At 59.4% G+C, this 57671-nt stretch carries 42 protein-coding genes (1 of these 42 running past the window's edge); 26 read left to right on the top strand and 16 right to left on the bottom strand.

Going from position 1 to position 57671, the window contains the following annotated elements; all coding sequences use genetic code 11:
- Nucleotides 1-185, top strand: the end of a protein-coding gene (locus ACIQV9_RS02500; RefSeq protein ID WP_010460444.1) for a response regulator. Its footprint begins 193 nt before the window's first position; 185 of the gene's 378 nt are visible here — the last part of the coding sequence; its start codon lies beyond the left edge, outside the window; the stop codon is at nt 183-185.
- 30 nt (nt 186-215) lie between these two features.
- Here the strand turns inward: ACIQV9_RS02500 and ACIQV9_RS02495 are convergent, their stop codons facing one another.
- The 7 genes from ACIQV9_RS02495 to ACIQV9_RS02465 form a co-directional block, all read right to left on the bottom strand.
- The gene (locus ACIQV9_RS02495) at nt 216-1868 is read right to left on the bottom strand and encodes an ATP-binding protein (RefSeq protein ID WP_403098580.1); all 1653 of its coding nucleotides are present in this window, start codon (nt 1866-1868) and stop codon (nt 216-218) included.
- Between the two features lie 14 nt (nt 1869-1882).
- Nucleotides 1883-3385 (bottom strand): ATPase domain-containing protein, encoded by a 1503-nt coding sequence (locus ACIQV9_RS02490; protein WP_403097769.1) that lies wholly within the window; start codon nt 3383-3385, stop codon nt 1883-1885.
- A 126-nt stretch (nt 3386-3511) separates the two neighbouring features.
- Entirely contained in the window at nt 3512-4567 is a 1056-nt protein-coding gene (locus ACIQV9_RS02485) for a tetratricopeptide repeat protein (RefSeq protein ID WP_403097767.1), read from the bottom strand.
- A 395-nt stretch (nt 4568-4962) separates the two neighbouring features.
- Entirely contained in the window at nt 4963-6384 is a 1422-nt protein-coding gene (locus tag ACIQV9_RS02480) for an efflux transporter outer membrane subunit (protein ID WP_403097758.1), read from the bottom strand.
- On the bottom strand, nt 6381-9563 hold the full coding sequence (locus tag ACIQV9_RS02475) for an efflux RND transporter permease subunit (RefSeq protein WP_403097756.1): 3183 nt from the start codon (nt 9561-9563) through the stop codon (nt 6381-6383). Before ACIQV9_RS02475 ends, ACIQV9_RS02480 begins: the two co-directional genes overlap by 4 nt.
- A gap of 15 nt (nt 9564-9578) precedes the next feature.
- The gene (gene mexE, locus ACIQV9_RS02470) at nt 9579-10832 is read right to left on the bottom strand and encodes a multidrug efflux RND transporter periplasmic adaptor subunit MexE (protein ID WP_403097753.1); all 1254 of its coding nucleotides are present in this window, start codon (nt 10830-10832) and stop codon (nt 9579-9581) included.
- 319 nt (nt 10833-11151) lie between these two features.
- A complete protein-coding gene (locus ACIQV9_RS02465; protein WP_403097751.1) occupies nt 11152-12069 on the bottom strand; it encodes a LysR family transcriptional regulator in 918 nt (305 codons plus the stop codon).
- A 269-nt stretch (nt 12070-12338) separates the two neighbouring features.
- On the opposite strand from ACIQV9_RS02465, the gene ACIQV9_RS02460 reads away from it, so the two are divergent.
- The 4 genes from ACIQV9_RS02460 (at nt 12339) to pgm (ending at nt 18631) form a co-directional block, all read left to right on the top strand.
- Nucleotides 12339-13361 (top strand): zinc-dependent alcohol dehydrogenase family protein, encoded by a 1023-nt coding sequence (locus tag ACIQV9_RS02460; protein WP_219094102.1) that lies wholly within the window; start codon nt 12339-12341, stop codon nt 13359-13361.
- A gap of 559 nt (nt 13362-13920) precedes the next feature.
- Nucleotides 13921-15399: a hypothetical protein gene (locus ACIQV9_RS02455; RefSeq protein WP_403097747.1), complete on the top strand. Its 1479-nt coding sequence runs from the start codon at nt 13921-13923 to the stop codon at nt 15397-15399.
- A 64-nt stretch (nt 15400-15463) separates the two neighbouring features.
- On the top strand, nt 15464-16864 hold the full coding sequence (locus ACIQV9_RS02450; RefSeq protein WP_403097744.1) for a PLP-dependent aminotransferase family protein: 1401 nt from the start codon (nt 15464-15466) through the stop codon (nt 16862-16864).
- 120 nt (nt 16865-16984) lie between these two features.
- Complete coding sequence (pgm, locus tag ACIQV9_RS02445) at nt 16985-18631, top strand: phosphoglucomutase (alpha-D-glucose-1,6-bisphosphate-dependent) (protein ID WP_403097741.1); 1647 nt, start codon at nt 16985-16987, stop codon at nt 18629-18631.
- 213 nt (nt 18632-18844) lie between these two features.
- On the opposite strand, the gene ACIQV9_RS02440 is transcribed toward pgm, so the two are convergent.
- Entirely contained in the window at nt 18845-19540 is a 696-nt protein-coding gene (locus ACIQV9_RS02440) for a pirin family protein (protein ID WP_403097738.1), read from the bottom strand.
- Nucleotides 19541-19820: 280 nt separating this feature from the next.
- Between ACIQV9_RS02440 and ACIQV9_RS02435 the strand changes: the two genes are divergently transcribed.
- A complete protein-coding gene (locus tag ACIQV9_RS02435; RefSeq protein WP_403097735.1) occupies nt 19821-22295 on the top strand; it encodes a UvrD-helicase domain-containing protein in 2475 nt (824 codons plus the stop codon).
- Between the two features lie 56 nt (nt 22296-22351).
- On the opposite strand, the gene ACIQV9_RS02430 is transcribed toward ACIQV9_RS02435, so the two are convergent.
- Nucleotides 22352-22627 carry a DUF1652 domain-containing protein gene (locus tag ACIQV9_RS02430; RefSeq protein ID WP_403097732.1) on the bottom strand — a complete coding sequence of 92 codons (276 nt, stop codon included), beginning with the start codon at nt 22625-22627 and terminating at the stop codon, nt 22352-22354.
- A 262-nt stretch (nt 22628-22889) separates the two neighbouring features.
- Between ACIQV9_RS02430 and ACIQV9_RS02425 the strand changes: the two genes are divergently transcribed.
- The 15 genes from ACIQV9_RS02425 to ACIQV9_RS02355 all read left to right on the top strand — a co-directional run bounded on the left by ACIQV9_RS02425 (nt 22890) and on the right by ACIQV9_RS02355 (nt 44626).
- Nucleotides 22890-23705: a helix-turn-helix domain-containing protein gene (locus ACIQV9_RS02425; RefSeq protein WP_403097729.1), complete on the top strand. Its 816-nt coding sequence runs from the start codon at nt 22890-22892 to the stop codon at nt 23703-23705.
- A 50-nt stretch (nt 23706-23755) separates the two neighbouring features.
- A complete protein-coding gene (locus tag ACIQV9_RS02420) occupies nt 23756-25162 on the top strand; it encodes an NAD(P)/FAD-dependent oxidoreductase (RefSeq protein WP_403097727.1) in 1407 nt (468 codons plus the stop codon).
- A 43-nt stretch (nt 25163-25205) separates the two neighbouring features.
- Nucleotides 25206-25547, top strand: a complete 342-nt coding sequence (locus ACIQV9_RS02415; protein WP_403097724.1) for a cupin domain-containing protein — start codon at nt 25206-25208, stop codon at nt 25545-25547.
- A gap of 67 nt (nt 25548-25614) precedes the next feature.
- Complete coding sequence (locus tag ACIQV9_RS02410; RefSeq protein ID WP_403097721.1) at nt 25615-26700, top strand: polyamine ABC transporter substrate-binding protein; 1086 nt, start codon at nt 25615-25617, stop codon at nt 26698-26700.
- Nucleotides 26701-26816: 116 nt separating this feature from the next.
- The gene (locus ACIQV9_RS02405; protein ID WP_403097719.1) at nt 26817-27071 is read left to right on the top strand and encodes a hypothetical protein; all 255 of its coding nucleotides are present in this window, start codon (nt 26817-26819) and stop codon (nt 27069-27071) included.
- A 449-nt stretch (nt 27072-27520) separates the two neighbouring features.
- Nucleotides 27521-28978 carry a serralysin family metalloprotease gene (locus ACIQV9_RS02400; protein WP_403097716.1) on the top strand — a complete coding sequence of 486 codons (1458 nt, stop codon included), beginning with the start codon at nt 27521-27523 and terminating at the stop codon, nt 28976-28978.
- Between the two features lie 75 nt (nt 28979-29053).
- Nucleotides 29054-29476: an AprI/Inh family metalloprotease inhibitor gene (locus ACIQV9_RS02395; protein WP_403097714.1), complete on the top strand. Its 423-nt coding sequence runs from the start codon at nt 29054-29056 to the stop codon at nt 29474-29476.
- Nucleotides 29477-29686: 210 nt separating this feature from the next.
- Nucleotides 29687-31462, top strand: coding sequence for a type I secretion system permease/ATPase (locus tag ACIQV9_RS02390; RefSeq protein ID WP_403097711.1), 1776 nt, complete (start codon nt 29687-29689; stop codon nt 31460-31462).
- Nucleotides 31459-32808 carry an HlyD family type I secretion periplasmic adaptor subunit gene (locus ACIQV9_RS02385; protein WP_403097709.1) on the top strand — a complete coding sequence of 450 codons (1350 nt, stop codon included), beginning with the start codon at nt 31459-31461 and terminating at the stop codon, nt 32806-32808. The genes ACIQV9_RS02390 and ACIQV9_RS02385 overlap by 4 nt, the downstream gene beginning before the upstream one ends.
- Nucleotides 32809-32810: 2 nt before the next feature.
- Nucleotides 32811-34178: a TolC family outer membrane protein gene (locus ACIQV9_RS02380; RefSeq protein WP_403097707.1), complete on the top strand. Its 1368-nt coding sequence runs from the start codon at nt 32811-32813 to the stop codon at nt 34176-34178.
- A gap of 103 nt (nt 34179-34281) precedes the next feature.
- Nucleotides 34282-37239, top strand: a complete 2958-nt coding sequence (locus tag ACIQV9_RS02375) for an autotransporter domain-containing protein (RefSeq protein ID WP_403097705.1) — start codon at nt 34282-34284, stop codon at nt 37237-37239.
- Between the two features lie 112 nt (nt 37240-37351).
- The gene (locus ACIQV9_RS02370; RefSeq protein WP_403097702.1) at nt 37352-40399 is read left to right on the top strand and encodes an autotransporter domain-containing protein; all 3048 of its coding nucleotides are present in this window, start codon (nt 37352-37354) and stop codon (nt 40397-40399) included.
- Between the two features lie 24 nt (nt 40400-40423).
- On the top strand, nt 40424-42112 hold the full coding sequence (locus ACIQV9_RS02365) for a polyurethanase (protein ID WP_403097699.1): 1689 nt from the start codon (nt 40424-40426) through the stop codon (nt 42110-42112).
- 96 nt (nt 42113-42208) lie between these two features.
- On the top strand, nt 42209-44062 hold the full coding sequence (locus tag ACIQV9_RS02360) for a polyurethanase (protein ID WP_403097697.1): 1854 nt from the start codon (nt 42209-42211) through the stop codon (nt 44060-44062).
- A 201-nt stretch (nt 44063-44263) separates the two neighbouring features.
- Nucleotides 44264-44626, top strand: a complete 363-nt coding sequence (locus ACIQV9_RS02355; protein WP_403097695.1) for a hypothetical protein — start codon at nt 44264-44266, stop codon at nt 44624-44626.
- Between the two features lie 107 nt (nt 44627-44733).
- Here the strand turns inward: ACIQV9_RS02355 and ACIQV9_RS02350 are convergent, their stop codons facing one another.
- The gene (locus tag ACIQV9_RS02350; protein WP_403097693.1) at nt 44734-44958 is read right to left on the bottom strand and encodes a YgdI/YgdR family lipoprotein; all 225 of its coding nucleotides are present in this window, start codon (nt 44956-44958) and stop codon (nt 44734-44736) included.
- A 187-nt stretch (nt 44959-45145) separates the two neighbouring features.
- Here ACIQV9_RS02350 and ACIQV9_RS02345 point away from each other — a divergent pair, with 187 nt between their 5' ends.
- From ACIQV9_RS02345 to ACIQV9_RS02335, 3 genes are all read left to right on the top strand, one after another.
- Nucleotides 45146-46798, top strand: a complete 1653-nt coding sequence (locus ACIQV9_RS02345) for a VRR-NUC domain-containing protein (RefSeq protein ID WP_403097691.1) — start codon at nt 45146-45148, stop codon at nt 46796-46798.
- On the top strand, nt 46795-49074 hold the full coding sequence (locus ACIQV9_RS02340) for an ATP-dependent DNA helicase (protein WP_403097689.1): 2280 nt from the start codon (nt 46795-46797) through the stop codon (nt 49072-49074). Before ACIQV9_RS02345 ends, ACIQV9_RS02340 begins: the two co-directional genes overlap by 4 nt.
- Before the next feature lie 127 nt (nt 49075-49201).
- Entirely contained in the window at nt 49202-50098 is an 897-nt protein-coding gene (locus ACIQV9_RS02335) for a zeta toxin family protein (RefSeq protein WP_403097686.1), read from the top strand.
- On the opposite strand, the gene ACIQV9_RS02330 is transcribed toward ACIQV9_RS02335, so the two are convergent.
- Nucleotides 50079-50834 (bottom strand): DJ-1/PfpI family protein, encoded by a 756-nt coding sequence (locus tag ACIQV9_RS02330; protein ID WP_403097683.1) that lies wholly within the window; start codon nt 50832-50834, stop codon nt 50079-50081. The two genes, ACIQV9_RS02335 and ACIQV9_RS02330, sit on opposite strands and share 20 nt — an antisense overlap.
- 146 nt (nt 50835-50980) lie before the next feature.
- Between ACIQV9_RS02330 and ACIQV9_RS02325 the strand changes: the two genes are divergently transcribed.
- A complete protein-coding gene (locus ACIQV9_RS02325) occupies nt 50981-52903 on the top strand; it encodes a PAS domain S-box protein (RefSeq protein WP_403097681.1) in 1923 nt (640 codons plus the stop codon).
- A gap of 12 nt (nt 52904-52915) precedes the next feature.
- Here ACIQV9_RS02325 and ACIQV9_RS02320 read toward each other — a convergent pair whose 3' ends face one another.
- The gene (locus ACIQV9_RS02320) at nt 52916-53149 is read right to left on the bottom strand and encodes a hypothetical protein (RefSeq protein WP_403097679.1); all 234 of its coding nucleotides are present in this window, start codon (nt 53147-53149) and stop codon (nt 52916-52918) included.
- A gap of 138 nt (nt 53150-53287) precedes the next feature.
- Here ACIQV9_RS02320 and ACIQV9_RS02315 point away from each other — a divergent pair, with 138 nt between their 5' ends.
- Nucleotides 53288-53824: a hypothetical protein gene (locus tag ACIQV9_RS02315; RefSeq protein WP_403097676.1), complete on the top strand. Its 537-nt coding sequence runs from the start codon at nt 53288-53290 to the stop codon at nt 53822-53824.
- A gap of 49 nt (nt 53825-53873) precedes the next feature.
- On the opposite strand, the gene ACIQV9_RS02310 is transcribed toward ACIQV9_RS02315, so the two are convergent.
- From ACIQV9_RS02310 to ACIQV9_RS02295, 4 genes are all read right to left on the bottom strand, one after another.
- The gene (locus tag ACIQV9_RS02310) at nt 53874-54170 is read right to left on the bottom strand and encodes a hypothetical protein (RefSeq protein WP_403097674.1); all 297 of its coding nucleotides are present in this window, start codon (nt 54168-54170) and stop codon (nt 53874-53876) included.
- Nucleotides 54171-54360: 190 nt separating this feature from the next.
- Nucleotides 54361-55704, bottom strand: a complete 1344-nt coding sequence (locus ACIQV9_RS02305; protein WP_403097671.1) for a cation:proton antiporter — start codon at nt 55702-55704, stop codon at nt 54361-54363.
- Between the two features lie 46 nt (nt 55705-55750).
- Entirely contained in the window at nt 55751-56362 is a 612-nt protein-coding gene (locus tag ACIQV9_RS02300) for a Yip1 family protein (RefSeq protein WP_403097668.1), read from the bottom strand.
- A gap of 249 nt (nt 56363-56611) precedes the next feature.
- Nucleotides 56612-57469, bottom strand: a complete 858-nt coding sequence (locus tag ACIQV9_RS02295; protein WP_403097666.1) for an SDR family oxidoreductase — start codon at nt 57467-57469, stop codon at nt 56612-56614.
- Nucleotides 57470-57671 lie beyond the last annotated feature (202 nt).

Below are 57671 nucleotides of genomic sequence, written 5' to 3'. Positions count from 1 at the left end.
TTTCCGGCGTGCAGATCGCCGAGCCCGCCGTGAAGCTGCGACCGGAACTCAAAGTGATTTTTATCAGCGGTTATCCGCAGGAAATCCGCGAGACCGACAGCCCGATCACGCGCAAGGCGCCGATCCTCGGCAAACCGTTCGATCTGGATGTGTTGCAAGAGCTGATGCAGGACATGCTGTCGTAAATGGTCCCGGAGCCCCCGTCATGGGGGCTTTCAGATTCGAATCATCTCCCGCACCTTGGCCGTCAACAGGTCGAAGGTGAACGGCTTGGTGATCATCTGCATGCCAGGGTCAAGGAATCCACCGCGCACCGCCGCGTGTTCGGCATAACCGGTGATGAACAATACTTTCAGATCAGGCCGGTACTGCCGACCGATTTCCGCCAATTGCCGGCCATTCATCCCAGGCAAGCCCACATCACTGATCAACAAGTCGATACGCTGGCCGGAGTCGAGAATCGGCACCGCGCTGTCGGCATCGCCTGCCTCGACGAAGGCATAGCCCAATTCACTCAATACCGCACTGACCAACACCCGTACCGCCGGATCATCCTCGACGATCAGCACGGTTTCACCGTCCTGAGCGTAAGGCGCGTGTGCGATATCGACCAGGGTGTCCTCGACCAGATCACCGTTGTAACGCGGCAAATACAGACTCACCATTGTGCCGTTGCCCACTTCACTCTCGATGGTCACGTGGCCGTGGGACTGCTTGCTGAAACCGTAAATCATCGACAAGCCCAAACCGGTGCCCTGGCCGATCGGCTTGGTGGTGAAGAACGGATCAAAGGCCCGGCTGATAGTGCTTTCCGGCATGCCGCAGCCGGTGTCGGTCACGCGCAGCACGACGTAATCCCCCGGTTGCAGGTTGCTGTGGACTTGCGTGAAGCCCTTGTCCAGGTGTTGGTTCGAGGTGTTGACCACCAGTTTTCCGCCTTCAGGCATGGCATCGCGGGCGTTCAGTACCAGGTTGAGGAGGGCGCTTTCGAGCTGGTTGGGGTCGGCCTCGGCCACCCACAGGTCCTCGCTCAACTGCATGTCCAGCTGAATGCTTTCGTTGATGCTGCGCTGCAAAAGTTCGCCCATGGACACTACCAGGGTGTTCATTTTCACGGGTTTGGAATCCAGCGACTGGCGTCGGGAAAACGCCAGCAGACGATGGGTCAGACCTGCCGCGCGATTGGCCGACGTCACCCCCAGGTCGATCAGGCCGTCCAGGTCATCGGTGCGACCTCGGGCCAGGCGTCGACGCAGCAACTCGAGGCTGCCGATGATGCCGGTCAACATGTTGTTGAAGTCGTGGGCAATACCACCGGTGAGTTGGCCGACTGCCTCCATTTTCTGCGACTGTCTGAGGGCTTCTTCGTTATGGCGCAGTTGGGCGGTACGCTCCTCGACCTGTTGTTCGAGGGTTTCCAGTGTGTTTTGCAAACGCAATTCGCTTTGGCTCAGGTCAATCAACCGGTCCCTGGCTTCATACTGCCGTCGTCGCCCGCGCAATGCGGTCGTGACCAGACTGATCAACGTCACCGGATGAAACGGACGCTCGAGGAAGGTCACGTTGCCCAATTGTGGGCCGAGGCGTGACGCGGGGTTCTGCTCAGGGCCGCCGTGGTGGGTCAGCAGTACGATCGGCAGGTCTGACCAGGCCGGTTGTTCCTCGATCAAGCCCAGCAGCGGGTCGAGATCACAACCCAGCAAGGCCTCCGAAGAAATCACCAGCAGGCCGGCACCTAGCGCCAGCTCGCTGCACAGCGTGACCAGGTCCCGGGTAACAACGCCTTCGAATCCCGCCTCGTTAAGCATCATCAGCGCAATCTGGCTGTCACGTCCCAGCGGCGCGAGAATGATCGCGCGCTCGGACATCGCCTCGATAACACTCACCGGCCATCATCCTTGAGGAGTGGCTGGCTGGCGCCCAGATAAGTCGGCACGCCGCGCAACACACCCTGGAACGCATCCAACGGTTCACCAATGGTCATGCCTTTGCTGCCGATGCGGTATTCGCGAATGGTCGATTCGTGGCTGCCGGTGCGTTTCTTGATAATGGAAACGGCCCGGCGAACCTTGCCCAGGGCTTCGAAGTAACGCAACAGAATCACCGTGTCAGCCAGATAAGTAATGTCGACCGGGGCCTGCATGTCGCCGACCAGCCCGTGTTGAGCAACCGTCATGAACGTCGCGGCGCCTCGGCGATTGAGGTACAGCAGCAACTCGTGCATGTGCAGCACCAGCGCGTTTTCCTCGGGCATTGCGGCCTGGTAGCCGTTGATGCTGTCGATCACCACTGTTTTGATGTTGCGCTCATCGACGCAACGGCGAACCCGGTGCGAGAACTCGCCCGGAGACAGTTCGGCGGCGTCGACTTGCTCGATCAGCAGGTTGCCGGTGTCTTGCAGCGCCTGCAGGTCGATGCCCATGTTTTTCATGCGCTCGAACAGCAGCCCCAGCTCTTCATCGAAGATAAACAGCGCCGCTTTCTCACCCCGGCCGACGGCTGCGGCGGCGAAGATCATCGATATCAGCGATTTGCCGGTGCCGGCCGGGCCGAGAATCAGCGTGCTGGAACCGGTCTCGATACCGCCGCCGAGCAGGGCGTCCATTTCCTTGATGCCGCTGGTCAATTGCTGGCGCACATAACCGCCGCGGTGTTCCGCCGCGACCAGACGAGGGAACACGTGAACGCCGTCGCCCATAATCGTAAAGTCATGAAAACCGCCACGGTATTTTTGACCGCGGTACTTCACGACGCGGATCCGCCGGCGTTCGGCGCCGTAGTTGGGCGTCAGTTCTTCCAGGCGAACCACCCCGTGCGCCACACTGTGCACGGTTTTATCGAGGGATTCGGTGGTCAGGTCATCGAGCAACAGCACGGTCGCGTCGTAGCGCACGAAGTAGTGCTTGATCGCCAGAATCTGCCGGCGATAACGCAGGGAGCTCTGGGCCAGCAAGCGGATTTCGGAAAGGCTGTCGAGGACCACTCGGGTCGGCTTGACCCGTTCGACCACTTCGAAAATCTGTTTGGTCGCTTCGCCCAGCTCAAGGTCCGAGGAATACAGGAGACTCTGCTGATGCTCGGCATTGAGCAGGTTTTCTGGCGGCGTCAGTTCGAAGATGTGGATGTTTTCATCCAGCTCCCAACCGTGGGACAACGCCCCTTGGCGCAGTTCGCGCTCGGTTTCTGAAAGCGTGATGTACAACGAGCGCTCGCCGGCGCGGGCGCCAGCCAACAGAAAATGCAAAGCGACGGTGGTTTTACCGGTGCCGGGTTCACCCTCCAGCAAAAACACATGGCCGCGGGACAATCCACCGGCCAGGATGTCATCCAGACCTTCGATGCCGGTGGCGGCTTTTGCACTGAACAACTCGTTAGACGTAGACAAAAAAAACCCTCTCATGACTAGGGAAGCGAGGCAGCAGGCCTGAAGTGCCTGAATGGACTGCCTGATCACTTGACCTTTTGCCGTGGCGACGGTTCAACCTTTTTGTTGGCCTGCCAGAGGGTGACGTTACAAGCCTTGCTGCAACGCCGGATCATCGGGATTGAGCTGCTCCAGCTGCGCCAGAAGGATCTGCACGTTCTGTAATTGGCCGCTTTCTTTCCAGTAATTGATCAGCAGCACCCGCGCCTTGCGATCGGCCGGGTGGCGCTGGACGATTTCCTGCAGCTGTTTTTGCGCCGCTTCCAGCTCTTGTTCACCATGCAATGTAGTCGCCAGGTCGTAGCGGTAGTCCTTGTTGTTCGGCTCGATCTCGACTGCTTTGGACAGACCAAGCAAGGCGAACTCACTTTGCCCGTGATGCAGCAACCAAAGCCCCAGGGCATGTTGCAGGTAAGCCGAGTCGGGTTGAGCCTTCAACTGTTTCGCCAGCAATTTCCGGGCTGCGTCGCTTTGGCCTTGTTTGTCCAGGACTTCAATCTGCATCACCAGCGCCGGCAGATTGCCTGGGTCCAGTTGCAGCGTGCGCTCCAGGGCCTGCTGCGCTTCTTTCAGTTCGGCATTGTGCAGGTGCAGACGAGCCAGTTGATATTGGTTGCCGGCGCTTTCCGGCTGGCTCTTCAGGACCTGCTCCCACGCATCGATGGATTGCTCCAACGGCCCGAAATACAGGCCCAGGTCATCCGGCGACAAGCCCAACAGTGCGTTGATCGCGGCAGCGCGGACGCTTTGTTCGCCGTCATCGAGCAATGGCCCGATCAGCAGACTGCGCTGCCCATTGGGCACCAGGCCGCTGATACTTTTGATCGCCGCAATGCGCACGTCGGCCGACTGGTTTTGCAAGTCTGCATCCGCCAGTTTCAGGGCTTGGGGGCTCGGGTAATTCGGCAGTTCGGCATGCAGCCAGACACGGCGCTTGGGCGACAGGTCAGGGCGGCCCAGTTGCTGGTAGAGCACGCGTGCGGCGCCCGGTTGCCCGGCGCGTGCCTGGGTCAACGCTTCGCTGTAACCGCGCTTGATGGCTTCCGGCACCACGGGTGTCGTGCTGCGCAGGAAAAACCAGGCAAGAGCGATGGCGAACAGGACGCAGAGGCTGATGAGCAAGTAGCGGCGGGACTGGGGCATGCAGGAATCCGGGGGCTGGCGGCTTTTGCAAAGCTGTCAGCTTCGGTCAGGTGGGCGTGTGAGTCAAACCCTGACTCAGTTCAATGTCGGCGATTTTGCCTACGGGTCGCTGAGCGAAGAACGCCGGCGGCGCACCCTCAAGCAGCGTTTTGGGATCTCCAGTGGAAAACCAAAGACCTCAAAACCAACCCTATTCCTCTCCCTGTGGAAGCGAGCCTGATCGCGATAGCGGTGGGTCAGTCACTATCATCGTTGAATGTGCATCCGTCATCGCGAGCAGGCTCGCACACAGGAATTTGTATCGCATTATCGAGCAAAAAAAGCCCCGCGACCGAATGAGGCGCAGGGCTAAAAAATTGGTTGGTTGCGGCCAACCAAAGGAGCTCTTTAAAAAGTTACTTGCTGGCGACCGTCTCTGGTTGCCAGCCACCGCCAAGGGCTTTGTAAATCGCGACAATGCCGCGATACAGATCGGTTTCCGCCGAGGCCTGGGTATCTTCGGCCGCCAGACGCTCACGTTGTGCATCCAGCAGGACGAGGAAGTCGACGGTGCCTTCGCGGTAGCGGATCTCGGCCAGGTCCGCGGCTGAACGGCTCGCTTCGCTTTGACGAATCAGCGAGATCAGCCGTTGCTGACGTTTGCCGTAGTCGCTGAATGCGTTTTCCGACTCTTCGAGCGCCAGCAGCACTTGCTGCTCGTAGGTCGCCAACGCGCCTTCGGCATCGGCATCGGCCCCGCGCAAACGGGCCCGCACGCTGCCCAGGTCGAACGCAGCCCAAGTAATGCTCGGGCCAAGCGCCCAGGCATTGGCAGCCGCGGAACCGATCTGCGAGCCACGGCCGGCAGTAAAGCCAAGGAAGCCGCTGAGGCTGACCCGAGGGAACAGATCAGCCTTGGCTACGCCGATACGGGCAGTGGCGGAGGCCAGTTTGCGCTCGGCGCTGAGAATGTCCGGACGACGTTGCAGCAACTCACCCGGGTCACCGATCGGCAACGCTTTGGCAATCGCCGGCAAGTCTTTTGGACTCAAGTCGACGGCCAGCTTGTCCGGACGCTCGCCCAGCAGGGTGGCAATACGGTTTTTCTGCCGAACCTGTTCGGCCTGCAACTGCGGCACGCTGGCTTCGACCGAGGCGAGGCGTGCATCGGCACGCTCCACGTCCAGTTGATCGCCGACGCCGGCATCACGCAGGCTTTCGGTGATCTTGCGCGACTCCTGCTGGTTGTTCAGGTTGGCCAGGGCAATCTTTTCCCGCAGTTGTGCACCGCGCAGTTGACCGTAGGCGTCCACCAGTTCGGCAATCATGGTGACTTGCAGTTGGTACAGATCGGCTTCGGCCGCTTGTTGCTCGGCGTCGCTGGATTCCAGGTTGCGCTGGATACGACCAAACAAGTCGAGTTCCCAGGCCATGTCCAGGCCCAGGTCGTAGCGTTCGCTATTGACCCGTTTGGTGGTCTGGCCTGGAATCTGACCTTTACCCAATTCACTGCTGGCACGGCTGGTAATAGTGGGCATGGCGTCATTGCTGACGTCATCGCGAATCGCCCGGGCCGCTTTCCAGCGGGCGAAGGCCACGCGCAGATCACGGTTGCCTTGCAGCGATTGAGTCACCAACTGGTTGAGGGTCGGGTCTTCGAACTGCTGCCACCAGATGCCTTCGAAACGCGTGCGGTCGAAGTTTTTCTGACCGGCAGCGCCATCGGTGGCGGTGGTGATGTTGGCCGGCTCAGTGACTGGAGTCTTGTAGTCCGGGCCGACGGCACAGGCACTCAGGGCCAGTACCAGAAGGCTCGGCAGGAAGGCTTTCAGGCTCATTGTTGCGCCTCCAGTTTCAGGGCCTTGGCCGCTTTGCGCTTTTCACCGCGCTCCACAAAGTTACGAATCAATACGTAGAACACAGGTGTCAGCAACAGACCAAAGAAGGTTACCCCGAGCATCCCGGAGAACACCGCCACACCCATGGCGTGACGCATTTCGGCACCGGCACCGCTGGAGAAGACCAGAGGCACAACACCCATGATGAACGCGAAGGAGGTCATCAGGATCGGACGCAGACGCAGACGGCACGCTTCGAGCACCGCAGCCAGCGGGCTCATGCCGTCGTCCTGCTGTTTGTCCTTGGCGAATTCGACGATCAGGATCGCGTTCTTACACGCAAGTCCCACCAGCACGATCAAGCCGATCTGGGTGAAGATGTTGTTGTCGCCTCCCGAAGCAATCACACCGGTGATAGCCGACAGCAAGGTCATCGGTACGATCAGGATCACCGCCAGTGGCAGGCTCCAGCTTTCGTATTGAGCCGCGAGTACCAGGAACGCCAGCAGTACGCAGAGCGGGAACACGAACAGTGCGGTGTTACCGGACAGAATCTGCTGGTAGGTCAGGTCGGTCCACTCGTAGGTCATGCCGTTCGGAAGTTCTTCCTTGAGCAGTTTCTCGATGGCTTTTTCGGCCTGGCCGGAGCTGTAGCCGGGTGCTGCCGCACCGTTGATTTCAGCGGTGATGAAGCCGTTGTAGTGCATCACGCGGTCCGGCCCCGAGGTGTCGCTGACCTTGATGAAGGTCGCCAGCGGGATCATCTCGCCTTTGTTGTTGCGCACTTTCAGTTGACCGATCTGGTCCGGTTCGAGACGGAACTGCTGTTCAGCCTGGACGTTGACCTGGTAGGTGCGGCCGAAGCGGTTGAAGTCGTTGGCATACAGCGAGCCCAGGTAGATCTGCAGGGTGTCGAAGATGTCGCTGACAGCCACGCCGTGGGTCTTGGCTTTTTCCCGGTCGATGGCGGCATCGACCTGCGGCACGTTCACGGTGTAGCTGGTGAACAGGGCGGCCAGTTCCGGCACGTTGTGGCTCTTGGTGATGATGTTCATGGTTTCTTTGTACAGCTCGTCGTAGCCCAGGTTGCCCCGGTCTTCGATCTGCAGGCGGAAACCACCGATGGTGCCGAGGCCTTGTACCGGCGGCGGCGGAAAAATCGCCATGTAGGCTTCCTGAATCCCGGCGAACTGGCCGTTCAACGCACCGGCAATCGCACCGGCCGACATACTCGGGTCTTTGCGCTCGTCGAACGGTTTCAGGGTCACGAACACGATGCCGGCGTTAGGGCTGTTGGTGAAACCGTTGATCGACAGGCCCGGGAAGGCCACCGCACTTTCCACACCCGGCTGTTTCAGGGCCAGGTCGGACATGCGTTTGATCACGTCTTCGGTACGGTCCAGGCTCGAGGCGTCCGGCAGTTGCGCGAAGGCCACCAGGTATTGCTTGTCCTGGCCGGGTACGAAACCGGTCGGGGTGCTGGAGAAACCGAAGAAGGTCAACACCATCAGGCCTGCGTACAACAGCAGGGCAATACCGCTGCTGCGGATAACCCGGCCGACGGTGCCGACATAACTGTGACTGGCCTTGTCAAAGAAACGGTTGAATGGACGGAACAGCCAGCCACCGAAGATCTTGTCGAGGCCCCTGGAGAAACGGTCTTTCGGTGCGTCATGGCTTTTGAGCAACACCGCCGCCAATGCAGGCGACAGGGTCAGCGAGTTGAACGCCGAGATCACGGTCGAGATCGCAATGGTCAGGGCGAACTGTTTGTAGAACTGCCCGGTCAAGCCGGAGATGAACGCCGCCGGGATAAACACGGCACACAGCACCAGCGCGGTCGCGATAATCGGGCCGGTCACTTCTCGCATGGCCCGTTTGGTCGCTTCGACCGGTGTCAGTCCCAGTCCGATGTTTCGCTCGACGTTCTCCACCACCACGATGGCGTCGTCCACCACGATACCGATGGCCAATACCAGGCCGAACAGTGACAGGGCGTTCAGCGAGAAGCCGAACAGATGCATCACCGCAAACGTACCGATCAGCGAAACCGGCACCGCTACCAACGGAATGATCGAGGCGCGCCAGGTTTGCAAGAACAGGATCACCACCAGAACAACGAGGATCAGTGCTTCGAAGAGGGTGTGGACCACCGCCTCAATGGAGCCGCGCACGAAGATCGTCGGGTCATAGACGATGCTGAAGTCCATGCCTTCCGGGAAGTTCTTCTTCAGCTCGGCCATTTTCTCCCGAACGTCGTTGGAGATCTGGATCGCGTTGGAGCCAGGACGCTGGAAGATCGGGATCGCCACCGCCGGTTGATTGTTCAGCAAGGAGCGCAGCGCGTACTGGCTGGAGCCGAGTTCGACGCGGGCAATGTCTTTGAGGCGAGTGATTTCACCATTCTCGCCGGAGCGAATGATGATGTTCTCGAACTCTTCTTCAGAAACCAGACGGCCCTGAGTGTTGACCGACAGCTGGAACGCCGTGGCATTCGGCGCAGGGGGCGCACCCAGTGCACCGGCAGCGACCTGACGGTTCTGTTCACGAATCGCGGTCACCACATCGGTGGCGGTCAGGTTGCGCGAAGCGGTCTTGTTCGGATCGAGCCAGACCCGCAGCGAGTAGTCGCCCATACCGAACAGCTGCACGTCACCGACACCGCCCAGACGCGCCAGCTCATCCTTGATGTTAAGCAAGGCGTAGTTGGACAGGTAAAGCATGTCGTAGCGTTTGTCCGGCGAGGTCAAGTGCACAACCATGGTCAGGTCGGGCGAAGCCTTGTCGACGGTGATACCGATGCGCGTCACTTCTTCTGGAAGTTTCGGCTCGGTCCGGGTCACACGGTTCTGCACCTGTACCTGTGCGTTGTCCAGGTCGGTGCCCAGGGCAAAGGTGATGGTCAGGGTGATCTTGCCGTCAGCGGTGGACTGCGAGGACATGTACAGCATGTTCTCGACGCCGGTAATGGCTTGCTCCAATGGAGCGGCCACGGTTTCACCGATGACTTTTGGGTTGGCACCCGGGAAGTTCGCGCGGACCACAACGGTCGGTGGCACCACTTCCGGGTACTCGCTGATCGGCAACTGGAACAGCGAGATGGCACCGGCGATCAGGATCAGCAGCGACAGTACCGCGGCGAAGATCGGCCGTGAAATGAAGAATTGGGAAAAATTCATCGGAGTTGTCGTCCCTTAACCGCGTGGAGTCGCAGCAGCCAGTTTCACAACCGAACCCGGCGCGACCTTGGCAGGTGCGACTTGGGGCTGGTTGCTGGCTTCCAGCGCTTGTCGTTGTTGTGCGAGTGCCGCGAGGGTTTGTTCGCTGGCCATCGGGATCACTTCAGGGGTGACCGGCGAGCCAGGGCGAACCCGTTGCAGACCCTTGACGATGACAGTGTCATCCTTGTTCAGGCCGCTGCGCACGATGCGCAAGCCTTCGATTTTCGGACCCAGCTCGACGGCGCGATAGGCCGTCTTGTTGTCGGCATCCATCACCAGCACGAATTTCTTGCCCAGATCGGTACCGACGGCTTCGTCGTTGATCAGCACCGCGGAGTAGGTGCCGCTGCCGACCAGTTTCAAACGGGCATACAAGCCAGGGGTGTACTGTCCGTCGGCGTTATCAAAGACCGCGCGACCGCGGATGGTGCCGGTTTTCGGGTTGACCTGGTTGTCGACGAAGTTCATCACGCCTTGGTGCGGGTTGCCGTCTTCGTTGGACAGACCGAGGTAAACCGGGGTGGTTGCACCGCGTTTGCCCTGGCGAGCGAGCTGGGTGTATTTGAGGAACACACGTTCGTCGGCGTCGAAGTAGGCGTAGACCTTGTCGGTGGAAACGACGCTGGTCAGCGCGGTGGTGTCGGCGGTCACCAGGTTGCCGGCGGTGATTTCCGCACGGCTGACACGACCACTGATCGGCGCGGTGACACGGGTGAAGCTCAGGTTCAGTTTGGCCAGGTCCAGTTGCGCCTGGAGGGCGCCGACGGCCGCACGGGCTTCCTGGGAAGCGCTGGTGCGCGAGTCAGCAAGTTCAGCAGAGATTGCGTTGCTGGTGCGCAAGCGTTCGCCACGCTGGGCTTCATTTTCGCTGCGGGTGGCATTGGCGCGACCTTGGGCAACCAATGCTTCGAGGCGGCGGACCTCAGCCTGGAAGGGGCGTGGATCAATCTGGAACAGCAGGTCGCCTTTCTTGACCAGTGCGCCTTCGGTGAAGGCCACTTCATCAATCTGGCCGGAGACCCGTGGACGAATTTCTACGGTTTCTGGCGCTTCAAGGCGCCCGGTGAATTCGTCCCACTCGTTGACCGGTTGTTCCAGGACCTTGGCGACGCTGACTTTGGCCGCGGGCATGGTAGCGGCAGACTCCGGAGCCTTGCCGCAGGCGCTCATCACCAGTACGGCCAACATGGCCAATGGGAAGCGCAAATGTTTGAGTGACTGTTCCATGGATGCATCCGCCAATGTATTGAGATGGGCGGATCATGAGCGGCGGGGGTGGTATCGCACGAATCGAATGAAGCGAAGGTAACTATCATTCGGAATGATATAAGTCTGAGGCTAGCCCTCTAGCATGCGCCTTACATAAGACCACGATCAATTGGCTTGATGACAATTCTGTGTTGCTGGTAATGCAAAGGATTGGCTTGAGACCGAGTCGCGGCCTTCGCGGGCAAGCCCGCTCCCACAGGGATTTAAAAACGCCACAAATCACTGTGGGAGCGGGCTTGCCCGCGAAGAGGCCATCAGCCCCAACAAAAGATCAGGATCACGCCAGGCTATCCGGATCCCCAAAGAACATCTGAATCCGCGACCGCAACCAACGCTCACCCGGATCATTGTCCTGCGACCCACGCCACGCCATGTGCAATTCAAAGCTGCGCACCGGCAACGGCGGATCTTCAGCCCGCACACCGCCAGCCGCCGTCAACGCGTCTGCGGTGTAGTCTGGCACCGTCGCGACGATATCGGTCCCGCTGATGAGCGTGCTGAGCCCGTTGAACTGCGGCACCGCGAGCACTACATGGCGTTTGCGCCCAAGCTTTTCCAGTTCTTCATCTATAAAGCCGCTCAAGTCACCGGCAAACGACACCAGCGCATGGGGGCGAGCGCAGAAGTCATCCAGGCTCAATGGCCCCGGTACGGAATCGGCGCGCAACAGCTTCGGCATGCTGCGGCGCAGCACTTTGCGCTTGGCGTTGGCCGGCAGGTCGGCGGTGTAGCTGACGCCGATGGAAATCTCCCCCGAGGCCAACAGGCTCGGCATCAGGATGTAGTTGGCCCGCCGCACCACCAATACGATCCCCGGCGATTCCGCGCGCAAACGCTTGAGCAGCATCGGCAACAGCGCGAACTCGACATCGTCCGACAGGCCAATGCGGAACACCGCCGTACTGGTCGCCGGGTCGAATTCCGCCGCACGGCTGACAGCGGTGGAAATCGAATCCAGGGCAGGAGAGAGCAGGGCGAAGATTTCCACCGCACGGGCGGAAGGCTCCATGCTACGCCCGGTACGCACGAACAACGGATCATCGAACAGCCCGCGCAGGCGCGAGAGTGCCGCACTGATGGCCGGCTGACCGAGGAACAATTTCTCCGCAGCACGGGTCACACTGCGTTCGTGCATCAATGTTTCAAAAACGATCAACAGGTTCAGGTCGACACGACGCAGGTCATTACGATTCATCTGGAGTCCTGGCAGAGTCATCAAGCTTGACGAGAGCGGCCATATGAGAACAATGGCCGGCATGAATATTACGGGGAAAGGCTGCTACTCTGCACCGAATAATTCAGTTTCCCTGGAACGGCTACTCTGGATCTTTACGATAACCGTTGATCCTGTGGATGCTGCGGAATCAATGACAGGCATGTCGACTATTAATAGCCACTGATAGTCTTGGGTAGAAAGCCCAGATAGAGTTCAGGGCATTAGAGGTTTCTTTGACGAGGTTTGCGATGTCCCGCACGATCCGTTTTCACAAGTTTGGTCCAGCCGAGGTGCTCAAATGCGAAGAGCATGCGGCCGCTCTCCCTGCTCCGGGCGAAGTGCAGGTGCGCGTCGAGGCGATTGGCATCAGCTGGTACGACATTCTCTGGCGCCAGAACCTGGCCTCATCCCACGCTCGCCTGCCTTCAGGCCTTGGCCATGAAATGTCCGGCGTCGTCACGGCGGTCGGCGAGGGCGTCGATGACCTGGCGGTCGGTGACAAGGTCGCCAGCTTCCCGGCTGAAAGCCCCAATGACTATCCAGTCTACGGCGAGCAGATTGTTCTGCCTCGCTCGGCACTGACCCGCTACCCTGATGTGCTCAGCCCGATCGAAGCCAGCGTGCACTACACGCCGCTGTTGATCGCTTACTTCGCGTATGTCGATCTGGCGCGGGTCAAGCCCGGGCAATTTGCCTTGGTGACTGACGCCAGTCACTGTGCCGGCCCCTCCTTTGTACAGCTGGGCAAGGCATTGGGTGTGCGGGTGATTGCCGCCACCAAGACCGCTGAAGAACGTGAATACCTGCTGTCGCTGGGTGCCGAAAAAGTAATCGTCACCGAGGAAGAAGATCTGCTCATGCGGATCAACAAGATTACCGACAACCGAGGTGTCGATGTGGTTTTCGATGGCCTCGGTGGCCCGCAGATGTCACTGCTCGGCGATGTACTCGCGCCTCGTGGCAGCCTGGTGCTGTACGGCCTGCAAGGCGGTAACCAGACACCGTTCCCGGCCTGCGCAGCGTTCCAGAAGAATATTCAGTTCTTCGTTCACTGCATCGGCAACTTCACCGGCAAGCCGGAACTGGGCATCATCCAGGACCAGGTCGCACTGCAACGTGCCTTGCGCGACATCAACCAGCTGACCGCTGACCGCGTGCTGCTGCCACTCAAGACTCGGGTCTTCCCGTTTTCCGAGTTTGTCGAGGCGCATCGCTACATGGACGAATGCCCGTGTCGCGAACGGGTCGCCCTCCAGGTCGAACCGGCGTAACGCCACTGAAAAAAGTCCGTGCTTGCACGGACTTTTGCATTCTCCCTCCGAAATTCCGAGACGTCCCGTCAATCTGCGACGGGTCAGTTCAGCAACTGAACTGGTTTTTGCTCTCAATCTGTATCTTCTAATCACCCTGTAAGCCCCGATAATTGAATGATTACTTTCATCTCAAGGAATGAGCTATGGCTGGGTATTGGATAGATACTTTTCTTCGCGCTCCGGCAATACAAACTCAACAAATAGCGTGTTATCGATCAATTGCCGAAAAATTAATGGCGACTTCTTTCTTTATTTCTCGTGCTACATGTCTGTGGGACGCTGTCGGATATTTCCTAGGATCCCTCATGCGGTCGCAGGACGCCTGTCCTGCGGGGCTTTCCTGCAATCGTGAGCGGGAGGGATCACAAGTAAGCTCGATTCATTTCAAATAATTACTAAAAACTAAGTGTTAGCATTTGATATCAAGCACAACACTTTAATCATGTCAGGCAGCCGTTTGCGCAATGCATACAGTTGTTTGCGTGACATCGAACCTATGCGTAACAGGTAAACAATGATGACCCATACCCATGAACAGGCAATGAACTATGTTTATCAGCAAGTATTGCAGCGATTGCTGAGTTTTTTCTCACGCGCCGAGCGCACGGCATTGCAGTTGATGATTCAGCGTCTGGTGGTCGCCGCAGGAGGCATGGACCGTATCGGCGAATACAAGGTGTTGGCGATCCAGTCCGGGACCCGCGACAGTTGCTACACGCTTGCATTGCTGCGCGCCGCACAATTGAGCATCGCCGGCCGGGCACCTGCGACGTTCCAGCTGCGAGTCGCGACCTTGCGCACGAACGGCGCAAGCCCGACGGCCCTTGAAAACATCCATCGCAGTTGCAGTGCGTTGTTTCTCTACGACGATCCTCGGGTGGAGATAGTGATGGTCGATAACCGCGAAGTCCTGCCATTCAGCCATTTGGCGCCGGTTTCCGAAGCAGGCCGCGAGTCGAGTCGTCTCAATCTATTGATGGTTGGTCACCGGCGAACCTGGAATGGACCGCTCGACCTGTGGGATGACGGGTACCTGGCAGCGGGCGAGTTTTATGGGCAAATCTGCCGCTGGAACCGAGGCGTCGATGCGTTGGTCAGCAGCGATACACCTCGTCAGCAAAAGCAGTTCATGGATGGATTGACCCGTGCGGCGCAAAAGGCCGACCTCAAGGCATCGAATTACCCCGAATCCGGTTACGAAGAGCTGTTCGCACGACTGGATGAACTGGGCAGCGATTGCTACCGCGAGTTTTATCCTGAACATGGCCAGGCCGAGTGGCGCCCGGCCGAATCGTTCGAGGCGTGTCGGCGCACGACCTTCATCGATATTCACGACATGCTTGTCAGTGACCTGGAAGATCGCTGGCCACTGCTCACCGACTTCCTCGGGTTTCAGCCTGACGAACTGGCCGCACAGCTTAGCGATAATGAAAGTGTCAGCCTTTCGATTTCCGCGCACGTTCGGGGACTGGAGGCCTGTTTTGTTCACGGCCGCACCTATGAATCGGGCGTTGCTGAGTACGTGCAGCGGGCCTTGGTCATGATGCGTCGCAAACAACTTCCCGAGCGCTATTGCGAGCAGGCAATGGAGACGTTCGGCAATCCGACGACAATGTCCGACCAGCGTGCATTGGCGCAAGCCGAGGCCCAGAAAAACCTCGGCTTGAGCGAAGCTCAGCTGGTGTGCTTGCTGTTCGCGCCCTTTGTCGAGCATGGCGCCTCGCTTGAGCGTTTTCTACGCCAATGTCATCCCGGCATGCTCGTGGCGTTGCCCGATCTGCACCGGGCGATGCAGGGCAAGCCGGCGCCCGAGCAGGTTCTGCAATGGATGGTCGACGTCAGCGGGCTGCCCGTCAGTTTGATCGGCACGCTTTACCGCATGGGACCAGTGGCCAGGGGCGAGGAGCCTGGCCCGGAAATCGGCGATACGAATGTGCAAACGTTGGACCTTGACGCGGGCGCCGCTGCGAATGGCGAACGGTCAACGGGGCGTTGAGGGTGCCGGATTTTACCGCGTTCACCCGCAAGCGCCCCGTGCGTAGCGTGTTCGGTCGTTACCTATGAAAGGACCACGCGAAACCGACTTTGCCTATCAGGCGGTCTATCGTTACCTGACTAACCTCATCAACGAACCGGTCAGCGACACGCGAGTCCGCCTCCCTTCATTGCGGCAGTTGGCGGACCGTTTGAGCGTGTCGATTTCGACTATTCAGTACGCCTATTCGCTGCTGGAAAAGGAAGGGCGAGTGTATTCGGTCGCCAAATCCGGCTATTACGCGCTGCCCGTGTCGTCCATTCACCCGCTCAGCAGCGGCAATGACTTGCTCGAGACGGTCTATGTGAACGCCAGGCGTCCGGGAATGCTGGTGTTGAGTGCGGATGAACCGGCGTTGTTGCAGCCACTGGACAGCCCGTTATTGCTGCTTGAAAGAGAATTGCTGCGTCAGTACCCGCGTCAGCCGCAACCGACTTCACAACCTTGCGGCGAACTGGAACTGCGCGCCGCACTGGCCGCACGCTATACCTCGTCTCCGGCACGCTGCTGGCACGCCGATGATGTCTACATCGGCGCCGATTTGCGGGGTGTCCTGGAAATACTGATCGCCGTGCTGTGCCTCAAAGACGCCACGGTAGTCGTCGAATCGCCCTGCGACTGGACGATCCTGCGCTTGCTCCAGGACGGTGACGTCCAGGTCATCGAGCTGCCCTTGCAAGCCAATGGCGGCCTGGACCTTGAACAGCTCAAGCAACTGCTGGAGACAAAACCGGTGGGGCTGGTCATGCTTTCTTCCGGTCTCAACATGCCGCGCGGCAGCGTGGCTTCCCGCAGCAACAGGCAGTCCACCGCTGAACTGCTGGAGCGTCATGGCAGTTGGGTGTTGGAGAACGACTGCTACGGCGAACTCGAATTCGAGCCGGACGGCCTGCGGTTTCGCGATCTGCTGAACCCGGATCGGCTGATCGTTTTCTCCACCTTTGAAAAATCCATCGGGCCGGAAGCACCTTATGGTTATCTGCTCTCGCGGCAATTGAGCGTCGAACTGCAGCGGCATTTCCTGTTGCGTTCATTTCGGTTGTCGCCGATTCGCCAGAAAGCCATCGCACGGCTATACAGCAATGGACGAATCGATCAGCACTTGCTGGTATTGCGCCGGCTGCTCAAGGACCGCAAGGTGCACATGACCCAGTTGTTGCAGGAGCGTCTGGGTGATGCCTTGCATTTTGTCGAGCCGTTGGGCGGTGCGACGATCTGGTTGCGGTCATTGCGTCAGGTCGATGTGCGTCGGGTGTTCCAGCGCCTGCTCAAGCACCAGGTGGTGATTGCGCCAGGAGAACTGTTCAGCCTCCAGGGGTTGCATGCGCAACACTTGCGCCTGAGCCATACCTTCGGCGGCGACCATGACCTCGCAGCGGCCATGGGCTTGTTGGGTGATGCCTTGCGCCTGGAATCAATCGATTGAGCAGGGCCGCGGCTTTGGCGATTGATAACATTTCGCTCGGGATCGATAACGTCGCGCTGCGGTCAATCTGCCAGTAAACTGCGTTCCTATTCCTGAACCACTCTATTCCAGAGGTTTTGCATGACACTCAGTCCTTTTGCGGGCAAACCGGCACCGGCAGAATTGTTGGTCGACATCCCGCGACTGGTAACGGCCTACTACACCGGCCAGCCTGATGCCGCCATCTCGACCCAGCGCGTAGCCTTCGGCACGTCCGGACACCGAGGCAGCTCGTTCGACCTGAGTTTCAACGAATGGCACGTTCTGGCGATCAGCCAGGCGATCTGCCTGTACCGCGAGGCCCAGGGCATCGACGGTCCGCTGTTTGTCGGCATCGACACCCACGCGCTGTCCACTCCGGCCGGCGCCAGCGCCCTGGAAGTGCTGGCCGCGAACGGCGTGACCGTGATGATCGCCGAGGGTGACGAATACACGCCGACCCCGGCGATTTCTCACGCGATTCTTTGCTACAACCGCGGCCGTACTTCGGGCCTGGCGGACGGTATCGTCATCACCCCATCGCACAATCCGCCGCAAAGCGGTGGCTACAAATACAACCCCACCAACGGTGGACCGGCCGATACCCACATCACCAAGTGGATCGAAGCCAAGGCCAATGAGCTGCTGGGCAAGAAGCTGGCCGGTGTCAAACGCATCAGCTACGAGCAGGCGCTGAAGGCCAGCACCACCCATCGTCACGATTACCTCAACACCTACGTCGCCGACCTCATCAACGTGATCGACTTCGACGCCATCCGTGACGCCAAGCTGCGTCTGGGTGTCGATCCGTTGGGCGGAGCAGGGGTGCGCTACTGGTCGGCGATTGCCGAGCACTACCGTCTGGACCTGGAAGTAGTCAACAAACAGGTCGATCCGACGTTCCGTTTCATGACGGTCGATTGGGACGGCCAAATCCGCATGGACCCCTCGTCGAGCCATGCCATGCAAGGCCTGATCGGTCTGAAAGAGCGCTTTGATGTAGCGTTTGCCTGTGACCCGGATCACGATCGCCATGGCATCGTCACCCCCTCCGGTGGTCTGCTGGCACCGAACAGCTACCTCGCCGTCTCTATCGACTACCTGTTCCAGAACCGCCCGCAGTGGCGCGCCGACGCTGCCGTGGGCAAAACCGTGGTCAGCAGCGGCTTGATCGATCGCGTGGCCAAGCGCCTGGGTCGTCGCCTGTACGAAGTGCCGGTCGGTTTCAAATGGTTTGCTGACGGCCTGTTCGACGGTTCGCTGGGTTTTGGCGGCGAAGAAAGCGCGGGTGCCTCGTTCCTGCGCAAGGACGGCGGCGTCTGGTGCACCGACAAGGACGGCTTGATTCCGGCATTGCTGGCGGCAGAAATGACCGCTCGCACCGGTCGCGACCCGAGCCAGGCCTACCGTGCGTTGACCGACGAACTCGGCGAACCGTTCTCGGTGCGCGTCGATGCCAAGGCCAACCCTGAACAGAAAGCTTTGTTGAGCAAGCTGTCACCGGATCAGGTCACCTCGACCCAACTGGCCGGCGAAGCGATCCAGAGCATCCTCAGTCATGCGCCGGGTAATGATCAGGCCATCGGTGGTTTGAAAGTCATGACCGAGAATGGCTGGTTTGCGGCACGGCCTTCGGGGACTGAGGACATTTACAAGATCTACGCTGAGAGCTTCGTCAGTGACGAGCATCTCAAGCAGTTGGTTGCGGAAGCCCAGACCCTGGTGGATGGCGCTATTTCTGCGAAATAAGTGACGGACCTGTGGCGAGGGGGCTTGCCCCCGTTGGGTCGCGAAGCGGCCCCCGGCATTTTCCCAGCTATACCGCGATATAGATCTGACGACTGCTTCGTAGCCGAACGGGGCGATGCGGCGTTCCGACAAGCCCCCTCGCCACAAAGGTTCAGATGTAAAAAAGGGGCGACCATCAACGGTCGCCCCTTTTTTTGCCCTGCATTTACCCGATCAAGCCAGATCCACCAACACGATTTCACTGTCTTCGATGGCAGTCACTCGCAACACCTGCTCATCCGCCACCGCCACACCGTCTCGAGCTTGTGCACGCAAGCCATTGACTTCAATGACCCCGGTAGCCGGAACCAGGTAAGCGCGACGGCCACTGTCCAGCTGATATTCAGCGGATTCACCAGCCTTCAGGTTCGCGGCCACCAGCCGTGCATCGGCACGGATCCGCAGGCTTTGATCGTCACCCGCCTTGCCGCTGGCCAACGTCACAAAGCCTTCGCGTTGGCCTTTCGGGAAAGGCTTGGCGCCCCATGAAGGGGCCAGACCGGATTCATTCGGAATGATCCAGATCTGGAAAATCTTGGTTTCGCCCGCTTCCAGGTTGTATTCGCTGTGAGCGATCCCGGTGCCGGCGCTCATCACCTGAACGTCGCCCGCTTCGGTACGACCCTTGTTGCCAAGGTTGTCTTCGTGGGTAATTGCGCCTTCACGAACGTAGGTGATGATTTCCATGTCCCGGTGCGGGTGTTTCGGGAACCCGGTGCCGGAGACGATCACGTCGTCGTTCCATACCCGCAGGTTGCCCCAATTCATGCGTTTCGGGTCGTGGTACTCGGCGAACGAAAAGTGGTGATGCGCATCCAACCAGCCGTGGTGGGCGCCGCCCAGGGAGTTGAAAGGTCTGAGTTCAAGCATGATCGTCTCCTGAAAAGGTTCGTCATGGGGCAGAGCGCCTGAGCCACGAAACGAGAACCGGTGGTTGATGGCGGGCATCATCTATCAGGCACCAATCGATAAAAAGCGTAAAAAATGCCTCAATATGATCGATTTAATTGATGTCAAATGCCCTCGAAACATTCTCATCCAGCCTTCACTTCATCGTATAAGCCAATGACCTGTAAGCATTTCACTAGAACTCAACGGCAAATACGGACACCATAGCCCTCAACAGCCTCACACCCTGGAGTCAGTCCGCGTGCCGCAACACACCCCCGATCTTCCTCCCGAACTCCGTCCCCTGGCCGAGATGCCACTGCTCAAGCGTCTGGCCGCCCGATTCTTTGGTCATGGCCTTACGCGCCTGCGTGCGCAGCACCGTGCGTCGTGGCTGCACGGACAAGCCGACGGTTTTCGCAGCGGTCACAGCGCCGGGGTGGATTACGGCTATAAGGAAGGGAAAGCCGAGGGGCTGGAAGAAGGTCGGCAAGTGCTGTTGATCCGCGATTCGCGCTCGACCGAGCATCGGCCGCCTAATGTCGATGACAACTTGTTCGACGATTGGCGCCTGCCCTTGAGCGCCGAGCTGAAGAAGCGCATGAAGGCCGATGTCGCCCGACTGCTGCCACCTCACGCCCAGCCAAACGTCGCCCAGTGGAAGATGATTTTCAGCGAGACGCCTTCGACGTCAGTGATTGCGGGGGCCGGGGCGGGCAAGTCGACGACGCTGGTATTGCGTATCCTGCTGCTGACCCATTACCTGGGGTTCGAGCTGAGTTCGATGACCGTCGTGACCTTCACCCGCGAGTCGCGCAAAGACTTCATTAATAAGCTGATCGAACTCTTTGCATTGTGGGGCCGGGCGCTGAGCCTCAAAGAGGCGCGGGATCTGGTGCGTACTTTCCACTCGCGAATCCTGCCAATGGTTCGCAGCCTGCCGGGGTTCGAGCGTCTGCAAGCGTTCGAAAACCTCAGCAATCGCGCGCAAAACGGCGATGAGGAGGTCGACAGCAATCCCTTCGACCTGCGCATCAATGACGCTCAGCGGCAGCAACTCAATGCCTGTTTTCACAGCCTGCACACCCGTGATGAGCGTTTTCGCGAGCTGATCAAGCCGCTGTCCCGTCATGCCTTGCAGCTCAAGGAGCTTGAGCGCGATCACCCTGATGTGCAGAAACGCATGGCGGTCACCGAATTGGCGGCCAAGCGTGATGAAGAGCTCTGCGACACGATTGAAGATCTGTGGTTTCGCGCTGGCGCCTGGCCAATCAAAGGCATCGAGCCCAATCGGCAGGCATTCGACATCAATGGTGCGACCTTCCATTGTCACGGCTACATCCCGACGCTGGATGCCTGGGTGGTGCTCGGTTTTGACCCCCGGGAAAACCCGCAAGTCTGCCGCCCGAATGCCAGGTTAACGGTTCGCGCCGAATGGGCAGTGAAGCGAACCCTGTTTCAAGCTTTCTGTCGTAAGCCATTGATATGGTTGGATAGTTACGAATCTTCAAAGCGCGTACTGGCTTCGCTGGCAGGGGACGCCAGTGCCGGCCCGGGCTTCGATTACAAGGTGAAGGGTGAGTTGGGGTCAGCTCCCTTGCTGGACTGCTTTGTGGCTGCCGCCGGGTTTATCGAAAACCTGGGCCTGGATGTTCCGAATGCCGTTGGCCAGATGAGTTTCGCCAAGGATGATCCGGACCGGTATTTCTTCGAGGCGTTGAGTCTGTTCTGGCGCGCCCTGGAAGATCATTTGCTCGATCAAAAGCCACCGGTGATGACCTACAACCGGATGTTTGCCTTGTTCAGCGAGCATTCCCCGGAAAACCTGAAGCTGCTGAGCGATGAGCTGCTGAGGCCTTTGTTGCATCTGATGATCGACGAATTTCAGGACGTATCGCCGCAGATTGTCTCCTGGATTCGTGCCAGCCTGGCCGAGATACGCCGTCGCGGCCCGGCAATGCACGTGGGGCGAGGCGCGCAACGTTCGTCGTTGCTGTGCGTCGGCGATGACTGGCAGTCCATTTATGGCTGGCGCGGCAGTTCGCCGACGTATTTCATGGAGTTCAACAAGGAATTCCCGTCGCCGAGCACCACGAAGGTGATGCTCAGCGACAACTACCGCAGCCATCAGCACATCATTGACGCGGCCGAGCATATCGTCCGCGCAGCGCCGTCCATCGCAGGAAAGAAGGCCAAGGCCAGCGGTGAACCCAAGGCACTGTTGCCAGTGAACGTCATGGAACGGGACGATCAGGGCATGGCTCAACGCCTGATCCAGCATTACCAACAGGGTGATTCTATCTTGATGCTTTATCGAAAAAGCAGCGATAAGCTATTGATTGAACAGCATATTCAGTCTGTAGTTAATGTGGATTCTAGCTTGCCGTATGATGCTCGGCGCATCAAACAGCTGACGTATCACAGCGCCAAGGGCTTGCAGGCCGACGCGGTGTTCTTGCTTGGTGATTGCCAGCACCTGACCAGTTCTCCTTACAAGAACCAGGTTTATCGTATGGCGGGACTTGGCAAGGCGGGCGACAACGAGCCTTACGACAACGCACAGAAAGACGAAATCCTGCGACTGGCTTACGTCGGCATCACGCGGGCGGTGAGTCATTGCTACTGGTATGTCGACGGGCAGGACACTCAGGCGGCGAACACGCCCAAGGCGTCTGACCGGATTGGCAAGGACAAGCCGTTCTTCGCTGATCACCGTCAAGGTCAGAAGCTGGTCTGAACCCGAGCCCACAAAAAAGCCCACATGATGTGGGCTTTTTGTTGGGCGTTTGACACTCAGGCGTAACTCTTGAGGGCCTCGGGAGGAATGAAAGACTCAAGTTCGTCTTCCACGGCTTCGATTATTCGTTCTACGTCCGCGGCATTCATCACGGTTGCGCAAGGTATGCCTGCAATGGCGATCATGGTCTCGCCACTGGCGCGGTCAAACAGACGGGCGATCATGCTGCCCGGCGCGTCCATGCTCGCCTCGAATCCCATGGGATGAAAATGCCAGCGCATCAGCTGACAGGCGTTTGGAAACGTAACTTTGCTGAAAGACCCTTTATTCATGTGTTGCCCGCCTTCTTCATCGAGCGCTTCCTTTAGCTCATGTTAGGAGGGAAGAGCCTTCAATGGCTCAACCGGTGATTGCCTTTAAAAGTAGCATCCAGATGTGAAAACCATGTGATTTTTTTCAGTCCGTTTGGCGATTGCTACCGTTTTTTTGATGTGGATCACTGCCGGGCCTTGCTCGGCGTTACGGCGATTGGGTCTGGCCATTGAAGCCGTGGCCGAACTTCGGCAAGCTCGGTTTTTTTTCGTCGAGTCCTTTATGCACGCCGATGATGATGGCCCGCGGCAAACCCAGGCCACGGGTGAGACGGTCATGCGCTACCACCTGTGCTGGAAACACCGGGATCTGGACGGTGTCATGGCGCTTTATCACCCGGACGTTCAGTACAACGATTTTTTCCAGAACCGGGTCATGGGCCTGCACGAGTTGCGCGAGTACGTGCGCGGCAGCATGCCGCGTAACCCGGACGAAGCGCTGGAGCATTCCGATCGCATACGCCTGGACGGCAACACCGCGTTCATCCAGTACCAGATGACCTTGCGCGGCGGTGAAGGGCTGGTGTCGTTCCGTTCCAGTGAAGCAATCACGGTGCGCGACGGGTTGATCTGGCGTGTCAACGAATACGCGTCCCTCGTGCGCGAACAACCCCCAAGCAACACCGCGGCGAACTTGCGCCCGGCCGCCAGCCGGCTCGGGCTTTCACCGCGCCAGTTGAGCTTCATGGCTGACGACCTGCAACAGTATTTCCAGCGCCAGCAGCCTTATCTGGACCCCGAGCTTGATCTGCAGCGGGTGGCGCAGGAGTGTGGTTACAGCCGCAATCAAATTTCCTATCTGCTGAATCAAGTGCTGGGCCAGAGCTTCTATCGCTATGTAAACCAGGCAAGGCTGCAGCATTTGCTCGCGGCGCTGGACGCCGCCACGCCACCGTTGCGCATTGATGAGCTGGCGTTTGCCGCCGGCTTCAACTCGTTATCGGCGTTCTACAGTTGTTTCCGCCAGCACACAGGGCTGTCGCCCAAGGCTTACGTCAAACAAATTTCTTTGCGTGCACGCGCGCACGACAGTCCCTGAGCTCACGCACTAGGATCGACGCCATCGAAGTTTAAGTGGCGGAGTCTGGCATGTCGGCGTGGCGCACTATCAGTTTGTGGATGGATCAACTCGACGAGCCGTTGCTGGCGCGTCCAGCGCTGGAGCACGATCTGGACCTCGACGTGGCCATCATCGGCGCGGGTTACACCGGACTCTGGACTGCGTACTACCTCAAGCGCCTGGCGCCAGGCCTGGACATCGCCATCGTCGAAGCGCAAACCGCCGGTTTTGGCGCGTCGGGCAGAAACGGCGGCTGGCTGATGGGTAACTTGCTGGGCGAGGACCGATTATTGGCCGGATTGCCGCCGGACCAACGTCGCGCCTCTTTCGATCTGCTGCACAGCATCCCTGATGAAGTCGAGATTGTCATCGAACGTGAGGGCATCGACTGCGATTATCGCAAAGGCGGGGTGCTGTACTGTGCCGCGCGCTATCCCGAGCAGGAAACCAGCCTGCGAGACTATCTGGACAAGCTTTACCGCCAAGGCCTGACCGAGAGCGATTACCGCTGGCTCAGCCCAGAACAGCTGGCGCAACAGATCAGAGTTGCGAAGCCTTATGGCGGTATCTATGCACCGCACGTCGCGACCATTCACCCGGCAAAGTTGGTGCGAGGTCTGGCGGAAACGGTCGAGCGCATGGGTGTCAAAATCTACGAAAACAGCGCGGTCACGCAGTGGCAATCGGGGAGTTTGCGCACGGCCAAGGCTCAGGTCCGCAGCCGGTGGATCGTGCCGGCGGTAGAGGGTTATTCGGTCACGCTGCCACCACTGGGCCGCTATCAGTTACCGGTACAAAGCCTGATTGTCGCCACCGAGCCACTGTCCGCCGCGACCTGGGACGAAATCGGCTTGAGCCGCGGCCAGGCGTTCAGCGAAAGCAGTCGACAGGTCACCTACGGCCAGCGCACGGCGGACAACCGCCTGGTGTTCGGCGCCCGGGGCGGCTATCAGTTTGCCGGCAAGTTGCGCCATGACTTTGACCTGACCACCAGCGAAGTGGAGTTGCGGCGCTACCTGTTCGGCGAACTCTTCCCGCAACTCAAGAACGTGCAGATTACCCACGCGTGGGGCGGCAACCTGGGCATGTCCCGGCACTTCAAGCCGCACATGCTCTGCGATCACGCCAGCGGCATTGCCTTGTCCGGCGGTTATGGCGGCGAGGGCGTCGGCGCCAGCAACCTGGGTGGCAGAACCCTGGCGGATCTGATTCTGGAGCGCGATACCGAACTGGTTCACCAGCCTTGGGTCATGCCCCAGGGCGGTCTCGACACGCTCCGGGCCTGGGAACCGGAGCCCTGCCGCTGGCTGGGTTACAACGCGATCATCCGCAGCTTCGTCCACGAAGACCAGACCCTGGCCAACCCGGCTACGGCCCCTTGGCGCCGCAAACTGGCGAGCAAGGTGGCGGGGTTCATGGAAGGTTTCATGCACTGAACGGCACGCTTTTCATCTATAGGCTCAATCGACAGGTACTCCCATGGGCATCACCCAATTCAAGAACACCGCAACACTGGAACTGGACGCGTCGAACCCCGTCGCCGTGCCGTTGGGAACGCCGGTGGCGGTGGCCTCGACCACCAGCGTCGAACGCGACGACGGCGTCGAAACCGGCGTCTGGGAATGCACGCCCGGCCGATGGCGCCGGCAGATCGTTGCGCAGGAATTCTGTCACTTCATTCAGGGCCGCTGCACCTTCACCCCGGATGACGGTGAAACCCTCTACATCGAAGCCGGTGACGCACTGATGTTGCCGGCCAACAGCCTCGGCATCTGGGACATCCAGGAAACCGTGCGCAAGACCTACGTTTTGATTTTTTGATTTTGATCCTTTGATTGCCTGCCAGCCCTCCAATAAAAAGCACAACAGCTCATACAGGAATCGACTCATGATCCGAAAGACACTGACCCTCGCACCCCTTGCGCTCGTCGCGTCGCTCAGCCACGCGGCCGAGACCGTCAAAATCTATAACTGGTCGGACTACATCGCCCCGGACACCACGAAAAACTTCCAGAAAGAAACCGGCATCGCCTTCAGCTACGACGTCTACGACAGCAACGAAACCCTTGATGGCAAGTTGATGACCGGCAAATCCGGGTACGACGTGGTATTCCCGTCCAACCACTTCATGGCACGGCAGATTCAGGGCGGGGCGCTGAAGAAGCTCGACAAGAGCCAGCTGGCGAACTGGAAAAATCTCAACCCGGTGTTGCTCACCGCGCTGCAGACCAACGATCCCGGCAATGAACACGGTTTCCCGTACCTGTGGGGCAGCACCGGCATTGGCTACAACATCGCCAAGGTCAAGGCCGTGCTGGGCGACAACGCGCCCGTGGATTCCTGGGACCTGATCTTCAAGCCCGAGAACATGGCCAAGCTGCAAAAGTGCGGCGTCGCCATCCTCGACAACGGCCCTGAACTGCTGCCGGCCGCGCTGAACTACCTGGGGCTACCGCACCACAGCAAGAACCCGGAAGACTACAAAAAAGCTGAAGCGCTGCTGATGAAAGTCCGGCCCTACGTCAGCTATTTCCACTCATCCAAATACACCAGCGACCTGGCCAACGGTGACATCTGCGTGGCGGTCGGCTTCTCCGGCGACATCCTGCAAGCCGAGAACCGTGCCAAAGAAGCCAAGAACGGCATCGACATCGGCTACGCCATTCCCAAGGAGGGCGCCGCCATCTGGTTCGACATGGTCGCCATGCCCACCGACGCCCCGGACGAAAAAGCCGGCTACGCGTTCATGAACTACCTGCTGCGCCCGGATGTCATGGCCAGCATCAGCAACCACGTGCACTACGCCAACGGCAACCAACAGGCCGACAGTCTGATCGACCCGGCCATCAAGAACGACACCAAGGTGTATCCGAGCCCGGAAATGATGGGCAAATTGTTTGCGCTGGAGGCGATGCCGCTGAACATTGACCGGATTCGCACACGAGTGTGGAACAAGATTCGGACGGGGAGTTGAGGGCCGCCAAAGCGCGTTATTGACTGTCTGCACCTGTTACTTCTGACAGTAGATAGTCGGCAAAATCTTTTGTAGCGTTGACGGCACAGACATGACGTCTGCAAAGGAGAATCGCAATGAACACATCAGATTTGAAAGCTTACCTTGAAGGAGAGATTAACCTCGCTGCCCAGCGAATCATCGATAAAGGCACCCAGTCCGATCATATCGCCTTTGGCAGGTTGCATATGTTGCTGAGCTTGAGTCGTATCGTGCTCGAAGAATCAACACCCGAGGACCTCGGCATATGGGGGAGCATCAACGACATCCTCCAGAACCTGGGGATCCTGGACAGTCGAGAAACGGTCTTATCCGTTATCGATGAGGTTTAGAAAATAGTGTGGCTGCGGGTAAACGCGATGGTGAGCACGCAACGTGTTCACCATCGGTTTTTCTGTTCATCTGGAAGTCATCGCAGCTGACCACACCTCATCGAGCGTTTGATTTAGCTGATGGCATTGCAATGGCACTCATATTAATAAGTCCCGAAAAGTGAGGCCTGTTCGACAAAAAACAACTTAACCATATTTAATATTTAAATACGAAATCGTCAGACAATTAGTCCGAAACCCGCAACTTAAAACTATATTTCGACAGCGCAGGCATTGTTTCCGGGTACTTGCTGGAGCAGAACAATTTGACGTCAAAAAAAATGTAGACGTTTGATTTCGAATTGTGTCAGTTTTCTTTCGCCTTCATTGGGCGAGTGATAGGACGATCTCGCCAGAGATTGTCGCTATCTGACAAAAACTGTTCCATTGCTAAACAAGGAAGTGTGTTTATGTCGAAAGTTAAAAACAACGCTATTGATCTTGCCGAACAGGCCTTTTCGCCATTGCAAGCATTGGCTGCGCCCAGTTCCGCGTACAACCAGATCGACAGCTTCAGCCATCAGTATGACCGGGGTGGCAATCTCACGGTCAATGGCAAACCCTCCTATTCCGTCGACGAGGCAGCGACCCAATTGCTGCGCGACGGTGCTGCCTACCAGGACAAGGACGGCAGCGGCAAAATCGAACTGACCTACACGTTCCTGACCTCGGCGTCGTCGAGCACCATGAACAAGCACGGGATTACCGGCTTCAGTCAGTTCAGCGCTCAACAGAAAGCCCAGGCCGTGCTCGCCATGCAATCCTGGGCCGATGTAGCTAAAGTCACTTTTACCGAGAAAGCCACGGGCGGCGATGGTCACATGACCTTCGGCAACTACAGCGGCGGCCAGGACGGCGCAGCGGCATTCGCCTACCTGCCTGGCACCGGCGCCGGTTATGACGGTACGTCCTGGTACCTGACCAACAGCAGCTACACGCCCAACAAGACGCCGGACCTGAACAACTACGGTCGTCAAACCCTGACCCACGAAATCGGTCACTCCCTGGGCCTGGCCCACCCCGGCGACTACAACGCCGGTGAAGGCGCGCCGACTTACAACGACGCGACCTACGCAGAAGACACTCGCGGCTACAGCCTCATGAGCTACTGGAGTGAAAGCAATACCGATCAGAACTTCAGCAAGGGCGGCGTCGAAGCCTATGCGTCCGGTCCGCTGCTGGACGATATTGCCGCCATCCAGAAGCTCTACGGTGCCAACACCACCACCCGCACCGGTGACACCACCTACGGTTTCAACTCCAATGCCGGACGCGATTTTCTGAGCGCGTCTTCGTCGTCGGACAAGGTCGTGTTCTCGGTGTGGGATGCGGGCGGCAAAGACACGCTGGACTTCTCCGGTTTTACCCAGAACCAGAAGATCAACCTCAATGAAGCCTCGTTCTCCGACGTTGGCGGTATGGTGGGCAACGTTTCCATTGCCAAGGGTGCAACCATCGAGAACGCGATTGGCGGTTCGGGCAACGACCTGCTGATTGGTAATGGGGTATCCAACGAACTGAAGGGCGGTGCCGGCAACGACATCCTCTTCGGCGCGGGCGGTGCGGACAAGCTGTGGGGCGGTACCGGCTCGGACACCTTTGTGTTTGCGGCCAGCAGCGACTCCAAGCCGGGTGTGGCCGATCAGATCCTCGATTTTGTCAGCGGCCTGGACAAGATTGACCTGACCGGCATCACCAAAGGCGCGGGCCTGCACTTCGTGAGCTCGTTCACCGGTGCGGCAGGCGATGCAGTGTTGACCTCTTCGGGCGGTAACAGCCAGTTGGCGGTGGACTTCTCCGGGCACGGCGTAGCTGATTTCCTGGTCAGCACCGTTGGCCAGGCGGCGTTCTCGGACATCGCTGCGTGATGTAACGCGATAAGGAGGGTGGCGCCGATGCGCCGCCCTCTGTGCCAAAGGCCACAAGCTGGAGTACAACAACCTATGGCTCATAAAGCCTTTACTCACCGAACAACCGCGTGGCTCCTGGCGACGTTGATGATTTTTTTTGGAGAGACAGCCATGGCGAGCAGCCTGAAATTAGCGGATCCCTCGGAACTGGCCGGCAAATGGCAGGCGACCCTGAGCGCCAAAGATGACTCACCAGAGTCCCAGACGTCGCAAGACAAACCGTCCAACGTATGCGTCATCGACTTTCAGCCAACGCAGACACTGGGTGAGGGCGCTGGATGCCTCGGTGCCTGGCTGCAAAAGCCTGCGATTGGCTGGTTCCCGGAACCGGACGGCATCGCTATCACCGGTGACGAAGGCTCAAGAATTGTGTTTTTCAGCCGACAGCATGAAGGGCTTTATCAAAGCACATTGAAGTCGGGTCTGATCATTACGCTCAAGCGCGCTGCGCTTTAAGCGAAAAGTACCGAGCCGACGCAAGTGTTGAATATAAAGCGCGTAGTTGCCGTTATAAGCTTCAGATCAATAACCTGACTTTTAATAAAATATAGAAAGTTGTTATTCATTTGTAAGCGCTGACCGGCAAAGAATGTCTCGACCCGTGTGCGGACAGTTAATTGACATCTCGCCAAAACCGGGCGAGGAATATCATCTCAGGAAAAATCAATGAAGATGGCGAAGACCCCAGCCACCGCACCGTTGTTCAAGGCACTGGGCGACTATAAGAGCATCCTGATCAGCGTCGGTTGTTTCACCGCGTTGATAAACATATTGATGCTGGTTCCGTCGATTTACATGCTCCAGGTCTACGACCGCGTGCTGTCTTCGCAAAACGAAACCACCCTGGCCATGCTGTCGTTGATGGTGGTCGGATTTTTCGCCTTTATCGGTGTGCTGGAGATCGTGCGCAGCTTCATCGTCATCCGCATCGGCAGCCAACTGGAGCGCCGTTTCAACCTGCGGGTGTATCAGGCCGCGTTCGAGCGCAACCTGCTCAAGGGCGAGGGCAACGCCGGGCAATCCCTTGGCGATCTGACCCATATTCGCCAATTCGTCACCGGTCCTGCGCTGTTCGCGTTCTTTGATGCGCCGTGGTTTCCGGTCTATCTCTTCGTGATCTACCTGTTCAACGTCTGGCTCGGTGTGTTCGCAACCGTGGGCGCAGTGGTGCTGATCGGCCTCGCTTGCCTTAACGAGGCAATGACCAAAAAGCCCCTGGGCGAAGCCGCCGGGTTTTCCCAGAAATCCAGCCAGCTGGCCACCAGTCACCTGCACAACGCCGAAACCATTCAGGCCATGGGCATGCTCGGTGTGTTGCGCAAGCGCTGGTTTCAGGTGCACTCGCGTTTCCTCGGCCTGCAGAATCAGGCCAGCGACACCGGTGCCATCATCAGCTCCCTGAGCAAAACCTTGCGCCTGTGCCTGCAATCCCTGGTTCTGGGCCTCGGCGCCTTGCTGGTGATCAAGGGCGACATGACCGCCGGGATGATGATCGCCGGTTCCATTTTGATGGGCCGCGTCCTGAGCCCCATCGATCAACTGATCGCGGTCTGGAAGCAATGGAGCGGCGCCAAGCTCGCTTACCGTCGTCTTGATTCGCTGCTGCAAGCCTTTCCACCGAGTGACGAAGCCATGGCGCTGCCGGCGCCGAAAGGCCAGATCACCTTCGAACAAGTCAGCGCCGGCCCACCGGGGCAACGGGCGGCGACCCTGCACATGGTCAATTTCAGCCTGGGTGCCGGTGAAGTGTTGGGCGTACTCGGCGCCTCCGGCTCCGGCAAGTCGACCCTGGCCCGAGTGCTGGTCGGCGTCTGGCCAACTCTCGGCGGCACTGTGCGGCTCGATGGCGCGGACATCCATCGCTGGAACCGCGACGACCTCGGTCCCTACATCGGTTACTTGCCCCAGGACATCGAATTGTTCAGCGGCAGCATCGCCGAAAACATCGCGCGGTTTCGCGAAGCCGATCCGCAAAAAGTCGTCGAAGCGGCGCAACAGGCGGGCGTCCATGAGCTGATCCTGCGCATGCCGCAGGGCTACGACACGGTGCTGGGCGAGGACGGCAGCGGCTTGTCTGGCGGCCAGAAGCAACGGGTGGCATTGGCTCGCGCGCTGTACGGCAAGCCAAGCCTGGTGGTGCTCGATGAGCCCAATTCCAACCTCGACACCGTGGGCGAAGCGGCGCTGGCCGGCGCCATCGCGCAGATGAAGGGCCAGGGCACCAGCGTGATTCTGGTGACCCATCGCTCTTCGGCGCTGGCCCAGGCCGACAAGCTGCTGGTGCTCAACGAAGGTCGTTTGCAGGCCTTCGGCCCCAGCCAGGAAGTGCTCAAGGCACTCTCCGGCGCCCATGAGCAGCAACGCGAAAAACCGGCGCAAGCACCGGGCGGGCTCAGCATGAGTCGCCAGTATCAGCCTACGACAAGGAATTCGGGTGTATGACCAGCGCTCGCATGAACACTGAAAACGAAGCGACGATGGAACACGATTACATCGCCGAACGCCCTGAGCGTGATGCGCGATTCTTCGCCCGCATGGGCTGGATTCTGGCGATCGTCGGCGCCGGCAGTTTCTTCACCTGGGCCAGCCTCGCGCCGCTCGACCAAGGTATTCCGGTGCAAGGCACGGTCGTGGTCTCGGGCAAGCGCAAAGCCGTGCAATCGATGAGCAACGGCGTGGTCAGCCGGATTCTGGTGCGCGAGGGCCAAGTGGTAAAGCAGGGCCAGCCGCTGTTCCAGCTCGACCAGACCCAGGTCGCGGCCGATGTGCAATCGCTGCAAGCGCAATACCGCATGGCTTGGGCCAGCCTGGCGCGGTGGCAGAGCGAACGGGACAACCTCAAGCAGGTGAATTTCCCGGCGGAACTGAGCAACGATCCCGATCCACGCCTGGCTCTGGTCCTTGAGGGGCAGCGGCAATTGTTCAGCAGCCGCCGCGAAGCGTTTTCCCGTGAGCAGGCGGGTTTGCGCGCAAGCATCGAAGGTGCCAGCGCGCAATTGGCCGGCATGCGCCGCGCCCGCACGGACCTGACGGCTCAGGCCAGTTCGCTGCAACAACAACTGAGTAATCTTCAGCCCCTGGCTGACAACGGCTACATCCCGCGCAACCGCTTGATGGAGTACCAGCGGCAACTGTCGCAGGTGCAGCAGCAACTGTCGGAAAACAGCGGTGAAAGCGGCCGGGTCGAGCAGGGCATCCTCGAATCGCGCCTGAAGCTGCAACAGCACATCGAGGAATACCAGAAAGAAGTCCGCACGCAACTGGCCGACGCGCAACTCAAAAGCGTGACCCTGGAAGAGCAGCTGACTTCCGCCGGGTTCGATCTGCAACACAGCGAAATCATCGCCACCGCCGACGGCATCGCGGTCAACCTTGGGGTTCACACCGAAGGTGCGGTGGTCCGTCAGGGCGAAACCTTGCTGGAGATCGTGCCGCAAGGCACCCGCCTGGAAGTGGAAGGGCACTTGCCGATCAACCTGATCGACAAGGTCGGCACCCACTTGCCGGTGGACATTCTGTTCACCGCGTTCAACCAGAGCCGCACACCCCGAGTGCCTGGCGAAGTCAGCCTGATTTCCGCCGATCAGATGGTCGACGAGAAAACCGGCGCGCCGTACTACGTGCTGCGCAGCAGCGTCAGCGACCAGGCCATGGAAAAACTCAACGGCCTGGTGATCAAGCCCGGCATGCCGGCGGAAATGTTCGTGCGTACCGGTGAACGTTCACTCCTCAACTATTTGTTCAAACCGCTGCTCGACCGGGCAGGCTCCGCGTTGACCGAGGAATAAGGATGTTCGGCTGTATGAATAAGCTTTCAATGCTCGCAGCCACCCTGGCGTTGCTGACGTGCAACAGTGTGATGGCCTCCATGGGGCCGTTCGAGATCTACGAGCAAGCGTTGCGCAATGACCCGGTGTTCCTTGGCGCCATGAAGGAACGCGATGCCGGCCTGGAGAACCGTATCATTGGCAGGGCCGGGCTGTTGCCCAGGATTGGTTACACCTACAACAAGGGGCGCAACACCTCCAAGGTTACCCAAATCAATGAAGGTCGGCCGGACTTCACTGAGGACCGCAACTACGGCAGCTACGGTTCGAACCTGACCCTGCAACAGCCATTGCTCGATTACGAAGCCTACGCGGCGTACCGCAAAGGCGTGGCGCAGTCGTTATTTGCCGACGAAGCCTTTCGCGGCAAGAGCCAGGAGTTGCTGGTTCGTGTGCTGGAAAACTACACCCATGCGTTGTTCGCTCAGGATCAGATCGACATCGCGCAGGCGAAGAAGAAAGCCTTCGAACAGCAGTTCCAGCAGAACGAGCAGATGTTCCGCCAGGGCGAGGGCACGCGCACCGATATTCTTGAGGCCGAGTCTCGCTACGAACTGGCGACCGCCGAGGAAATCGAGGCACGCAACGAGCAGGACGCATCCTTGCGCGAACTGGGCGCGCTGATTGGCGTGCCAGCGGTCGACATCACGGACCTGGCGCCGCTGGACCAGAACTTCCAGACCTTCAGCCTACTGCCGGCCAACTACGACACCTGGCACGAGATGGCCGTGGCCAACAACCCGAACCTGGCCTCGCAGCGCCAGGCTGTGGAAGTCGCGCGGTATGAAGTCGAACGCAACCGCGCCGGACACCTGCCGAAAGTCAGTGCCTACGCTTCGGTGCGCCAGAACGAATCGGAAAGCGGCAACACCTACAACCAGCGTTACGACACCAACACCATCGGCATTGAAGTCAGCGTGCCGTTGTACGCCGGCGGCGGGGTGTCGGCGTCGACCCGACAGGCCAGCCGCACCATGGAACAGGCCGAATACGAACTGGACGGCAAGACCCGGGAAACCCTGATCGAACTGCGTCGGCAATTCAGCGCCTGCCTGTCGGGGGTGAACAAGTTGCGGGCCTATCAGAAAGCCCTGAAATCGGCGGAAGCGCTGGTGGTCTCGACCAAGCAAAGCATCCTGGGCGGCGAGCGGGTGAACCTGGATGCGTTGAATGCCGAACAACAACTATTTACCACCCGCCGGGATTTGGCTCAGGCAAGGTACGACTACCTGATGGCCTGGACCAAATTGCATTACTACGCCGGGACACTGAATGAGCAGGATCTGGCCAAGGTGGACGAGGCGTTCGGCCAAGGCCCGAGATCTCAATGATTTGACCTGTAGCAGCAGGCTTCGCCAGCTGTTACAGGAGTTGCGTGTGGCCCCTAATGGGCAACCAGAATTCTAAAAACGCCAAAAAAGCGAGAAGTTGAACATGGATGTACAGATCAAGCCGATGTCGGTCGGCACGTTATTGCTCTGGATTTCAGTAGCGCCAGGCTCGGCCCAGGCGCTTTACCAGGAAACCGGCACTCTGGGCGATGCCGCCAGTTGGCGCTCGGTGGAATTTCAGCGTGACTGGGGACTGGCCCGCATGCAGGCCGACCAGGCCTACGCCGCCGGTATCACCGGCAAGGGTGTGAAAATCGGCGAGCTCGATTCAGGCTTCGATGCAGCCCATCCCGAATTCGCCACCGACCGTTACCACGCGGTGTTGGCCAGCGGCAGTTACGTCGACGGTTCACTGTTCAATGTCGACGGCACCCTCAACGCCAATAACGACTCCCACGGTACCCACGTCGCCGGCACCATCGGCGCCTCCCGCGATGGCACCGGCATGCACGGTGTGGCGTACAACGCGCAGGTCTACGTCGGCAATACCAACAAGAACGACAGTTTTCTGTTCGGCCCCAACCCGGATCCGCGCTACTTCAAAGCGGTCTACAACGCCTTGGCCGACGCCGGCGTGCGGGCGATCAATAACAGCTGGGGCAGCCAGCCACCGGACGTCAGCTATCGCACCCTCGGCGATCTGCACGCCGCCTACGCTCAGCACTGGAACAAAGGCACCTGGATCGATGCGGCGGCTGATGTTTCCCGTCGCGGTGTGATCAACGTGTTCAGCGCCGGCAACAGCGGTTACCCGAATGCCAGCGTGCGTTCGGCCTTGCCGTATTTTGAACCAGACCTGGAAGGCCATTGGCTGGCGGTGTCGGGGCTGGATCAAAGCAACCAGCAGAAGTACAACCAGTGCGGGATCGCCAAGTATTGGTGCATCACCACCCCCGGCGCGAAAATCGACAGCACCATTCCCGACGCCGGTTATGCGATCAAGTCCGGCACCTCCATGTCCGCGCCGCATGCCACCGGCGCGCTGGCGCTGGTGATGGAACGCTATCCGTACATGACCAACCAGCAGGCGCTGGAAACCCTGTTGACCACCGCCACCCAACTCGACGGTTCCGTCACCCAGGCGCCGAACACCCGCGTCGGCTGGGGCGTGGCCAACCTTGAACGGGCGATGCGCGGGCCGGGGCAATTGCTCGGGCGCTTCGACGCCAATCTGGGGGCAGGGCAGAGCGATGTCTGGAGCAACGACATCTCGGACAACGCGCTGATCCAGCGGCAGGGCGAAGACGCGGCCGAACGCAGTGCCTGGCAACAGACGTTGAGGGCCAAAGGCTGGGAGAACGGCGTGCCGGCCGGTGCCAGCCAACAGGATCAGACGGATTACGCCGTCGGCATGGCTCGCGATTCAGCGGCCGCCAGCCGAGTCTATGAAGGCAGCCTGATCAAGTCCGGAGCCGGACGATTGATGCTGACCGGCGACAACACCTGGCGCGGGTCGACCACGGTGAATGGCGGCCTGCTGTCGGTCAATGGTTCGTTGGCATCCAGCGTGACCGTCAATGACAGCGGCACGCTGGGCGGTTCAGGACGAGTCGGCGCACTGACGGCCAACCGGGGCGCTACCGTTGCGCCGGGCAATTCCATTGGCACCTTGCAGGTCGCTGGCGACGTCACGTTTGCGCCCGGCTCGACCTACGCGGTGGAGCTGTCGCCGACTGACAGTGACCGGATCATCGCGGGCGGCACGGCCACGGTTAGCGGGGCGACGGTCAGCTTGTCGCTGGAAAACAGCCCGACCTTGCTCAGCACTCAACAAGTGCAAAGCCTGCTCGGTCACCAATACAACATTCTGCAAGCGGCCGGCGGCATTCAAGGTCAGTTCGGTGCGGTGTTGCCCAATTATCTGTTCATTGGCGGCAGCCTCGATTACGCCGCCTCCGGTATTCAACTGAGTGTGGAGCGTAACGACACGACTTTCGCCAGCGTCGGCCAGACGCCGAATCAACGTGCCGTCGCCTCTGCCGTGGAGGGGCTTGGGGCAGGCAATCCGGTTTACGAAAGCCTGTTGCTGTCGCCCACCGCGACGTCCGCACAGCAGGCGTTCCAGCAGTTGTCGGGGGAAATCTACCCGGCGTTGGGCTCCGTGCTGATTAACGACAGTCGTTACCTGCGTGATGCGGTCGGTGAGCGACTGGTTGACGCCAAAGGCGCGCAAAGCAATGGCTGGATAAAGGCGCTGGGGGCCTGGGGCAAGACCGATGACCGGCATGACACCGCCGGTTACACCACCTCGATTGGCGGCTTGCTTGCCGGTGTCGATGGTGCGATTGACGAGCAAACCCGGATCGGCCTGGTCACCGGTTATAGCGATAGCTCGGTGAGCATGGGCTCGGGCACTCATTCATCGGCCAAGGTCGACAGCTATCACTTGGGTGCGTATGCCGGCCGCGAACTGGGTGCCTGGCGGCTGAGTGCCGGCGGTGCCTACAGCTGGCATCGCGCCGACGTCAAACGTGACCTGCAATACGGCGACGTCAGCGCCAAGCAGAAAGCCAAGGTCGATGCCGGCACCACTCAGGTGTTCGGTGAAGCGGCGTATCGCCTGAACCTGCAACCGCTCGCGCTCGAACCCTTTGCCAACCTGGCCTACGTACACCTCGACACCGAGGGTTTCACCGAGAAAGGCGATGGCGCCGCACTGAAAAGCCGTGGCGACACGCGGGAGGCGGTGCTCAGCACGTTGGGCGTGCGCGCGTTGAAAACGGTGAACCTGTCCGGCCAGCAACAGCTTGAGCTGGGAGCGAGCCTCGGCTGGCAGCGCAACCTGAGTAACACCGATGCCGAAGAACACCTGGCATTTTCCAGCGGTAGCACGCCGTTCTCGGTGGAGAGCTCGCCCATGGTGCGTGATGCGGCGCTGGTAGGCGCCCATGCCAGCCTGGCCCTGAGCCGGGACATTCGCGTGAACCTCGATTACACCGGCCAACTGGCCAGCCGCGAGAAGAGCCATGGCGTAGGGCTGAGCCTCAATTGGCAGTTTTAACCTGAACCCTTGTAGCAGCTGCGCCAGCTGCTACAGGGGGCGTGCTTCACAACATAAAAGTGTGCTTTTCAGAGCACAGGATTTTCGCAACACAACTAAGGACGGTAGCTGGATGAATAAGAAGTACAACAACCTTGCCTTGCTCTGTGCATTGGCCTCTGTAGGCACCGCACAAGCGGCGCCCTACGTGGAAAACGGTAAAGCAGGCGATCCCAACAGCTGGCGCAGCGCTGAGTTCAACGCGGACTGGGGCCTGGGCGCGATCAACGCCCAGGATGCCTACGCCGCCGGTTACAGCGGCAAAGGCGTGAAACTGGGGATCTTCGATCAACCGGTTTACGCCCTACACCCGGAATTTTCCGGTGCCAACAAGGTCGTCACCCTGGTCACCAGCGGTATCCGCGAGTACACCGACCCGTACATCCCGGTCAAAGCCGGCGATGCGTTCCGGTATGACGGTTCGCCCACGGTCGGCTACGACGGCAAGCTCGGCTCCCACGGCACTCACGTCGGCGGGATCGCGGCTGGCAGCCGTGACGGCAACCCGATGCACGGCGTGGCGTACAACGCGCAGATCATCAGCGCCGACAACGGCGATCCAGGCCCCGAAGACGGCATCATCCTCGGCAACGACGGTGCGGTGTACAAGGCCGGTTGGGATGCGTTGATTGCCAGCGGTGCGCGGATTATCAACAACAGTTGGGGCATCGGCATCACCGATCGATTCGATCTGGGCGGCCGCGACCCGGCGTATCCGCACTTCACCGTGCAGGACGCGCGACTGCAGTTCAATGAGATCCAGCCCATCCTCGGCACACGCCAGGGCGGCGCCTATGACGGTGCGATCGCGGCCGCTCGCAGCGGCATCGTGACGATCTTCGCCGCCGGCAACGACTACAACCTCAATAATCCGGACGCCATTGCCGGACTCGGTTATTTCGTCCCTGAAATCGCGCCGAACTGGATGACCGTCGCGGCCTTGCAGAAGAACCCGGACCTCAACAGCCCGGACCTCTACAACATCAGCACCTTCTCGTCGCGCTGCGGCTACACCGCGAGTTTCTGCGTGTCGGCACCGGGCAGCAAGATCTTCAGCGCAGTCATCGGCGGCACCAATGCCGATAACATGACCATCGGCTACGCCAACAAAAACGGCACCTCCATGGCGGCGCCGCACGTCGCAGGCGCGGTGGCGGTGTTGATGGAACGCTTCCCGTACATGACCGGCGCCCAGGTCGCCAGCGTGCTGCGCACCACGGCCACCGACATGGGCGCACCGGGTGTCGACTCGCTGTATGGCTGGGGCATGATCAACCTGCGCAAAGGCATTGATGGCCCGGCGATGTTTGTCACCGAGCAAGACATTCCCGAGGAGTTCCGCATCCAGGGCGCCTACGGCTCCAGCCAGTTTGTCGCGGACTTGCCGGGCATCGGCGCGATTATCGATGCGGGCAAACCGACCGAACGCGTGTGTAACGACGTGCAGTGTGGGCGGGACGTCTGGCGCAACGACATTTCCGGCCACGGCGGCTTGACCAAGCAGGGCATCGGCACGCTGGTGCTGACCGGCGCCAACACCTACGCCGGCCCGACGCTGGTCAATCAGGGTCGATTGGCCATCAACGGCTCGCTGCTCTCGGCGGTCACCGTCAACGACAGCGGGATCCTCGGCGGTAACGGCCGGATCGGCGCATTGACCGCGAAAAGCGGTGGCACCGTGGCGCCCGGCAATTCCATCGGCACCTTGCAGGTGGCGGGCGACGTGACTTTCGAGCCTGGCTCGACCTACGCCGTGGAATTGTCGCCCACCAGCAGCGACCAGATCATCGCGGGCGGCAAAGCCGTGATCGACGGCGCGACCGTCAGCCTGTCCCTGGAAAACAGCCCGACCTTGCTGACCACCAGCGAAGTGCAATCCCTGCTCGGCAACCAATACAACATTCTGCAAGCGGCCGGCGGGATCGAAGGGCGTTTCGGTGCGGTACTGCCTGACTACCTGTTCATCGGCGGCACACTCGGCTACTCGGCCAATGGCATCCAATTGGCGGTAGAGCGCAACGCCGCGTCCTTCGCCAGTGTCGGCCAAACCCCGAACCAACGCGCTGTCGCCGCTGCCGCCGAGCAATTGGGCGCCGGCAATGCGCTCTATGAAACCCTGCTGCTGTCGCCGACCGCGGCGGTTGCGCAACAAGCTTTCCAGCAACTGTCCGGTGAAATTCATCCGGCGATCGGCACGTTGCTGATCAACGACAGCCGTTACCTGCGCGATGCCGTCGGCGAACGCCTGCGTGAGCGGGATCTGTTCGATGCCGCGGCACCGACCGATGACCGCAGCAACGCCTGGGTCAAAGTCCTCGGCGCCTGGGGAAAGAGCGATGGCGGGCATGACAACGCCAGTTCCAACAGCTCCATCGGCGGCTTGCTGGCCGGTGTCGACGGTCTGATCACTGAAGATACGCGGCTGGGTTTCGTCACCGGGTATAGCGACAGCTCGTTGAGCATGGGCGATGGCACGCATTCATCAGCCTCGGTCGACAGCTACCACTTGGGCGCCTACCTGGGCCATGAAATCGATGCGCTGCGCTTGAGCGTCGGCGGCGCCTACAGCTGGCATCGCATCGACGTGAAACGTGACCTGCAATTCGGCGACGTCAGCGGCAAACAGAAGTCCAAACGCGATGCGACCACCGCCCAACTGTTTACCGAAGCGGCGTATCGCCTGGACCTGCAGCCGCTGGCCCTGGAACCGTTCGCCAACCTGGCTTACGTGCACCTCAACCGCGACAGCTTCACCGAGAAAGGCGATGCCGCCGCGCTCAAGGGAGGCGAAGACAACCGCGACGCCGTGCTCTCGACCCTCGGTGTGCGGGCGAGCAAAGCCATTGCCCTGTCGGACAAACAGCAACTGGAACTGTCCGGCACTCTGGGCTGGCAGCACAACCTGAGCAACACCCGTTCCGAAGATCACCTGGCCTTCGCCAACGGCAACACCGGGTTCAGCGTGCAGAGCGTTTCCCTGGATCGTAACGCCGCCGTTGTGGGTGCGCGAGCCGGTCTGGCGGTGGCTCGGGATGTGCGGGTGAGCCTGGACTACAACGGACTGCTGGGCTCCAACGAGAAAGACCACGGTGTAGGTCTGACACTCGACTGGCAGTTCTGATTTCACGCAAAGGAAGCAAACAACATGGGACTGTTTGATTACAAAAATGCGGATGGCAAGGCGTTGTACAGCGACGCCATCGCGCTGACGCTGTACGCGTACACGCCAACCGGTCAGCCGCTGCCGGCCACCGCCTGGGCGCCGATTAGCGCTGCGCAGCTGGGTTACCAAGGCAAGGTCGGGGCTCAGGGCACCTTCTATGGCGAGAAGGACGGCTTCACCAGCGCCGAAGCCGAAGTGCTCGGCAAGTACGACACGGCGGGCAAGCTGATCGGTATCGGCATTGCCTTCCGGGGTACCGGAGGCCTGGGGTACAGCGACACCTTCGGCGACATGAAGAACAACCTGCTGGCCGCCGTCGGCCCGGTGGATTACGCGACGAACTATGCGAAGAATGCCTTCGACAACTTGCTCAAGGACGTAGCCGCGTTTGCGATCGCCCATGGATTGAGCGCAAAAGAGGTGATGGTCAGCGGCCATAGCCTGGGCGGGCTCGGGGTCAACAGCCTCGCCGAACTGAGCGGCAATAACTGGGGCGGATTCTTCAAGGACGCCAACTACATTGCGTTCGCCTCACCGACCCAGAGCGCCACCGGCAACAACGTGTTGAACATCGGCTACGAGAACGACCCGGTATTCCGGGTGCTCGATGGCACCACGTTCAGCAGTGGTTCCTTGGGCAAGCACGACGGGCATCAGGATTCGGCGACCAACAACATCGTCAACTTCAATGACCAGTACGCGTCCACGGCGCAGAACCTGGTGCCGTTCAGCATCCTCAATCCGCTGAACTGGTCGGCCCATGGCTCGTTGGGCTATGCCGACGGATTGAACCGGGTGATCGACTCGCGCTTCTACGACCTCACCGGCAAGGACTCGACGCTGATTGTCTCCAACCTGGCGGAATCGTCCCGGGGCACCACCTGGGTCGAGGACCTCGGTCGCAGCGGCGAGCCCCACACCGGCAGCACCTTCATCATCGGCACCGACAGCAACGACCTGCTCAAGGGCGGTGTCGGCAATGACTTCATCGAAGGCCGCGACGGCAACGACCGGTTCCGCGATGACGGTGGCTACAACTTCCTGCTGGGCGGCAAGGGCAGCAACACCTTCGAATTGCAGAAGCCGTTGCAGAACTTCAGCGTTGCCAACGACGGCGACGGCACGCTGTACGTGCGTGATGCCTATGGCGGCATCAGCATGACCCGCGACATCGGCGCGCTGGTGAGCAAGGAGTCGGGTTCATGGTGGGGCAGTAAGGAGGTGACTTACAGTGTCACCGCCAGCGGCTTGCTCAACGGCAGTGAATTGACCCACTACAACCACTCGCTCAACGGTGACGCCTACGGCAACACACTGGCAGCCAGCGTCGACGGCGACTGGTTGTTTGGCAATGCCGGCGACGACCTGCTGAGCAGCGACAAAAGCCAGGTGACCTTCGTCGGTGGCGCGGGCAACGACGTGATGCAGGCTTCGGGTGGCAACAACACCTTCCTGTTCAGCGGCGCCTTCGGTTTTGACGCGATCAACGGCTATCAAGGCAACGACAAGCTGGTGTTCCTCGGCGTTCAGGGCGCGGGGCAGGGTTATGACTACAAGCAACACGCCTCGCAGTCGGGCCATGACACGGTGCTGAAGGTCGGCGATTTTGCCGTGACCCTGGTGGGAGTGGGACTGGACAGCCTGTCGGCTTCCGGCATTACGTTTGCGTAAAAGCTGCATGCACTAAATGCTCCGGGACGCCTCGGGAGCGAGGCGTCCTGGTTGTGAGCTATCTCTGACAATTCCAACAAAAGAGAGGCAATACCAATGGGTGTGTATGACTACAAAAACTTCGGTACAGCCGATTCCAAAGCGTTATTTACCGACGCGATGGCAATCACGCTGTATTCCTATCACAACCTCGACAACGGCTTTGCCACCGGTTACCAGCACAACGGCTTCGGCCTTGGCTTGCCGGCGACCCTGGTCACCGCGCTGCTGGGTGGCACCGATTCACAGGGCGTGATTCCGGGCATTCCGTGGAACCCCGATTCGGAAAAAGCCGCCCTGGAGGCCGTGCAAAAAGCCGGCTGGACGCCCATCACGGCCTCGCAATTGGGCTATGACGGCAAGGTCGACGCTCGCGGAACGTTCTTCGGCGAGAAGGCCGGGTACACCAGCGCGCAGGTGGAAATCCTCGGCAAGTACGATGCTCAGGGCCATCTGACCGAAATCGGTATCGCCTTTCGCGGCACCAGCGGCCCGCGAGAAACGCTCATCAGCGACTCCATCGGCGACGTGATCAACGATCTGCTGGCGGCGCTCGGCCCCAAGGATTATGCGAAAAACTACGTGGGCGAAGCCTTCGGCAATCTGCTCGGCGACGTCATGGCCTTTGCCCAGGCCAATGGCCTGTCGGGCAAGGACGTGTTGGTCAGTGGCCACAGCCTCGGCGGGCTGGCGGTCAACAGCCTGGCGGACTTGAGCACGGACAAGTGGTCCGGGTTCTACAAGGATTCCAACTACATCGCCTACGCGTCCCCGACCCAGAGCAGCACCGACAAAGTGCTCAACGTCGGCTATGAAAACGACCCGGTGTTTCGTGCCCTCGACGGATCATCCTTCAACCTGTCGTCGGTGGGCGTGCACGATGCCGCCAAGGCCTCGACGACCGATAACATCGTCAGCTTCAACGACCACTACGCCTCGACCGCGTGGAATGTGCTGCCGTTCTCCATCCTCAACATCCCGACCTGGATCTCGCACTTGCCGACTGCCTATGGCGACGGCATGAACCGGGTGATCGAATCGAAGTTCTACGACCTCACCAGCAAAGACTCGACGATCATCGTCGCCAACCTCTCGGACCCGGCACGCATCAACACCTGGGTTCAGGACCTCAATCGCAACGCCGAAACCCACAAGGGCAGCACCTTCATCATCGGCAGCGACGGCAATGACCTGATTCAGGGTGGCAAGGGCAACGACTACCTGGAGGGTCGGGACGGTAACGACACCTTCCGTGACGGTGGCGGCTACAACATCGTATTGGGTGGCAAGGGCAGCAACGTGCTGGACTTGCAGCAGTCGGTGAACAATTTCAACTTCGCCAACGATGGCGCCGGCAACCTCTACGTCCGTGATGCCAATGGCGGCATCAGCATCACCCGGGACATCGGCAGCATTGTCACCAAGGAGCCGGGGTTCCTGTGGGGGCTGTTCAAGGATGACGTGACGCACAGCGTGACGGCCAATGGACTTGCCGTCGGCAACAACCTGACTCAGTACGCGTCAGCGGTGAAGGGCGGCGCGGGGGCCGATACGCTTAAGGCGCAGGCGACGGGCGACTGGCTGTTCGGTCTGGACGGCAACGATCATTTGCTCGGCGGCAAGGGCAACGATGTGTTTGTCGGCGGAGCGGGGAATGACCTGATGGACTCAGGGGGCGGGATTGATACGTTCCTGTTCAGCGGTGCGTTTGGGCAGGACCGGGTGGTGGGGTACCAGGCGAACGACAAGCTGGTATTTCTCGGGGTTCAGGGGGTAGCGCCGAATGATGATTATCGGGCGCATGCCACGACGGTGGGGCAGGATACGGTGCTGACGTTTGGCGCGGATTCGGTGACGTTGGTGGGGGTTGGGCTGGAGAGCTTGTCTGGCTCAGGGATCGTAATCGCCTGACGTTGGTGTGGCGCCGGTAAGGGCCCCTTCGCGGGCAAGCCTCGCTCCTACAAGGAATCGCAAAACCTCTGTAGGAGCGAGGCTTGCCCGCGAAGAACGATAACGAGGTAAACCTGCCTGAATTCGTGACCCGACAGTCACCCAAGGACTCCAATACCTTGCAACAACAGGATTGAGTACTGGATCAGGAGATTAAGGAACGTGAGTAACAGCAAGAAGCACCTCATCGGTTTGGCGCTGGCCCTGTTATCGGGGAGTGCCGCCGCAGAGTTGCCTCACAGCTCGATTTTGAGCCGCTATGGCATGACGCCAGATCAACTGCCGACGCCGGCATCGCCGGAAACCGTCGAACCCCTTGAAGAGAAAAGCCGTTTCCAGCTGCAGCCGGAACAGCCTTTTGTGACCTTTCGCTCGGAGCAAAAGCATCCGCAGATCACCGGCAACATCAGCATCGATCACGCGATGCAGCAGGAATTTGATCGCTGCCAGAAGATTAATGAAGAACTGAGGAGGCGAGGGGGGAAGTTCATTTCCTGCGATAACAGTACGCCGTGGATGCCATAGATTTTCGGCGTCTTTGAGGACCTCATCGCGGGCAAGCCTCGCTCCTACAAGGACTCGTACAACCCTGTAGGAGCGAGGCTTGCCCGCGATGAACGATGACTCGGTCTTCAGTCTTCCTCGCGAACCGTGGCCACGTCGTTGGCATTGACCTTCACTTTCGCGCCGGAAATATCCTCAAACTCGTAAAACCCGTCCTTGGTCTTGGTTTTCGGCATGTCCTTGGTCAAATACTGGGTGCCGTTCTGCAGCGTCACGACCGTTGGCGTGGAGCAACCGGCCAGGGCCAGGAAGGCCACCGCTGCCAAGGGCAAACCCAGAGTCTTGATATTCATACCCACCTCTCAAATGTACAAAAAAAGCCGCTATGCCGGTTGGTGCCATGGATCGGCAGAAAGTTCGATGGTCACCCGAAAATAACCAGATAGCGCCGCCGCTTATCCTTTTCCGTTTGCACCGGATACGCCGTAGCTGTTATCTGTACGCATAACCAGTACTCGCTCGCCATGGCCATTTTTCCCTGTGACTGCAAATCCTCTCGATGACCCGTTCTATTACTTGAACAACTTCATGCAAGTGCTTGATTGGCTTGAGCATCGCTATGCCGATGTACTGAGCGTCGAGGAGCAGGACTTCATTCGCGACTTCAGTCGGCAACCCCGCGAGTCCCGAGCGCTGCTGGTCAGGATGGTGATGCGCAAGGGGTTGCATTTCAGGGCCGGCAAATTGAGTTACGTCGAGATTGGCGACATTGCCAGCGCTGCCCAGCCATTGCTGACGGCAGGCTGGATTGACGAGCAATCGCCCTTGCCGATCGGCGACCTGTTCGAGGTGCTGCTCAAGGCCGAGATTTTTCACTGTTTGGGTGCGGCCATCGATCAACCCAAAGGCAAGAAGACCGAATGGCTGGCGACCCTGAGTGAGCGGTTCTGCGAGGCGCAAAGCTTCGCGCAATGGTGCCCGCAACTGAACGACCGCCTGTTCACGCTGACCATCATGGACCTGTGCGACCGGTTGCGGCTGATGTTTTTCGGCAACCTGTATCAGGACTGGTCGGAGTTCGTGCTGGCCGACCTCGGCATCTTTACCTATGAAAAAGTCGAATTCTGCGCCGAATCCCGGGGCCTGCGCAGCCGTGAGGACGTGGACGCCTGCCTGTTCCTGCACCACTGCCAGCAACGTCTCGAGGCCGGCGAGGTGGTGGCAGACATCGTCGAGCAGATCAACGGGCTGGCACTCGACAACCCGTGGTTGCAACGTCGTCGGGGCAAGCTTTTGTTCCAGATCGGTCAGTACTGCGAACGCATCACGGATTTTTCCACGGCGCTGACGATTTACCGCGACTGCGCCTATCCCGGCGCACGCGTGCGCCTTATTCGGGTGTTGGAGCGTTGTGGGGAATATCAGTTGGCCCTGCATTTGGCCACGCACGCGGAGCAATCGCCGGAAAGCGCCACCGAGCATCAGCAGGTGCTGCGTGTGTTGCCCAGGTTGCGGCGCAAACTGGGCGGTCCAGCGATGAAGCGGCCATCTCCCCGGGAAATGCTACGCCTGGACCTGCACTTGCCCAGGACAGATCCGGCGTTGTCGGTCGAATTTCATGTTCAGGCGCACCTGGCGGAGGATTCGGCACCGGTGCACTACGTCGAAAACAGTCTGATCAACTCGCTGTTCGGCCTGTTGTGCTGGCCGGCAATCTTTGCACCGTTGCCGGGAGCGTTTTTCCACCCCTTCCAGCGCGGGCCGGTGGACCTGCTCAACGAGGACTTCCATGCGCGTCGTGCGGATCTGTTTCAGGCGTGTCTCGCCGAACTCGATGACGGGCGTTACATCCAGACCATCCGTGAACGCTACGTCGACAAGTGGGGCGTGCAGTCACCTTTTGTGTTCTGGGGCGCGCTGAGCGAAGAACTGCTGGATCAAGCACTCGATTGCCTGCCGGCCGAACACCTCAAGCACTGGTTCAATCGCCTGCTGCTGGACATCAAGGCCAATCGGGCCGGCATGCCCGACCTGATCCAGTTCTGGCCGCAGCACAGGACCTACCGCATGATCGAAGTCAAAGGCCCCGGCGATCGCCTGCAAGACAACCAATTGCGCTGGCTGGAGTTCTGTCACGAACATCAGATGCCGATCGCCGTCTGCTATGTGCAATGGGCGGAGCAGAGCGCTTGAGCTACAGCATTGCGGTGCGGGCGCTGTGTGAATTCACCGCCAAGGTCGGCGACCTCGACCTGCGTTTCACGCCGTCGCCGACCGCGCTGGAGGGCATCGTCGGGCACCGAACCGTCGCTTCGCGTCGAAGCGAGGGCTATCAAAGCGAAGTCGCCCTCGAAGGCCTGTATAAAACCTTGAAGGTCAAGGGCAGGGCGGACGGCTATGACCCGGTGCAAAACTGCCTGGAAGAAGTCAAAACCTATCGAGGCGACCTGAGCAAGCAACCGGCCAACCACCGGCAATTGCACTGGGCGCAAGCGAAGGTCTACGGATGGCTGATGTGCCAGAAGCTGGAGCAGGCGCAGATCAATCTGGCGCTGGTGTACTTCGACATCGTCAGCGAAAAGGAAACCTGCCTGGTCGAGGCCTTCAGCGCCGGGGAATTGCAGCAGTTTTTCGAGCATCATTGCGGGCTGTTCCTGCAATGGGCCGAGCAGGAAATGGCCCATCGAGAGGCGCGCAATCGCGCGGCGCAGCAATTGGCGTTCCCCCATGCCGACTTTCGTCCGGGGCAACGGCATCTGGCGGAATCGGTGTTCAAGGCAGTCAGCACCGGTCGTTGCCTGATGGCTCAGGCGCCGACCGGCATCGGCAAGACCGTGGGCACGCTGTTTCCGATGCTCAAGGCCTTGGCGCCGCAGCAGTTGGACAAGGTGTTCTTTCTCACGGCGAAAACACCGGGGCGCAAACTGGCGCTGGATGCCGCGCAAGTGATCCTGGATAGCGCCGATGCGCCGCCGCTGCGGGTGCTGGAGATGATCGCCCGGGACAAGGCCTGTGAGCACCCGGACAAAGCCTGTCACGGTGAATCTTGCCCGTTGGCCCAGGGCTTTTATGATCGTTTGCCGGCCGCCCGCCAGGCCGCCAGTGAACTCAGCCTGTTGAATCAGGACGCATTGCGCGAAGTGGCATTGGCGCATGAAGTCTGCCCTTATTACCTGAGCCAGGAAATGGCCCGCTGGGCAGACGTGGTGGTCGCCGACTACAACTACTATTTCGATTTCAGTGCGTTGCTGTTCGGACTGGCCCAGGCCAATAACTGGAAAGTCGCGGTGTTGGTGGATGAGGCGCACAACCTGGTGGAACGCGGCCGGCAGATGTACAGCGCCACGCTCGATCAATCGACCCTCAACGGCGTGCGAAAAACCGCACCGGAGGCCCTGAAAAAACCGTTGCAGCGGGTCAATCGTGAGTGGAATGCCCTGCACACTCTGCAATTGGCCCCCTATCAGGCATACGACAAGGCACCGGAAAAGCTCCTCCAGGCGCTATCGTCGTGCAGCGCGAGCATCGGCGATTATCTGAACGATCATCCCCAGGGCCTGGACAGCGCCCTACAGAATTTTTACTTCGACATGCTGCAGTTTTGTCGCGTGGCCGAGCTCTTCGATGAGCAGTTTCTGTTCGACATCAGCAAGCGTGACCTCGAGCGCAAACAAAACCTGTCGCAACTGTGCCTGCGCAACGTGGTGCCGGCCGGTTTCATCCGCCCGCGCCTGACCGCTGCGCGCAGCACGGTGCTGTTCTCCGCGACGCTGAGCCCTCGGCATTATTACGCGGACCTGCTGGGTACGCCGCCGGACACGGTGTGGATCGATGTCGAATCGCCGTTCCATGCCGACCAGTTGAAAGTGCACATCGTCAGCCAGATATCGACCCGATTCGTCCACCGTCAGGCGTCCCTCGAACCGATTGTCGAACTGATCGCCCGGCAATTCAGCCAACGCCCCGGTAACTACCTGGCATTTTTCAGCAGCTTCGATTATTTGCAGCAAGTCGCGCAGTTACTGGCCGAGCGACACCCGCAGATCAATGTGTGGTCGCAGTCTCGGGGAATGGCGGAAGGGCAACGCCAGGCCTTTCTCGATCAGTTCACCGTGCACAGCCAGGGCGTTGGTTTTGCGGTGCTGGGCGGAGCGTTCGGCGAAGGCATCGACCTGCCGGGTGCACGCCTGATCGGCGCGTTCATCGCCACCCTGGGGCTGGCGCAACTCAACCCGGTCAACGAGCAGTTGAAGCATCGAATGGCGGCGATCTTCGGCGCCGGTTATGACTACACCTACCTGTATCCCGGCGTGCAGAAAGTGGTGCAGGCGGCAGGAAGGGTGATCCGCACTCAGCAGGATCAAGGGGTGGTGATGTTGATTGATGACCGGTTCGGTGACAGCAAGGTGAAACACTTGCTGCCGCGTTGGTGGTCGGTCGAGCAGGCGCATTTGACCTTTGCTACGTAGGATCTTTTACCTTTTAAAACAAAGACATATCTTGAAAGACACACGCGTTTGAACAAACGCGGAAACAGCGCTTTATTCAAAGGGCAGGCATCACTTTCAGCCCGCTCTTTGATAAGGAAATCAAGGTATGTCCTCCGCACCGAACTACACCTACACCTCTGAGCAAGTCACTGCCGCGTTCAATGTCATCAAAACCACGCTGTTCCGCGGTATCACCGCCGAGGAAACGCCCAAAATCCTGGTGGTTGCCGGGCTTCAAGGCTCGGGTAAAACCTTTCTGCTGGAAAACACACTCCTGCCGACCCGGCGCTACGACAAATATGTTCGTCTCTACCTGCCCGAATACCGACAAAAACACCCTCAGTACGCGGAAATGATCAAGCTCGGCGTCCTGCATGCCTATGAGCATACTGAAGCTTTCGTCCGAGAGCTCAGCGCCAAAATCTTCACCGAAGCCTTCACACTCAAATACAACATCATCATGGAGTGTGCGTTCGACAGCCTCGATTTCGCCGCATTTCCACCGCTGGCGACAGCGGCCGGCTATCAGTTCGAAACGCATATCGTTGGCTGCACGCTGGAGTTTGCTCACGTTTCGAGCATCAAAAGAGCTTTCAAAAGCCTGGAAAACCGCGAGTTGGAAAGGTTTGTCACGCGATCGACGCTGGAGGCGGCCATGCGGAATGTGCAAGCGGTCATCCTGGCCTTCGAAACCGCCTCGAAGGCCGTCGACCGTTCACAAATCACTGTGTATGAGCGCGGGTTCGGGGCGCTGAAAGAACGCGTCTCGCGTGCTCATTTCACCTACGCCACAACCGCTGGTGTGACGCCATCTTCGTCGCCGACGGTGTTCAGCGCCTATGGAAGCATCATCAATAATCATGTCCACACCCTGAATGAGCGTGACGAGGTGGTAAAAGAATGCCACCTGGCGTTGCTCAGAACCCAGACATACGCCCAGGTTGTCCCTGATTTTGTCTACAACGACCTATACGCCTGCATTGTCAAATACGTGAACCGATAAGCAGGCGAACCCATTCGGCGGCGAAACGATGACAGTCTCCTGGCCAGCGAGCAGTCAGCAACGGTCCATCGCGGACGACGAAACCCCGTTGTGGCTGGTCCGCCGAATCACGCACCGCCAGGAATGGCCCGCGCAGGAAATCCATCGGGCTGGACAGGGCTGCGGTGACTTCCGCTTCGACGGTTTGAGGATAGGTCCGGTAGTAGCGGCCGAGCCAGGCAGCGGTGATTGCCCAGGCAGGCAGCTCCATGGTGTTGGCCACCAGGGCGGTGACCTTGCGCCCCTGCAACACCGAAAGCCCGCTGTCCGGGTCGAGGGTGCGGGCAAGCACCAGCACGCCGTGACAGACCGCTGCCACGGGTTTGTCTGCCTTGAAAAAGTGCAGGGCGATCCGTCGGGCCTGCTTGGACTCCAGCAGGCTGCGCATGCCCTTGGCATGCCCGCCGGGAATCAGCAGCCCGTGGAACTCGCTGGGGTCGACATCGTCATAGGACAGCGGTTTGCGAAATGAAGGGTCTTCGATCATCCGGGCGTAGCTGGCAAGGTCGGCCTTGCGCGTCATCAGCAACGGGTTCAACGGGCCGAATCCGATGTCCACCAGGCGCGAGTCGGCGTAGGCGGGCAACCCCTCGGGTGACGCAAAGCGCACCTCGATGCCGGCCTGGCGCATGGCTTGCCATGGAACGCTGCTCTCAGTGGGGTCATAGTCAGAAGTGGGCAACAGAATCAGGATCATTGGGGCGCCTTGAATGGGCCAGGAATGGCGTTTGGCTTCGAGAATAGGTGGTCCGAACGCTATGCTCCAGTGCACGGCCGTTTTCGGGCTTACCAAACCCACGGTTTGTCGCATACTCCACAAAACAATAATCACGGGTGTGATCGATGAGTGATAACCAGTCCAAAACCAACTCCATCGAGGAAATGCGCTTTCGCCTGCTGATTGATGCCGTGGTGGACTATGCGATCTACATGATTGACCCCGATGGCATCATCATCAGCTGGAACTCTGGCGCCAAACGTTTCAAGGGGTATGAGGAGGCGGAGATCCTCGGTCAGCATTTTTCACGCTTTTATACCGAAGAAGATCGCGCAGCCGGTCTGCCCCGGCGCGCGCTGGATACGGCGATCCGCGAAGGTCGTTTCGAGGGCGAAGGCTGGCGGGTTCGCAAGGACGGCACGCACTTCTGGTGCCATGTGGTGATTGACCCTATTCTTGATCCGACGGGCAAGCTGTTGGGTTTCGCCAAGATCACCCGGGACCTCACCGACCGCAAGATGGCCGAGGAGACCCTCAAGCAAAGCGAGCAGCAGTTTCGGTTGCTGGTTCAAAGCGTCACTGACTACGCCATCTACATGCTCGCCCCGGACGGACGCCTGACCAACTGGAATCAAGGGGCCCAACGCATCAAAGGCTACCGCCCCGAAGAAGTCATCGGCCAGCATTTTTCCATCTTCTACACCCCTGAAGACCGTGAAGCCGGGGAGCCACAACGTGCGTTGGAGACCGCTACCCGGGAAGGGCGCTTCGAAAACAAGGCCTGGCGCGTGCGCAAGGACGGTACGCGGTTCTTTGCCCATGTCGTGGTCGATCCGATCTGGGGCGAAACGGGCACGTTGCTGGGTTTTGCCAAAATTACCCGCGATATCACCGAGGCCACACAAGCACAAAAGGCCCTGGAGCAAACCCGTGAAGCACTGTTTCAGGCGCAGAAGATGCAGGCCATCGGCCAACTCAGTGGCGGGATAGCCCACGATTTCAATAATCTGCTGACCGTCATTCTTGGCAATCTGGAAATCGTGCGCAAACGCGTGGGAGAAGATCCGAAAGTCACTCGATTGGTGGACAACGCCACCCAGGGTGCCTTGCGCGGCGTTTCCCTGACCCAGCGCATGCTGGCTTTCGCCAGACGTCAGGAACTCAAGTCCGAATCCGTCGAGATACCCGCGCTGGTGGAAGGGATCAGCGGACTGTTGCGCAGCTCTCTCGGACCCTCCATTCAGCTTGAAACACGCTTTTCTCCTGACCTCGTACCCGTCATGGCGGATGTGAATCAACTCGAACTTGCCGTGCTGAACCTCGCAACCAATGCCCGGGATGCCATGCCCAACGGCGGTAAAATCGTCATCAGTACCCGGACAGAAGAAATCCCCGATCAATCAACGTTGATGCTGGAGCCAGGTCGATATGTTTGCCTGGGTGTCGCCGATACCGGAGAGGGCATGGATGAGGCCACCCTGTCCTCGGCAATGGACCCTTTTTTCACCACAAAAGGGGTGGGCAAAGGCACGGGGCTGGGATTGTCGATGATCCATGGCTTTATCGAACAATTGGGCGGGCGATTCATTCTCAAGAGCCAGAAGGACCTGGGTACGACCGCTGAACTCTGGATACCCGCGGCCATCGCTAATTCGGGCAGCAAACCTGCTGCACCGGAAGTGGAAGCACCACCAGTGGCTCAATTGTGCGTATTGGTGGTGGACGACGACAGCCTGGTGTTGACCAGTACCGGCCTGTTGCTCGAGGACCTCGGCCACCGGGTGCTCAGTGCGGTGTCCGGCACACAAGCGCTGGAGCTGATTGACGGTGAGCAGCACATTGACCTGGTCATTACCGACATGGCGATGCCACAAATGAATGGCGCGCAACTGGCGAAGGCAATCCGGACCTTGAAGCCGGACGTGCCGATCATTCTCGCCACGGGTTATGCCGAGCGCCTGGAAGGCTTCGCGACCAAACTCCCGCGCTTGTCCAAACCTTATACCCAACTCAATCTGGTGGAGGTCATTGCCCTGGCCATGAAATGACGCGCGTTACGCTCAGCCGTTCGCGTTCTTCTTGAAACCGCGCAAATTCATGGCACACAGGCAAAACTGCAACACGATCAATGCATAGGCGTGGGTGTGGTAACCCCAGATCACCCACAAGAGGTTGCTGACGATAAAAAAACTGAAGCCCCACACCCTGCGCGAGGGTGTTTGCGAGCCGATCAACCATGCTGCCAGCACCGTGACCAGCATCGCCGGCCATTGCACCCAATCGAGAGAGTCCATCCGCGGTCCTTAAAGTCAGCTTGTGTATCTGAAGGACCACGCCAGCGAAGTAGCGTTCGACCGAGGCGCATTAAATCCGGCTGAACTTTGCCGGGGCAGGTTTCGTCTTAACGCTTTCCCAGTCGCTGTGTAATTCCCGTGCCCAGAATATTGACCGAACAAACTGCCAAAGAATCCATGACCGAACACCACGCCAAGATGTTCGGCTCGCCCAAGGAGCGCCTGGATTTCTACCGCCGGGAAATCCAGTACGAAACCAGCATCCTCGCCAATCGGACCGACGCTTACCTGGCCGCGCAGTCGTTTCTGGTGATTGCCTTTGCTTCCTGCATGTCCAACCTCAATCCCGAATGGGGAAAACTCTTCACCCTGGTGGTGCCGCCGTTCCTCGCGCTGCTTGGGCTGCTCAGTTCGCTGAACGCCTGGCCGGGGATTCGTGCGGCTTATGACATCATCGACCACTGGCACTTCAAGCAGAGTGAGCTATTGCGCAGTGAGCCATTGATGGGGCTGGCTTACGATGAGTCGCCGCTGTTCAGTGAGATGGAGTCGTCCCACAAGGGATACCGCAAATCGCTGCTGTTTTCCGTGCGCACGCCGTGGATTTTTGCGACGTTCTGGGTGTTGCTGGGCAGTTATGCGTTTTACATACAGGTCACCAACCCTGGCGGCTGAACCGCAGACTGAAAAGCCCGGCAACCGCCGGGCTTCTATTGACTCGAATTCAGGCCCGGTCTTCGAGCTGCTGGCGCAACCGGTGGGAGTTGTTCATGGACATCGGGATCGGCGGGAAATCCGCGTTGAGCAATCGCAGATGCTCGATCGCCTCCTGAAATTTCAGATCAGCCTTCCTGCGCATCGTCCGATAACGCTCAAACCGTTCCAGGTCCATATCGCCGTCCTCAAGCATCTCAAAGGCACAGCGGCTCAACAACTGGGCGTCTTCGAACATCTGGCGATTGCATTCCAGGGCGAACGCCCGGCAGGCTTTGATTTGATCGGGAGTTGAACAGTGAATCATGACCGGCACCTTATTCTTATCCGAGGTCCCTTTTTGAAGGCATCGTTGCCACAGTGGAACCGAACCTGTCGGGTTCCGCCACTCCAAAAACCAGGCGGAATTAAGGTTGTGACTATCGGCTTGCACAGGGATTTCAAATTTTTTAAGGCGAAATTTCGTTTGATCCACCCGTAAATACACAGGCAAAAAATCAAATAATTTGTTTCTTGCGCCGTTCATAGCGGGCGAGGGTGGGTTGCGTGGTGATGCCGTGGATCAGAATGCTCAACGCGACCACGGACAAGGTCAGGTCCGTACACAGCGTCGACACCGACTGGCCCACCCCGTGATTCAAGGCGTAGAACAGGTAATACAGACTGCCGATGCCACGTATGCCGAACCAGCCGATCAACATTCGTTGCCGCCAATCGAGCAACCGGCCCCATGGCATCACGACGACGCTCAAAGGGCGAATCAGGCAAAACAACACCCCGCCGACCAGCAGGGCGCGCCAGTCCCAGTGAGCGATCAGCACGACGCCGAGCAGGGTCACCAAAAAGACTTCCATGGCGCGCTCCACGAGACTGCCAAACGCGAGCATGTCACCCATCATGATGCCAGCGGCGACCTGGGTGTCCTCAAGGTTGTTGGTATCGCCATGCACCGCGTGTTGCGGTTCGACATTCTGGTGACCGACCACCGGCTGGACCAAATGCTCAGCAGGGAGCTCGTCATTGTCCGTGGAGCTGACTTCCTCTTGCCGCAATCCGAGCCCGGCAGCAAATACCGACAGAAACCCGTAAGCGTGGATGGACTCAGCACCGACATACGCCAGGGCAATCAAGGCGAGGGCCAGGTAATCGTTCGGGGACAGCGTGCTGTCATCGTTCTTGATCCGCAGTGTCAACGTCAGGCGCCCGATGCCGCGCCCCATCCAGTAACCCGTCAGCAAACCGGCCGGAACGGCCCAGATCAGGCTGCGTAGCACCCAGTCGCCAAACCAGCCGGGGTTACCCTCGTGTTGCAGCAGGAGCAGGCCAAGGATCACAAACGGAAACGCAATCCCGTCATTGAGCCCGGCTTCACCAGAGAGGCCAAACCGCACGCTGTCGTCATCCCGCGCGTCGTTGACCTGGACCAGAGCGGCAAGCACCGGATCGGTAGGCGCCAGGATCGAGCCGATCAGCACTGACGCGCCCCACGACAATTGCAGCCCGTAATGCAGCAACAGGCAGATGCCGACAATGGTCAACAACATGACCGGGCCGGCCAGGCCGAACGCGATCCGCCAGTTTTTATGCTTGAGCGGCGAGCGCAATTTCAGGCCGCAAACAAACAACGAAAAGAGCACCGCGACTTCCGTCAGGTGCTCCATCCAGATCGAAGCGTCAGCGGTGTCCAGCTTCAACAGCCCGAACCCGGCCGGCCCGATGGCGGCACCCAGCACCAGGCACACCGCAGACGTGGTCACCGGCATCCATCGCAGGTAGGACGAAGTCAGCGCCAGCGTCAGCAATACGGCACCCAACACGGCCACCCATAAAATGAAACTCATGTTCGGCTCTCGCTGGGGGTGGACCGGGTTCGTGGGCCTCTTTGGATCAACCGACCGTCGCGCGCAGGTATTCAGGCGTCAGCACGTTGAACCACAGCAGAATCATCTCTACCAGAATAGTCACCAATACCAAAAGGCCGACACCCCAGACGCACGCCGCGTTCAGCAGGCCTTGCTCCTTGCGCTCGTGCATGAACGTCGGCAGGCCGACAAACAGCAAAAACGTCGAGTAGAGGGAGGCGGCGCCCAAGACCGTAATGGCGAGCCAACGACTCGGGTACAGCCCGGCAATACCGGCCAGGAAGAACGGTGTCGCGGTATACGCTGCAAAGCCAATGCATTGATTGATGGTCGGGCGCGCGTCGAAGGTGCGCGACATCCAGCGGATGAATCCCCCCATCAGCGCCACGCCGGCGATGATGGTGACGTACAGCAGCACGCAAAGTTGCAGGGCACTTTGGGTACTGAGCTTGACGATTTCGTTCTCGGCCAGGCTCCAGCCGACATAGGTGGTCCCGATAAACAGGCAAACCGCGGGGATCAACGCGAGTAGCAGTAAATGCGCGAGGTAATGGCGCGGGTGTGCTTCTTCTTCCCGGCGAATATCCGTCCAGGCGAAATTGGGCTGGGTGAAGAGTTTGACGATAGGTGCGGACATGATGACCTCCTCGAGCGGCCCGTGATGGGGGCCTAAACGTATTGAGGGGGGAGATTTGCCGGGGGTTCATTTTTTTGCGTGTTAACTCACTTGTAGCCTGTGGCGAGGGGGCTTGCCCCCGTTCGGCTGCGCAGCAGTCGTAAACCCGGTATGCACGGTTTCTCCTGGAACACCGTGGTTGAATGGTTTCACGACTGCTGCGCAGCCGAACGGGGGGCAAGCCCCCTCGCCACAGGGCGGCGCCACCAGCTACAACATCGGTTTGCCGCCGGTCACGCCATAGCGCTGTCCGGTGATGTAACTGGCCTCGTCCGACGCCAGCAGCACATAAATCGGCGCCACTTCCACCGGTTGTCCCGGGCGCCCCAGCGGGGTGTGCCCACCGAAGTTCTGCACTTCTTCATCGGGCATGGTCGAGACGATCAACGGTGTCCAGATCGGCCCCGGCGCCACGCTGTTCACCCGAATATTTTTCGGCCCGAGCATCTGCGCCAGACCGCCGGTGAAGTTGGCGATCGCGCCCTTGGTCGTGGCGTAAGCGAGGAGGGTGGGTTTGGGCATGTCCGAATTGACCGAACTGGTGTTGATGATCGAACTGCCGGCCTTCATGTGCTTCAGCGCGGCCTGGCAGATCCGGAACATGGCCGTGATGTTCACGTCGAAGGTCATCACCCACTCTTCGTCCGGGATGTCTTCGATGTTTTCGTGCGTCATCTGGAAGGCTGCGTTGTTGACCAGAATATCGATCCGCCCAAAGCGCTCGACCGTCTTGTCCACCAGGGCCTGGCATTGCGCTTTTTGCGCGATGTCGCCGGGCAGCAGCACGCATTGGCGTCCGGCCTGTTCGACCCAGCGCGCGGTTTCCTGCGCGTCTTCATGTTCATTGAGGTAGGCGATCGCAACGTCGGCCCCTTCACGGGCGAAGGCAATGGCCACCGCGCGACCGATGCCGCTGTCGGCCCCGGTGATCAAGGCAATCTTGCCGTCCAGCCGGCCCGAGCCTTTGTAGCTTTTTTCGCCACAGTCCGGGTACGGGTCCATTTTCTTTTGGGAGCCGGGAACGGGCTGGCCTTGTTTGGGAAAGGGTGGTTTTGGATAGTCAGTCATGGGAAATCTCCGATCTCGGGGCACAGGATTCAAAGGGTTGACCCTGGTGTTTTGCCTTGAGTTCGGTTGGATTTCAGTACCCCTTTCAGTGATCGTTCCCTCGCTCTGTGGTGTGCACCCCAAAAGTTGGACACGACCGATGGGGTGTTTCATGGGAAAGTACACGATTCAAGCGAAGCTATCAGCGGTACAGGATTATTGC

It is taken from the genome of Pseudomonas sp. NPDC099000 (assembly GCF_044759925.1).
GTDB lineage: Bacteria > Pseudomonadota > Gammaproteobacteria > Pseudomonadales > Pseudomonadaceae > Aquipseudomonas.
This window is presented reverse-complemented; position numbering and strand designations above follow the sequence as displayed.

Excerpts from the sequence above, each read along its gene's own strand:
- ACIQV9_RS02485 (WP_403097767.1), bottom strand. The coding sequence starts at position 4,567 with ATGCCCCAGTCCCGCCGCTACTTGCTCATCAGCCTCTGCGTCCTGTTC.
- ACIQV9_RS02430 (WP_403097732.1), bottom strand. The coding sequence starts at position 22,627 with ATGAATAAAGGGTCTTTCAGCAAAGTTACGTTTCCAAACGCCTGTCAG.
- ACIQV9_RS02400 (WP_403097716.1), top strand. The coding sequence starts at position 27,521 with ATGTCGAAAGTTAAAAACAACGCTATTGATCTTGCCGAACAGGCCTTT.
- ACIQV9_RS02300 (WP_403097668.1), bottom strand. The coding sequence starts at position 56,362 with ATGTCCGCACCTATCGTCAAACTCTTCACCCAGCCCAATTTCGCCTGG.
- ACIQV9_RS02410 (WP_403097721.1), top strand. The coding sequence starts at position 25,615 with ATGATCCGAAAGACACTGACCCTCGCACCCCTTGCGCTCGTCGCGTCG.
- ACIQV9_RS02425 (WP_403097729.1), top strand. The coding sequence starts at position 22,890 with ATGCACGCCGATGATGATGGCCCGCGGCAAACCCAGGCCACGGGTGAG.
- ACIQV9_RS02420 (WP_403097727.1), top strand. The coding sequence starts at position 23,756 with ATGTCGGCGTGGCGCACTATCAGTTTGTGGATGGATCAACTCGACGAG.
- ACIQV9_RS02455 (WP_403097747.1), top strand. The coding sequence starts at position 13,921 with ATGACCCATACCCATGAACAGGCAATGAACTATGTTTATCAGCAAGTA.
- ACIQV9_RS02390 (WP_403097711.1), top strand. The coding sequence starts at position 29,687 with ATGAAGATGGCGAAGACCCCAGCCACCGCACCGTTGTTCAAGGCACTG.
- ACIQV9_RS02450 (WP_403097744.1), top strand. The coding sequence starts at position 15,464 with ATGAAAGGACCACGCGAAACCGACTTTGCCTATCAGGCGGTCTATCGT.
- ACIQV9_RS02475 (WP_403097756.1), bottom strand. The coding sequence starts at position 9,563 with ATGAATTTTTCCCAATTCTTCATTTCACGGCCGATCTTCGCCGCGGTA.
- ACIQV9_RS02480 (WP_403097758.1), bottom strand. The coding sequence starts at position 6,384 with ATGAGCCTGAAAGCCTTCCTGCCGAGCCTTCTGGTACTGGCCCTGAGT.
- ACIQV9_RS02365 (WP_403097699.1), top strand. The coding sequence starts at position 40,424 with ATGGGACTGTTTGATTACAAAAATGCGGATGGCAAGGCGTTGTACAGC.
- ACIQV9_RS02395 (WP_403097714.1), top strand. The coding sequence starts at position 29,054 with ATGGCTCATAAAGCCTTTACTCACCGAACAACCGCGTGGCTCCTGGCG.
- ACIQV9_RS02295 (WP_403097666.1), bottom strand. The coding sequence starts at position 57,469 with ATGACTGACTATCCAAAACCACCCTTTCCCAAACAAGGCCAGCCCGTT.
- ACIQV9_RS02330 (WP_403097683.1), bottom strand. The coding sequence starts at position 50,834 with ATGATCCTGATTCTGTTGCCCACTTCTGACTATGACCCCACTGAGAGC.
- ACIQV9_RS02360 (WP_403097697.1), top strand. The coding sequence starts at position 42,209 with ATGGGTGTGTATGACTACAAAAACTTCGGTACAGCCGATTCCAAAGCG.
- ACIQV9_RS02415 (WP_403097724.1), top strand. The coding sequence starts at position 25,206 with ATGGGCATCACCCAATTCAAGAACACCGCAACACTGGAACTGGACGCG.
- pgm (WP_403097741.1), top strand. The coding sequence starts at position 16,985 with ATGACACTCAGTCCTTTTGCGGGCAAACCGGCACCGGCAGAATTGTTG.
- ACIQV9_RS02495 (WP_403098580.1), bottom strand. The coding sequence starts at position 1,868 with ATGTCCGAGCGCGCGATCATTCTCGCGCCGCTGGGACGTGACAGCCAG.
- ACIQV9_RS02385 (WP_403097709.1), top strand. The coding sequence starts at position 31,459 with ATGACCAGCGCTCGCATGAACACTGAAAACGAAGCGACGATGGAACAC.
- ACIQV9_RS02405 (WP_403097719.1), top strand. The coding sequence starts at position 26,817 with ATGAACACATCAGATTTGAAAGCTTACCTTGAAGGAGAGATTAACCTC.
- mexE (WP_403097753.1), bottom strand. The coding sequence starts at position 10,832 with ATGGAACAGTCACTCAAACATTTGCGCTTCCCATTGGCCATGTTGGCC.
- ACIQV9_RS02305 (WP_403097671.1), bottom strand. The coding sequence starts at position 55,704 with ATGAGTTTCATTTTATGGGTGGCCGTGTTGGGTGCCGTATTGCTGACG.
- ACIQV9_RS02380 (WP_403097707.1), top strand. The coding sequence starts at position 32,811 with ATGTTCGGCTGTATGAATAAGCTTTCAATGCTCGCAGCCACCCTGGCG.
- ACIQV9_RS02335 (WP_403097686.1), top strand. The coding sequence starts at position 49,202 with ATGTCCTCCGCACCGAACTACACCTACACCTCTGAGCAAGTCACTGCC.
- ACIQV9_RS02440 (WP_403097738.1), bottom strand. The coding sequence starts at position 19,540 with ATGCTTGAACTCAGACCTTTCAACTCCCTGGGCGGCGCCCACCACGGC.
- ACIQV9_RS02320 (WP_403097679.1), bottom strand. The coding sequence starts at position 53,149 with ATGGACTCTCTCGATTGGGTGCAATGGCCGGCGATGCTGGTCACGGTG.
- ACIQV9_RS02350 (WP_403097693.1), bottom strand. The coding sequence starts at position 44,958 with ATGAATATCAAGACTCTGGGTTTGCCCTTGGCAGCGGTGGCCTTCCTG.
- ACIQV9_RS02325 (WP_403097681.1), top strand. The coding sequence starts at position 50,981 with ATGAGTGATAACCAGTCCAAAACCAACTCCATCGAGGAAATGCGCTTT.
- ACIQV9_RS02310 (WP_403097674.1), bottom strand. The coding sequence starts at position 54,170 with ATGATTCACTGTTCAACTCCCGATCAAATCAAAGCCTGCCGGGCGTTC.
- ACIQV9_RS02465 (WP_403097751.1), bottom strand. The coding sequence starts at position 12,069 with ATGAATCGTAATGACCTGCGTCGTGTCGACCTGAACCTGTTGATCGTT.
- ACIQV9_RS02460 (WP_219094102.1), top strand. The coding sequence starts at position 12,339 with ATGTCCCGCACGATCCGTTTTCACAAGTTTGGTCCAGCCGAGGTGCTC.
- ACIQV9_RS02370 (WP_403097702.1), top strand. The coding sequence starts at position 37,352 with ATGAATAAGAAGTACAACAACCTTGCCTTGCTCTGTGCATTGGCCTCT.
- ACIQV9_RS02375 (WP_403097705.1), top strand. The coding sequence starts at position 34,282 with ATGGATGTACAGATCAAGCCGATGTCGGTCGGCACGTTATTGCTCTGG.